Source organism: Microbispora sp. NPDC088329 (genome assembly GCF_040685655.1).
Lineage (GTDB): Bacteria > Actinomycetota > Actinomycetes > Streptosporangiales > Streptosporangiaceae > Microbispora.
Genome location: NZ_JBFBIP010000026.1, coordinates 1 through 57,213, shown reverse-complemented (window position 1 = coordinate 57,213; position 57,213 = coordinate 1). Strand labels below are relative to the sequence as shown.

General features: G+C 70.4%; 55 protein-coding genes, 1 tRNA gene, 1 pseudogene and 1 riboswitch (1 of these 58 only partly in view). Of the genes and pseudogenes, 32 read left to right on the top strand and 25 right to left on the bottom strand.

Annotated features, from left to right (window positions below):
• Both AB0O28_RS34215 and AB0O28_RS34210 read left to right on the top strand, forming a co-directional pair.
• Positions 1-431, top strand: the 3' end of a protein-coding gene (locus AB0O28_RS34215; protein WP_363646715.1) for a sigma-70 family RNA polymerase sigma factor. It extends 820 nt beyond the left edge of the window; only the last 431 of its 1,251 coding nucleotides appear in the window; its start codon lies off the left edge, out of view; the stop codon is at positions 429-431.
• Positions 432-541: 110 nt separating this feature from the next.
• On the top strand, positions 542-925 hold the full coding sequence (locus tag AB0O28_RS34210; protein ID WP_363646714.1) for a LysE family transporter: 384 nt from the start codon (positions 542-544) through the stop codon (positions 923-925).
• A 32-nt stretch (positions 926-957) separates the two neighbouring features.
• On the opposite strand, the gene AB0O28_RS34205 is transcribed toward AB0O28_RS34210, so the two are convergent.
• Entirely contained in the window at positions 958-1,419 is a 462-nt protein-coding gene (locus AB0O28_RS34205) for a helix-turn-helix domain-containing protein (RefSeq protein ID WP_363646713.1), read from the bottom strand.
• An 82-nt stretch (positions 1,420-1,501) separates the two neighbouring features.
• On the opposite strand from AB0O28_RS34205, the gene AB0O28_RS34200 reads away from it, so the two are divergent.
• From AB0O28_RS34200 to AB0O28_RS34190, 3 genes are all read left to right on the top strand, one after another.
• Positions 1,502-2,344: an alpha/beta hydrolase gene (locus tag AB0O28_RS34200; RefSeq protein ID WP_363646712.1), complete on the top strand. Its 843-nt coding sequence runs from the start codon at positions 1,502-1,504 to the stop codon at positions 2,342-2,344.
• Between the two features lie 82 nt (positions 2,345-2,426).
• Positions 2,427-3,455 carry an NAD-dependent epimerase/dehydratase family protein gene (locus AB0O28_RS34195; RefSeq protein ID WP_363646711.1) on the top strand — a complete coding sequence of 343 codons (1,029 nt, stop codon included), beginning with the start codon at positions 2,427-2,429 and terminating at the stop codon, positions 3,453-3,455.
• A 25-nt stretch (positions 3,456-3,480) separates the two neighbouring features.
• Positions 3,481-4,464, top strand: coding sequence for an aldo/keto reductase (locus tag AB0O28_RS34190; protein WP_363646710.1), 984 nt, complete (start codon positions 3,481-3,483; stop codon positions 4,462-4,464).
• A gap of 68 nt (positions 4,465-4,532) precedes the next feature.
• On the opposite strand, the gene AB0O28_RS34185 is transcribed toward AB0O28_RS34190, so the two are convergent.
• Positions 4,533-5,180 (bottom strand): response regulator transcription factor, encoded by a 648-nt coding sequence (locus AB0O28_RS34185; RefSeq protein WP_363646709.1) that lies wholly within the window; start codon positions 5,178-5,180, stop codon positions 4,533-4,535.
• On the bottom strand, positions 5,155-6,333 hold the full coding sequence (locus AB0O28_RS34180) for a histidine kinase (protein WP_363646708.1): 1,179 nt from the start codon (positions 6,331-6,333) through the stop codon (positions 5,155-5,157). Before AB0O28_RS34180 ends, AB0O28_RS34185 begins: the two co-directional genes overlap by 26 nt.
• Positions 6,334-6,495: 162 nt before the next feature.
• Here AB0O28_RS34180 and AB0O28_RS34175 point away from each other — a divergent pair, with 162 nt between their 5' ends.
• Both AB0O28_RS34175 and AB0O28_RS34170 read left to right on the top strand, forming a co-directional pair.
• Positions 6,496-7,266, top strand: coding sequence for an ATP-binding cassette domain-containing protein (locus tag AB0O28_RS34175; protein WP_363646707.1), 771 nt, complete (start codon positions 6,496-6,498; stop codon positions 7,264-7,266).
• On the top strand, positions 7,263-8,120 hold the full coding sequence (locus AB0O28_RS34170) for an ABC transporter permease (protein WP_363646706.1): 858 nt from the start codon (positions 7,263-7,265) through the stop codon (positions 8,118-8,120). Before AB0O28_RS34175 ends, AB0O28_RS34170 begins: the two co-directional genes overlap by 4 nt.
• Positions 8,121-8,163: 43 nt before the next feature.
• On the opposite strand, the gene AB0O28_RS34165 is transcribed toward AB0O28_RS34170, so the two are convergent.
• Both AB0O28_RS34165 and AB0O28_RS34160 read right to left on the bottom strand, forming a co-directional pair.
• On the bottom strand, positions 8,164-9,258 hold the full coding sequence (locus AB0O28_RS34165) for a winged helix DNA-binding domain-containing protein (RefSeq protein ID WP_363646705.1): 1,095 nt from the start codon (positions 9,256-9,258) through the stop codon (positions 8,164-8,166).
• 102 nt (positions 9,259-9,360) lie between these two features.
• Positions 9,361-9,972 (bottom strand): FMN-binding negative transcriptional regulator, encoded by a 612-nt coding sequence (locus tag AB0O28_RS34160; protein WP_363646704.1) that lies wholly within the window; start codon positions 9,970-9,972, stop codon positions 9,361-9,363.
• A 108-nt stretch (positions 9,973-10,080) separates the two neighbouring features.
• Positions 10,081-10,198, top strand: a riboswitch (SAM riboswitch).
• 266 nt (positions 10,199-10,464) lie between these two features.
• Here AB0O28_RS34160 and AB0O28_RS34155 point away from each other — a divergent pair.
• Both AB0O28_RS34155 and AB0O28_RS34150 read left to right on the top strand, forming a co-directional pair.
• Positions 10,465-11,304 carry a hypothetical protein gene (locus AB0O28_RS34155; protein WP_363646703.1) on the top strand — a complete coding sequence of 280 codons (840 nt, stop codon included), beginning with the start codon at positions 10,465-10,467 and terminating at the stop codon, positions 11,302-11,304.
• A 55-nt stretch (positions 11,305-11,359) separates the two neighbouring features.
• Complete coding sequence (locus AB0O28_RS34150; RefSeq protein ID WP_363646702.1) at positions 11,360-12,919, top strand: serine/threonine-protein kinase; 1,560 nt, start codon at positions 11,360-11,362, stop codon at positions 12,917-12,919.
• A 58-nt stretch (positions 12,920-12,977) separates the two neighbouring features.
• On the opposite strand, the gene AB0O28_RS34145 is transcribed toward AB0O28_RS34150, so the two are convergent.
• On the bottom strand, positions 12,978-13,706 hold the full coding sequence (locus AB0O28_RS34145) for a class I SAM-dependent methyltransferase (protein ID WP_363646701.1): 729 nt from the start codon (positions 13,704-13,706) through the stop codon (positions 12,978-12,980).
• Between the two features lie 93 nt (positions 13,707-13,799).
• The gene (locus tag AB0O28_RS34140) at positions 13,800-15,023 is read right to left on the bottom strand and encodes a mannosyltransferase family protein (protein WP_363646700.1); all 1,224 of its coding nucleotides are present in this window, start codon (positions 15,021-15,023) and stop codon (positions 13,800-13,802) included.
• 654 nt (positions 15,024-15,677) lie between these two features.
• Between AB0O28_RS34140 and AB0O28_RS34135 the strand changes: the two genes are divergently transcribed.
• Entirely contained in the window at positions 15,678-17,351 is a 1,674-nt protein-coding gene (locus AB0O28_RS34135) for a Re/Si-specific NAD(P)(+) transhydrogenase subunit alpha (protein ID WP_363646699.1), read from the top strand.
• A 2-nt stretch (positions 17,352-17,353) separates the two neighbouring features.
• Positions 17,354-18,760, top strand: a complete 1,407-nt coding sequence (pntB, locus tag AB0O28_RS34130) for a Re/Si-specific NAD(P)(+) transhydrogenase subunit beta (protein WP_363646698.1) — start codon at positions 17,354-17,356, stop codon at positions 18,758-18,760.
• Between the two features lie 19 nt (positions 18,761-18,779).
• Here the strand turns inward: pntB and AB0O28_RS34125 are convergent, their stop codons facing one another.
• The 3 genes from AB0O28_RS34125 to AB0O28_RS34115 form a co-directional block, all read right to left on the bottom strand.
• Positions 18,780-19,913, bottom strand: a complete 1,134-nt coding sequence (locus tag AB0O28_RS34125) for a SagB family peptide dehydrogenase (RefSeq protein ID WP_363646697.1) — start codon at positions 19,911-19,913, stop codon at positions 18,780-18,782.
• Positions 19,910-20,971 (bottom strand): tetratricopeptide repeat protein, encoded by a 1,062-nt coding sequence (locus AB0O28_RS34120; RefSeq protein WP_363646696.1) that lies wholly within the window; start codon positions 20,969-20,971, stop codon positions 19,910-19,912. The genes AB0O28_RS34125 and AB0O28_RS34120 overlap by 4 nt, the downstream gene beginning before the upstream one ends.
• A 197-nt stretch (positions 20,972-21,168) precedes the next feature.
• Positions 21,169-21,357 (bottom strand): hypothetical protein, encoded by a 189-nt coding sequence (locus tag AB0O28_RS34115; RefSeq protein WP_363646695.1) that lies wholly within the window; start codon positions 21,355-21,357, stop codon positions 21,169-21,171.
• Positions 21,358-21,637: 280 nt separating this feature from the next.
• Here AB0O28_RS34115 and AB0O28_RS34110 point away from each other — a divergent pair, with 280 nt between their 5' ends.
• The 3 genes from AB0O28_RS34110 (at position 21,638) to AB0O28_RS34100 (ending at position 24,226) form a co-directional block, all read left to right on the top strand.
• Positions 21,638-22,594, top strand: coding sequence for a TIGR03885 family FMN-dependent LLM class oxidoreductase (locus AB0O28_RS34110; protein WP_363646694.1), 957 nt, complete (start codon positions 21,638-21,640; stop codon positions 22,592-22,594).
• Positions 22,595-22,766: 172 nt separating this feature from the next.
• Complete coding sequence (locus AB0O28_RS34105) at positions 22,767-22,907, top strand: hypothetical protein (protein ID WP_363646693.1); 141 nt, start codon at positions 22,767-22,769, stop codon at positions 22,905-22,907.
• Positions 22,904-24,226, top strand: coding sequence for an MFS transporter (locus tag AB0O28_RS34100; protein WP_363646692.1), 1,323 nt, complete (start codon positions 22,904-22,906; stop codon positions 24,224-24,226). Before AB0O28_RS34105 ends, AB0O28_RS34100 begins: the two co-directional genes overlap by 4 nt.
• On the opposite strand, the gene AB0O28_RS34095 is transcribed toward AB0O28_RS34100, so the two are convergent.
• Positions 24,181-25,092, bottom strand: coding sequence for a LysR substrate-binding domain-containing protein (locus AB0O28_RS34095; RefSeq protein ID WP_363646691.1), 912 nt, complete (start codon positions 25,090-25,092; stop codon positions 24,181-24,183). The genes AB0O28_RS34100 and AB0O28_RS34095 overlap by 46 nt on opposite strands.
• Positions 25,093-25,163: 71 nt before the next feature.
• Here AB0O28_RS34095 and AB0O28_RS34090 point away from each other — a divergent pair, with 71 nt between their 5' ends.
• From AB0O28_RS34090 to AB0O28_RS34080, 3 genes are all read left to right on the top strand, one after another.
• The gene (locus tag AB0O28_RS34090) at positions 25,164-25,580 is read left to right on the top strand and encodes an ester cyclase (RefSeq protein WP_363646690.1); all 417 of its coding nucleotides are present in this window, start codon (positions 25,164-25,166) and stop codon (positions 25,578-25,580) included.
• Positions 25,570-26,328, top strand: coding sequence for an SDR family oxidoreductase (locus tag AB0O28_RS34085; protein WP_363646689.1), 759 nt, complete (start codon positions 25,570-25,572; stop codon positions 26,326-26,328). Before AB0O28_RS34090 ends, AB0O28_RS34085 begins: the two co-directional genes overlap by 11 nt.
• A 186-nt stretch (positions 26,329-26,514) precedes the next feature.
• Positions 26,515-27,381, top strand: coding sequence for a hypothetical protein (locus AB0O28_RS34080; RefSeq protein ID WP_363646688.1), 867 nt, complete (start codon positions 26,515-26,517; stop codon positions 27,379-27,381).
• A gap of 53 nt (positions 27,382-27,434) precedes the next feature.
• On the opposite strand, the gene AB0O28_RS34075 is transcribed toward AB0O28_RS34080, so the two are convergent.
• Positions 27,435-28,703, bottom strand: a complete 1,269-nt coding sequence (locus tag AB0O28_RS34075) for an MFS transporter (RefSeq protein WP_363646687.1) — start codon at positions 28,701-28,703, stop codon at positions 27,435-27,437.
• A 437-nt stretch (positions 28,704-29,140) separates the two neighbouring features.
• Here AB0O28_RS34075 and AB0O28_RS34070 point away from each other — a divergent pair, with 437 nt between their 5' ends.
• From AB0O28_RS34070 to rph, 5 genes are all read left to right on the top strand, one after another.
• Positions 29,141-29,413 carry an acyl carrier protein gene (locus tag AB0O28_RS34070; RefSeq protein ID WP_363646686.1) on the top strand — a complete coding sequence of 91 codons (273 nt, stop codon included), beginning with the start codon at positions 29,141-29,143 and terminating at the stop codon, positions 29,411-29,413.
• Positions 29,410-30,765 carry an AMP-binding protein gene (locus AB0O28_RS34065; protein WP_363646685.1) on the top strand — a complete coding sequence of 452 codons (1,356 nt, stop codon included), beginning with the start codon at positions 29,410-29,412 and terminating at the stop codon, positions 30,763-30,765. Before AB0O28_RS34070 ends, AB0O28_RS34065 begins: the two co-directional genes overlap by 4 nt.
• A 46-nt stretch (positions 30,766-30,811) precedes the next feature.
• Positions 30,812-31,981, top strand: coding sequence for a MaoC family dehydratase N-terminal domain-containing protein (locus AB0O28_RS34060; protein WP_363646684.1), 1,170 nt, complete (start codon positions 30,812-30,814; stop codon positions 31,979-31,981).
• A complete protein-coding gene (locus AB0O28_RS34055; RefSeq protein WP_363646683.1) occupies positions 31,981-33,309 on the top strand; it encodes a MaoC family dehydratase N-terminal domain-containing protein in 1,329 nt (442 codons plus the stop codon). Before AB0O28_RS34060 ends, AB0O28_RS34055 begins: the two co-directional genes overlap by 1 nt.
• A 187-nt stretch (positions 33,310-33,496) precedes the next feature.
• Positions 33,497-36,106, top strand: a complete 2,610-nt coding sequence (rph, locus tag AB0O28_RS34050) for a rifamycin-inactivating phosphotransferase (RefSeq protein ID WP_363646775.1) — start codon at positions 33,497-33,499, stop codon at positions 36,104-36,106.
• On the opposite strand, the gene AB0O28_RS34045 is transcribed toward rph, so the two are convergent.
• Positions 36,070-36,285: a hypothetical protein gene (locus AB0O28_RS34045; protein ID WP_363646682.1), complete on the bottom strand. Its 216-nt coding sequence runs from the start codon at positions 36,283-36,285 to the stop codon at positions 36,070-36,072. The two genes, rph and AB0O28_RS34045, sit on opposite strands and share 37 nt — an antisense overlap.
• A 14-nt stretch (positions 36,286-36,299) precedes the next feature.
• Here AB0O28_RS34045 and AB0O28_RS34040 point away from each other — a divergent pair.
• Positions 36,300-36,794 (top strand): annotated as a pseudogene (locus AB0O28_RS34040) (histidine kinase); the annotation flags it as partial.
• Between the two features lie 207 nt (positions 36,795-37,001).
• Here AB0O28_RS34040 and AB0O28_RS34035 read toward each other — a convergent pair.
• Entirely contained in the window at positions 37,002-37,349 is a 348-nt protein-coding gene (locus AB0O28_RS34035) for a DUF5997 family protein (RefSeq protein ID WP_363646774.1), read from the bottom strand.
• Positions 37,350-37,437: 88 nt separating this feature from the next.
• Here AB0O28_RS34035 and AB0O28_RS34030 point away from each other — a divergent pair, with 88 nt between their 5' ends.
• From AB0O28_RS34030 to AB0O28_RS34020, 3 genes are all read left to right on the top strand, one after another.
• Complete coding sequence (locus AB0O28_RS34030; RefSeq protein WP_363646681.1) at positions 37,438-38,166, top strand: LysR family substrate-binding domain-containing protein; 729 nt, start codon at positions 37,438-37,440, stop codon at positions 38,164-38,166.
• Positions 38,167-38,340: 174 nt separating this feature from the next.
• On the top strand, positions 38,341-38,703 hold the full coding sequence (locus tag AB0O28_RS34025; RefSeq protein WP_363646680.1) for a hypothetical protein: 363 nt from the start codon (positions 38,341-38,343) through the stop codon (positions 38,701-38,703).
• Between the two features lie 494 nt (positions 38,704-39,197).
• Positions 39,198-40,148 (top strand): hypothetical protein, encoded by a 951-nt coding sequence (locus tag AB0O28_RS34020; RefSeq protein WP_363646679.1) that lies wholly within the window; start codon positions 39,198-39,200, stop codon positions 40,146-40,148.
• A gap of 112 nt (positions 40,149-40,260) precedes the next feature.
• Here the strand turns inward: AB0O28_RS34020 and AB0O28_RS34015 are convergent, their stop codons facing one another.
• The 4 genes from AB0O28_RS34015 to AB0O28_RS34000 all read right to left on the bottom strand — a co-directional run bounded on the left by AB0O28_RS34015 (position 40,261) and on the right by AB0O28_RS34000 (position 44,031).
• Positions 40,261-41,442 (bottom strand): FAD-dependent oxidoreductase, encoded by a 1,182-nt coding sequence (locus AB0O28_RS34015; protein WP_363646678.1) that lies wholly within the window; start codon positions 41,440-41,442, stop codon positions 40,261-40,263.
• An 80-nt stretch (positions 41,443-41,522) separates the two neighbouring features.
• Positions 41,523-42,467 carry an RNA polymerase sigma-70 factor gene (locus AB0O28_RS34010; RefSeq protein WP_363646677.1) on the bottom strand — a complete coding sequence of 315 codons (945 nt, stop codon included), beginning with the start codon at positions 42,465-42,467 and terminating at the stop codon, positions 41,523-41,525.
• 95 nt (positions 42,468-42,562) lie between these two features.
• Positions 42,563-43,782, bottom strand: a protein-coding gene (locus tag AB0O28_RS34005) for an IS3 family transposase (RefSeq protein ID WP_363646676.1) whose coding sequence is annotated in 2 segments (ribosomal slippage) — positions 42,563-43,497 and positions 43,497-43,782 — 1,221 coding nt in all. Because the reading frame shifts where the segments join, the coding sequence is not laid out codon by codon here.
• Positions 43,783-43,851: 69 nt separating this feature from the next.
• Positions 43,852-44,031, bottom strand: a complete 180-nt coding sequence (locus AB0O28_RS34000) for a hypothetical protein (RefSeq protein ID WP_363646675.1) — start codon at positions 44,029-44,031, stop codon at positions 43,852-43,854.
• A gap of 822 nt (positions 44,032-44,853) precedes the next feature.
• Between AB0O28_RS34000 and AB0O28_RS33995 the strand changes: the two genes are divergently transcribed.
• The 4 genes from AB0O28_RS33995 (at position 44,854) to AB0O28_RS33980 (ending at position 48,289) form a co-directional block, all read left to right on the top strand.
• A complete protein-coding gene (locus tag AB0O28_RS33995; RefSeq protein WP_363646674.1) occupies positions 44,854-46,305 on the top strand; it encodes a hypothetical protein in 1,452 nt (483 codons plus the stop codon).
• Positions 46,306-46,408: 103 nt separating this feature from the next.
• The gene (locus AB0O28_RS33990; RefSeq protein WP_363646673.1) at positions 46,409-46,564 is read left to right on the top strand and encodes a helix-turn-helix domain-containing protein; all 156 of its coding nucleotides are present in this window, start codon (positions 46,409-46,411) and stop codon (positions 46,562-46,564) included.
• 410 nt (positions 46,565-46,974) lie between these two features.
• On the top strand, positions 46,975-47,808 hold the full coding sequence (locus AB0O28_RS33985) for an aminoglycoside phosphotransferase family protein (RefSeq protein ID WP_363646672.1): 834 nt from the start codon (positions 46,975-46,977) through the stop codon (positions 47,806-47,808).
• A 97-nt stretch (positions 47,809-47,905) separates the two neighbouring features.
• The gene (locus AB0O28_RS33980; protein WP_363646671.1) at positions 47,906-48,289 is read left to right on the top strand and encodes a tyrosine-type recombinase/integrase; all 384 of its coding nucleotides are present in this window, start codon (positions 47,906-47,908) and stop codon (positions 48,287-48,289) included.
• An 80-nt stretch (positions 48,290-48,369) separates the two neighbouring features.
• On the opposite strand, the gene AB0O28_RS33975 is transcribed toward AB0O28_RS33980, so the two are convergent.
• The 7 genes from AB0O28_RS33975 to AB0O28_RS33945 form a co-directional block, all read right to left on the bottom strand.
• A tRNA-Val gene (locus AB0O28_RS33975) sits at positions 48,370-48,444 on the bottom strand.
• 15 nt (positions 48,445-48,459) lie between these two features.
• The gene (locus tag AB0O28_RS33970; protein ID WP_363646670.1) at positions 48,460-49,416 is read right to left on the bottom strand and encodes an ROK family protein; all 957 of its coding nucleotides are present in this window, start codon (positions 49,414-49,416) and stop codon (positions 48,460-48,462) included.
• Positions 49,413-49,670 carry a hypothetical protein gene (locus tag AB0O28_RS33965; protein WP_363646669.1) on the bottom strand — a complete coding sequence of 86 codons (258 nt, stop codon included), beginning with the start codon at positions 49,668-49,670 and terminating at the stop codon, positions 49,413-49,415. Before AB0O28_RS33965 ends, AB0O28_RS33970 begins: the two co-directional genes overlap by 4 nt.
• A 140-nt stretch (positions 49,671-49,810) precedes the next feature.
• Positions 49,811-50,266 (bottom strand): peroxiredoxin, encoded by a 456-nt coding sequence (locus AB0O28_RS33960; RefSeq protein ID WP_363646668.1) that lies wholly within the window; start codon positions 50,264-50,266, stop codon positions 49,811-49,813.
• A 73-nt stretch (positions 50,267-50,339) separates the two neighbouring features.
• Entirely contained in the window at positions 50,340-50,768 is a 429-nt protein-coding gene (locus AB0O28_RS33955; RefSeq protein ID WP_030505660.1) for a DUF3052 domain-containing protein, read from the bottom strand.
• Positions 50,769-50,909: 141 nt separating this feature from the next.
• Positions 50,910-51,317, bottom strand: a complete 408-nt coding sequence (locus tag AB0O28_RS33950; protein WP_363646667.1) for a YjbQ family protein — start codon at positions 51,315-51,317, stop codon at positions 50,910-50,912.
• A 10-nt stretch (positions 51,318-51,327) separates the two neighbouring features.
• Complete coding sequence (locus AB0O28_RS33945; protein ID WP_079313603.1) at positions 51,328-51,522, bottom strand: DUF1918 domain-containing protein; 195 nt, start codon at positions 51,520-51,522, stop codon at positions 51,328-51,330.
• A gap of 586 nt (positions 51,523-52,108) precedes the next feature.
• On the opposite strand from AB0O28_RS33945, the gene aceE reads away from it, so the two are divergent.
• Both aceE and AB0O28_RS33935 read left to right on the top strand, forming a co-directional pair.
• Positions 52,109-54,862 (top strand): pyruvate dehydrogenase (acetyl-transferring), homodimeric type, encoded by a 2,754-nt coding sequence (gene aceE / locus AB0O28_RS33940; protein WP_363646666.1) that lies wholly within the window; start codon positions 52,109-52,111, stop codon positions 54,860-54,862.
• 220 nt (positions 54,863-55,082) lie between these two features.
• A complete protein-coding gene (locus tag AB0O28_RS33935; protein WP_363646665.1) occupies positions 55,083-56,936 on the top strand; it encodes a trypsin-like peptidase domain-containing protein in 1,854 nt (617 codons plus the stop codon).
• Positions 56,937-57,213: the final 277 nt, after the last annotated feature.

The window sequence follows — 57,213 nt, the reverse complement described above, 5'->3', positions numbered from 1 at the left end:
TCGCCGAGGGCACCGCGCTGCTCACCGCCGCCCTGCGCCGGGGCGCCGCCGGGCCGTACCAGATCCAGGCGGCGATCGCCGCCGTGCACGACGAGGCGGCGACGGCCGAGGAGACCGACTGGCCGCAGATCCTCGCGTTGTACGGCCTGCTGGAGCGCATGTCGCCCAACCCGATGGTCTCCCTCAACCGCGCCGTCGCCGCCGCCATGGTGCACGGCCCCGCCGCCGGGCTGGCCCTGCTCGAACCGCTGGCCGACGGCCCGCTGGCGGGGCACCATCGCCTGCACACGGCGCGCGCGCACCTGCTGGAGATGGCCGGCGACATCGCGGCGGCCGTCGAGGACTACCGTGCGGCGGCGGGCCGTACGGCCGCCGTCCCCGAGCGCGACTACCTCATCATGCGCGCGGCCCGCCTCGCCGCCCGCCGGTGAGCCGTCTCAGCACGTGAATCACGCGGGCGCGCCACCGCCCGGGACCGTGCCTATGGCGTCATGGTCGACCTTTCCCTTTACCTGGCGTTCGTCGTCGCGGCGGCGGCCCTGTGCGCCGCTCCGGGGCCCGAGATGATGTTCATCGTGGCCATGGCGGGCGCGGCGGCCCGCCGACCGGCCCCGACCCGCGCCGGCTGCGCGCCTTCTGGCAGGGCATGGTCACGAATCTGCTCAATCCCAAGGTGATCCTGTTCAACATCGCCTTCCTGCCGCAGTTCGTGAACCCGGCCCTGGGTCATTTCACCGTCCAGTTCCTGGTCCTCGGGCTGCCCCTGGTGCTGCTCGGTCTCGGCGTCGACGCCACGGTCGGCGCCCTCACGGGACGGCTCGCGGCGCTGCTGCGGCGCAGTCGCCGATTCGCCCGCGGCCTGAACGTCGTCAGCGGCTCCGTCTTCGCCGTCCTGGCCGTCCGGCTGGTGACCTCCCCGAATTAGAGCCGGCCGGATTAGAGCCGGAGAGCCCGGCGTCAGGCACGGCGGGGAACCGATCCCGGCGCCAGACTGCGCGCGAGGAACTCGAGCGCGGCGACGACCTCGGCGATCCGCGCCGGATCGTCGGTGCCCAGAGCCGCCGCGAGCGGCCCCTCGACGCCGGCCGCCCGTGCGGCCTCCACCCGCGGGGGCTCCCCGGGCGCCCGCCTGATCACGACCCTGCGCCGGTCGGCCGGATCGGGGGCCGTCACGACCGCCCCGGCCTCCTTCAGCCGGGCGACGGCCCCCGACACCGCGCTCTGCGGCAGACCCGTCCGCGTCGCGATCTCCCCCACGGAGGTCTCCGGGTGAGCACGCAGGTCGGCGACGACCACCAGCACGGTCCGGACGCTGGCGGCCTGCGTCGTTCTCGACGGGGCGATGCCCCCGACCGGCATGGCCTCTTCGCCGATCTTCATGAGGGTCCTGCCGAGCAGGAAGAGGTCGACTCCGTTCACCACTCCACAATACATCAGCCTTGATTCATCAGATTTGATGGATTATGGTCGGAGCATCCCAACCGCCCGAAAGGACGACCCCATGAACGGCATGCTTCGCACGGCCGGCGCCACGCTCTATTACGAGGTGTGCGGCACCGGTCCCGCGCTCCTCATCGGGCAGAGCGGGGAGGGGGACGCGGACCGCACCGCCGACCTGGTCCGCCATCTCGCCGCCGACCACACCGTCATCACCTACGACCGCCGCGGCCTGTCCCGCAGCACACTGGACGACCCCGGCCGCGGCGCGACCATGGCCGACCATGTCGACGACGTCCACCGCCTGCTCACCGCCGTGACCGACCGGCCGGCGAGCATGCTCGGATGCAGCTTCGGCGCGGTCATCGGGCTGCACCTGGCCGTCGAGCACCCGGAGCAGCTCGACACCCTGATCGCGCATGAGCCGGTCGCCCCCGGCCTCCTCCCCGCCGCCGAACGCGCTCATCACGTACGTGAACTGGAGGAGCTGCAGCGCCTCTACCGTGAGCGCGGCCTCCCCGACGCGTTCGCGAAGATCGCGGAGGTGCTGGGCATCGACCCCGTCGGCCAGGACACCGAGCCCGGGCTGACTCCGCACCCCCTCGACGACCGGCGCCGGGCCGGTTTCGACTTCTTCATCCGCAACGACTTCACCGCGGTCGTCCGTGACACCCTCGACGTCGGCGCGCTCCGGGACACACCGGTCCGCGTCATCCCGGCCTTCGGGCGCACCACGCCCCGGCACGTCTTCGACTATCGGTGCGCGCAGGAGCTCGCCGCGCTTGTCGGCGCCGAGGCCCGGGAGTTCCCCGGCGGGCACAACGGCAGCACGACCCACCCCCTCGGGTACGCCGCGCGCGTCCGCGAACTCCTGGCCCGGTCCGTCGGCGTGCTTGACGTGGGATGACGCCGCGCTCTAAGTTGCTGCCGCGATTGACAATTTTCGTCGATCTGTCGAAAGTTTCCTGGAAAGAATTCGGAGCCGCCGCGTGAAGGTCCTCTACATCGGCGGCACGGGAACGATCAGTTCGGCCTGCGTGGCCGAGTCGGTGCGGCGAGGGCTCGACGTCCACGTGCTCAACCGGGGCCACACCGCCCGGCGCCGCCCCCTGCCCGGCGGGGTCACCACGCTCACCGCCGACGTGCGGGACCCCGACGCGCTGCGCCGGGCCCTGGCCGGGACGACCTACGACTGCGTCGTCGACTTCCTCGGCTACACCGCCGAGGACGCCGCCGCGAGGGTGGACCTGCTGGACGGCCGCACCGGGCAGTACGTCTACATCAGCAGCGCCTCCGTCTACCACAAGCCGGTGCGGCGAGCACCCTTCACGGAGTCGACCACCCGGCGCAACCCCTATCTGGCGTACGCCAGGGACAAGATCGCGGCCGAGGACGTCCTGCGCCGCGCGTACGAGGAGCGCGACTTCCCCGCCACGATCGTGCGTCCCTCGCACACCTACGACGACGCGCATCCGCCGCTGCCCGGCGAATGGACGGCCTGGGACCGTATCGCGCGCGGCGACGAGATCGTGGTGCCCGGCGACGGCACCAGCCTGTGGACGCTGACGCACGCGGACGACTTCGCCGGCGGCCTGGTGGGCCTCATCGGCGCCTGGCAGGCGATCGGCGAGGACTTCCACATCACCTCGGACGAGGCGCTGACCTGGAACGAGATCTACGAGGTCGTGGCGCGGACGGCCGGCGCGACGGCCAGGCTCCTCCACCTGCCCGCGGAGTTCCTGCCGCGCATCGCGCCGGACTGGTTCTGGTCCGATCTGATCGTCGGCGACCTCCAGCACACCGCGCTGTTCGACACCACGAAAATCAGGCGGTTCGTCCCGTCGTTCCGGCCGGTCGTCACCTGGGCGGAAGGGGCCAGGCGGCTGCACGCCCGGCGGTCGGCCCACCCGGAGGAGACCCGGCCCGACGCCGGGACCGACGCGGTGCTGGCCCGGCTGGCCGAAGGACACCGCCTCGCGTCGGCGGCCGTGGCACAGCCGGCCCCGGCCCGCCGCTGAGGGCCCGCGACGGAAGGACAGCCCGATGCCCCTCGACCCCCGTGACGACCTGACCGTCCCCGACCCGGCGCTGCGCCGGCCGTTCGGGCGCACCGGCCTTTCGGTGACGCCGATCTGCGTCGGCACCAGTCCCCTGGCGAGCATGCCGGGACTGTACGGGTACGAGGTCGGCGAGGAGCGCGCGCGGGCCACCGTGGAGGCCGTGTTCGACGGGCCGTTCAACTTCCTCGACACCTCGAACAACTACGGCGGCGGCAGCGCGGAACGGCGCATCGGCGCGGTGGTCCGCCACCGCGGCGGCGTCCCCGCCGGGTTCGTCCTGGCCACCAAGGTCGACGCGGACCCGGACACCGGCGACTTCTCCGGCGAGCGCGTGCGCCGTTCGGCCGAGGAGAGCCTGGAACGGCTCGGGGTCGGCCACGTGCCGCTGTTGTATCTGCACGACCCGGAATTCCACATCACGTTCGAGGAGGCCATGCGCCCCGGCGGGGCGGTGGAGGCGCTGGTCGCGCTGCGGGACGCCGGCGTGGCCGGCCATATCGGCATCGCGGGCGGCCCGGTCGGCCTGTTGCGCAGGTATGTGTCGACCGGCGTGTTCGACGCCGTGATCAGCCACAACCGCTGGACGCTGGTGAACCGCGAAGCCGGCCCGCTGCTCGACGAGGCCGCCGATCGCGGCGTCGCCTTCGTCAACGGCGCGCCGTACGGCGGCGGGATGCTGGTCAAGGGACCCGACGCCCAGCCCCGCTACGCCTACCGGGACACCGGGGAGTCCGTCCGGAACGCGGCCCGGGCCATGCGGCGGGTCTGCGACGCGCACGGCGTGCCCCTCGCCGCCGCCGCGCTGCAGTTCTCGCTGCGTGACCCCCGGGTGGCGTCCACCATCGTCGGCGTCTCCGAACCCGGGCGACTCGAGGAGACGCTGCGCCTCGCCGCCATCCCGATTCCGCCGGGTCTGTGGGACGAACTCGACCGGCACCTGCCCTCTCCCGCCGCCTGGCTGGACTGACCGTCCGGCTTCCCGGGCGCCCGGCTTCCCAGGTGCTCGGCTCTCCGGGTGCTCGGCTCTCCGGGCGCTCAGAGGAGACCGGCGTCGCGCACCTTCATCGCCACCTGGACGCGGTTGTCGGTGCCGAGCTTGGCGAAGATCCTGGTGATGTTCGCCTTCACGGTCGCGACGCTCATATGGAGACCTTCGGCGATCTCGGCGTTCGACCTGCCCCGCGCCACCTCGACCGCGACCTCGAGTTCGCGCTCGGTGAGCCGGTCCAGCTCCTCCCTCGCCCGCGGGCGGACCGGTCCTGACCCGCCGGCCGCCGCGGCGATCACCTGCCGGGCGACGCTCGGCGACAGTACCGGCTCGCCCTTCGCCACGGCGCGGACCGCCTCGATCATCCGGGGCGGCGGGGTGTCCTTCAGCAGGAAGCCGTCGGCGCCGAGCCGCAGGGCCCGCAGCACCATGTCGTCGGCGTCGAACGTGGTGAGCACGAGAATCCGCGGCGGGCCGGGCTGCGCCCGCAGCAGCTCGGTGGTGATCAGACCGTCCTGGTTGGGCATCCGGATGTCCAGCAGCACCACGTCGGGGCGCAGGTCGCGGACGACGTCCATGGCGCGCAGCCCGTCCTCGGCCTCGCCGACGAGCTCGAAGCCGGGTTCGCCGCCGAGGATGAGGCGCAGCCCGGTCCGCACCATCGCGTCGTCATCCACTATCACCAGCCGGGTCACGCTCCACAGCCTCCCATGGCAATCGGACATCGAGGACGAACCGCCCGTCCTCGATCGTATGGCTGAGAGTGCCGCCGGCCATCCTCGTCCGCTCCGCCAGGCCCACCAGACCCAGCCTTCCCCCGGGGCCGGGCGCCGAGCCGGGACGCGCGGGGTTGGCCACCCGGATCCGCAGTCCCTCTCCCGGCCGTCCGCGAAGCTCGGCGGTGACCCGGGCGCCCGGCGCGTGCTTGCGCGCGTTCGTCAGTGCCTCCTGCACGATCCGGTACGCGTGCCGGCCCGTCTGCGCGGGCAGCGACTCCCGGCCGTCGATGCTGTCGTCCACCTCGACCCGCTGACCGGCCGCGCGGACCTCGCCGAACAACGCGTCCAGATGGGCCAGGTTGGGCTGCGGCGCCTCCACGGCGCCGTCGTCGCGGAGCGTGCGCAACACCGTGCGCAGCTCGTTGAGCGACTGGTGCGCGTTCTCCTGGATGGCCAGCGCGGTCTCGCGGGTCTGCTCGGGGCCGAGGTCCGTCCGGTAGGCCAGGCCGCCGGCCAGCATCGCCAGCAGGGAGATCCGGTGCGCGAGCACGTCGTGCATCTCCTGGGCGATCTTCACCCGTTCCGCCAGCCGTGCCTGGTCGATCCGCTGCCGCTGCTCACGCTCGGCGGCCCGCGCCCGCTCGCGCAGGGACAGCTCCAGGTCGCGGCGTCCCCGGAGGTAGAGGCCGAACACGGTCAGCCCGCCGAGAATCGCCAGCCCCGTCACCGAGGAGACGACCGTGGCCTGGTCTATGCCGTCCGAAGCCCCGCCGACCAGCAGGCACACCAGGGACACGACCGCGACCGGGACGATCCGGCTCCACCGGCGATGGGTCACCAGGGACACGTACGCCACATACGCGGGACCGCTCGCCGTGGACGAGAACGTGGTCAGCAGGGCGGTCGCCAGGGCGATCTGCCACGGCCACCGGCGCCGCCACCGGACAAGGACAAGCCCGATCAGGCCGATCCCCATGTCGGTCAGCGCCTGCGGGAGGCGGTCGCCGTCGTGCAGGACAAGCCAGGCCAGCACCACGCCGTGGAACAGCATCGGCACCGCGGCGCACAGATAGCGCAGCGCGACGCCCCCCGCGTCCAGGGGCGGCTGGTAGTCCGGTCGGCCGTGCACAGCCCCACAGCTTAGGGACCACCGCGAACAGGTTTTAGCGACCTGGGTCGACCTGTGGACAGCCGTGGGTATCGCTCCCGGGCGGAAGGTGCGGCCGCACGTCGAATCGCGGCGGACCCCGGTCCGATGCGGTGTCACCCGCGCTCGCGGTGGACTGAACACGTGATCGAGTTCAAAGACGTCAGCAAGATCTACGGAAAGGTGAAGGCGCTCGACGACGTGACCTTCACCGTCGGACCCGGGAGCGTCACCGGCTTCCTCGGGCCCAACGGCGCCGGCAAGTCGACCGCCCTGCGCATCCTGCTGGGGCTCGCCCGCGCCTCCTCCGGTTCTGCGACCGTGCTCGGCCTGCCGTACGCCGAGCTCGCCCGCCCGGGCCTGCGGATCGGCGCCCTGCTCGACGCGGGGGCCCAGCATCCGGGCCGCACCGGCAGGGAGGTCCTGACTCTCGGTGCGATGACTCTCGGACTGCCGCGGGCGCGGGTCGGCGAGGTGCTCGACCTGGTGGGGCTGACCGAGCGGGAGAGCCGGCGGACGGTCCGCGGCTACTCGCTCGGGATGCGGCAACGGCTCGGCATCGCACACGCCCTGCTCGGCGCTCCCGAGGTGCTCGTCCTGGACGAGCCCGCCAACGGCCTCGATCCCCAGGGCATCCACTGGATGCGCCGGCTGCTGCGCGACCTCGCCGACGCCGGATGCGCCGTGCTGCTCAGCTCGCACCTGTTGCACGAGGTGGAGCAGGTGGCGGACCGCGTCGTGATGATCGGCCGTGGGCGTGTGCTCGCCCAGGGCACGATCGGCGAGCTGAGCCGGAACGGCGGCCTCGAACAGACCTTCCTCGCGCTGACCGCGCACGCCGACCGGAGCCCGGGCGCGCACACGGGCCCGGGCGTCGAGGCGAGCCGTGGCGCCGGCCCGGGGAGGGACGCGTGAGCCGCGCCGTGCACCACCCGGACGACATCACGGAGGCCGGACCGAGCCCCGCCACGAAGGACGACGCCATGACCCGCGAAACTGTGACCCCCGAAACCATGACCCCCGAAACCATGACCGCCGACACGCCGATCCCGTTCCACAGACTGCTTGTCGTCGAAGCCCGCAAACTCGTCGACACCCGCAGCGGCACGATCATCGCTCTGATCATGGTCGGGCTGGTGGTCGCGTCCGTCGTGGCGCGCGGCGCCGTCGTCGGGCCGAAGCTGCAGACCCTGGCAGGCACCGCCGCAGTCGCCCTCGGCACCCTGCTCCCGGTGCTCGGCATCCTCACGGTGACCGGCGAGTGGTCGCATCGAACGGCGCTGACCACCTTCGTGCTCGAGCCGCGCCGGCATCGCGTCCTCGCGGCCAAATGCCTGCCGCCCCTGCTCGTGGCGGTGGTGCTCTCACTGTTCGCCATGCTGGTCGCGGTGCCGGCCACGGCCGTCACGGCCGCGGTGCGCGACATGCCCGCCGTCTGGGAGGTCCGGCCGCTGGGGCTGCTCGGGTGGACCGGGGTCAACGTCCTGTCGGCCGCCGCGGGCCTCGCCCTCGGCACGCTGTTCCTCAACGCGCCCGCCGCGATCGTGATCTTCCTGTCGACTCCCGTCCTGTGGGCCGTCGTCGGCAGACTCGGCCCGGCCGGCGAGGCCCTCGCCGAGTGGCTCGACCTCAACACCACGTCCACTCCCCTGGTGAGCGGCGCCGTGAGCTGGAGCGAGGGCGCCCGGCTCGCGACGTCGGCCGCCTTCTGGATCGTCCTTCCCATGGCCGCGGGTCTGGTCCGCGTGCTCCGCAAGGAGGTGACCTGACCCCGCGGAGCGGCCCTTCGGAGCCGGCCTTCAGAGCCAGTCTTCAGAGCCGGCCGAGGAGCGCTGCCACGCGGTCGGTCTCGGCGGCCAGGAGGCGCTCCGGCACCGGTTCGAACAGCTCGACGACCGGACGCCCCTCCTTGGGCTCCCACACGCCCGCCACCCTGCCCTGGTGGATCACCACGGGTGAGATCCATCCGGCGGTCCGGCTCACCTTGGGCCGCACGACCTTGGGCAGGAGCGGCTCCAGGTCGCGCGGCGCACCCAGGATGAACTGGTCGAAGCCGGGCAACAGATGCACGTCCTCCGACGCCGGGCAGGCCAGCAGATCGTCCAGAAGCTCCGCCGGCAGCACGGCGGGCACGCCCTCCACCTCGACCCGCGCGAGCTCACGCTCCAGCTCCCCGAACCAGCCGCGCAGGGCGGTCTTCGGCGTGGCGCCCCGGAACAGCCACGCGTCGAACATCCGGGGGGTGGCCGGGCCGTGGGCACCGAGGAACGCGCGGAGCACCCGCACGCCCCCTTCCTCCGGCGAAAGCGCCTCTCCCCGGCCGCCCGGCAGCCAGTCGGCGGGCCTGGTGAAGGTGACCCTGCCGTCACGCGGCGGGCCGTAACACAGCTCGCCGAGGAAGCTGAGCGGTTTGAGCAACGCGCCCCAGCCGGACGTGAGGGCTTCTCTCACGTGGGCGTCTCCGGTCGTCGCGATGACCGCCTCGACCAGTTCCTCCCTGGTCAGCACGCGGCCGGACAACGCGCGCGGCGCGGCGTCCACGACGGCCTCGATCTCCCGGGCGGACACCCCGTGGCCGCGCTGCCAGGACGCCTTCTCCCAGAATCCGAGCGACCCGAGAGCGGCGCGGTAGGCGGGAAACTCGTCCGCCGGGAGGAGGTGGAGCGTGCCGCGCATCGTCCAGGTCTTGACCAGCGTGCGGTCACGCCACAGAGCGTCCTCGATCTCCCCAGGGCGCGGGTTCGCGTGCCGTACGGCGACGGCCAGCGCCGCCGACGAGGCGACCTGCGCCTGCACCCCGCACAGCCGCCGGGCGATCGCCACCGCGTCGCCACCGCCAGCGGGCTCGACGAACTGCCGTCTCAGTCTCCAGGCGAGCACCTGCGCCCAGGTCGTCTCAGCAACCACGCCACACTTCTACACGCCGGGTACGACAAGTCGCGCGACCGCCGGGATGCGCGCGGGCCGGCGGACGAACCGTGGGAACCCGCGGACGCGACCCGGCGGACGTCAGCCCAGCCGGTGCAGGAGGTGGTCGCGGGCGGCGCGGTCGCCGGGGCCGCCCCGCTCCTCGAGGCGCTCCGCGACGTACCGGCGGTGGGCCTCGTCGACGTTCCCGCCATACTTGAACTTGCCGTTGATCTTCTGGATCGTCAGCCGGAGACCGCGGATGCCCGGCAGGCGCCGGTGGTGCTCCGCGGGGTCGGCGAGACCGTCGTCCAGCCGGGCGAGCTGGGCGCGCAGGATGCCGAGCTTCCCGTCGGGGTCGTCGACGATCTCCGCGTGACAGATCAGCTGGACGGCGGCGTAGTAGGTCGTGGGAACGCCGAGCCGGGGGTCCTCGTCCGTGCCGGGCAGTGCCTTCCACGCCCCCTCGACGTACGCCCAGTCGCCGGCCACGGCCATGACCACGGCCGGGTTCTCCTCGATCGCCCCCCAGACCGGGTTCGGCCGGGCGAGGTGCAGCAGGATCGTGGACGCGTCCGCGAGGAGGAACTGCGTCGGCACGACCACCGGCACGTCGCGGTCGCGCCCGGACGCGATGAGGTGGCCGAACTCGTTCGCGCGGACGAACGCCAGCGCCTCCTCGTCGTCGGCGGAGTCCCAGGGATGAATCAGCACACCCTCACTGTACGCACAGGCATCCTGCCTGCCTGCCTGGCCGTGTGTGCGATACACAACATCTTCACAGATGGACAAGTCCTCAACGATGTGCCAGCATCGGGGCCGGGTCACGAGGCCGATCGCGCCCCTGGACGATCGTCGGCCGGCAACCTCGCACATCCGCGCAAGGTGCCCTCCAGGGAAGACCTGGCCGCTGCCGGCCCGGCAGGGGCAAGCGCGGATCTCCCGCCCTCCGGCATGGGATCCCCGAACGACCGAGGAATCGCGTTGCCCGCATGCCGGAACGCCGCAGCCGCGACCCGACGGCGCCCCCGCACGCCCGGACGCCCCCGCACGCCCGGACGCCACGGACGCTCCGGGACGCCCCGTGCGGCCCGGGCGCTCGCGGGCCGGTGGCGTGGTCAGACGCGTCCTCACCCGTCCAGTGCAGCCGAACGACGGCCGCGAGGCCTCGCACCCCGGCTTCTCCGAATTCCCCGAGGACGATTCATGCTTGACGACCTGCAGTTCTTCCGCACCGCCAGGGCCCTTCGAGTCTCTCCCCTCCTGGTCGACGCCGCGGACCGGATCGACGCCGCCTTCCCCGACGAGCTGTGCAGGCAGCTCCTCCCTCGGCTCTCCCGGCTGGCGGGAACGGCCGACGACGGCAGGAACGAGGACCGCGTCCTGATGGCGCAGGACTGGCTGGCCCGCACCTGTCTCCCGGTCTGGTTGCGGGCCGCGGAGCTCGGGGATGACGCGTCACGGCTTCGCGGTCTCGCACCCCTTCGCGACGCCGAAGGCCGGGGGCGGATGGTGGAGATCGCCAAGGAGGTGGGCGCCCGGGTAGGGCTCGGCGCGCCCTGCAGGGCCGAGGGCTTCCGGCTCTTCAGCCTCGCCGCAGCCGCGGCCGGCCACGCGGAGAGCGGCACGAGCCCGTGGCGGCACGTGGAATCCGCCGACCCGGACTTCTACCGTACGGTGACCCGGGCGGCGCGCAACGCCGCCATGCGGGTGGCGCTGGCGGCGATCAGGCAGGCCGGGACGGGACCGAATTCCGGCGGCGCGAAGCCGGAGCGGCCCGACGCCGCCGCTTCCGGCGGCACCGCTTCCGGCGGCACCGCTTCCGGCGGCACCGTTTCCGGCTGCACCGTTTCCGGCTGCACCCCGGCCGAGCGGCGGAACGCTGCCGGCCGCGAGGAACGGGACCACGTCACGCGGGCCCGCGCCCGCGCCGCGCTCGAACCGGCCGTCGCGCTCCTGCAGCGCTCCGCGGTGGAGCTGTTCACCCACATGGCCGAGCCGCCCACCCGGGAGTGGCCGTACGAGGGCCGCACCCCCGCCGGCTGACCCGGAGCGCGGAAGGGCAGATCATCCGCCTGTCGTGATCTCTAAGATGCACTTCATGTCCGCAGGGAGCGACAGACGAGGCGGCCCTGCCTCCCCGACGCACGTCCGTCATCCGCTGACGGACGCGCTCGGTTTCGCGTGGGCCGTCGTCCCGGCCGTCTCGCTGGGCCTGCTCACCTGGCTGGTCCTCGGCTTCGCGGCGTACCGGACGAAGAGCCGGGTCACGGCCGTCGTCGCAGGCGGCCACCTGGCCGTGCTCGTGTTCCTCGTCTCGACCGCCGGGGTGCGGGACTTCCCGCAGGACGACTGGCGCAACCAGCTGGCGCTGTGGGTCTGGGTCCTCGGCGTCTGCGCGGGCGGCACCGTGCACGCTTTCGTCATACGCAAGCGGGTCTTCCCTCCCCGTGCCCTGCCCGGGGAGGAGGGCCCGGCCGGCGCCACCGCGGGCGAGGGGCGTCAGGTCGTGGCCGGGCCCAAGGGGATCGCGGTTCCGCTGAGTTACCTCTGGGCTCTCGTTCCGCTGCTCACGCTCGGGTTCGCCACCTTCCTGGTGGTGGGCTCCGCGGCGGTCCGCCTGCGCAGCCGCGTGCAGGCAGCGGCGGCAGCCGGATATCTCGTGCTGTTCGCGGCCCTCATCATCGTCGACGCCCCGGTCGGGACCCTGCCGAACACGGACTGGCGCGCGCAGCTGTACTACTGGTCCTGGGCGCTGAGCTCGTGGTGGGGCGGCACCTTCCACGCCTTCGTCCTGCGGCAGGCGGTGTTCACGCGACGACCGGCTCCCGTCCGGGGCCCGGTCCCGACTCTTGCGGCGGGCCCGCCCCCACCGCCGGCCCCGCCCCCGGCCGCCCCCTTCATCGGGCCGTACCGGCTGGTGCGGCGGCTCGGCGGCGGCGGGCAGGGGGTCGTGCACCTCGGTCTCACGCCCACGGGCGAAAGGGTCGCGATCAAGGTGCTGCACGCTTCCGTCGAAACGGCCGCGGAGCATGAGAGCTTCCTGCGCGAGGTCGCGGCGGCGCGGCGCGTCCCGCCGTTCGCCACCGCACCCGTCATCGACGTGGGCGTCGCCGGCGACGCCGCCTACATCGTCAGCGAGTACGTCCCCGGCCCGTCGTTGGAGACGTACGTCCGCCGGGGACGGCCCATGGACGGGGACGGCCTGATCCGTCTGGCGATCGCGACCGCCGCCGCCCTGCGGGGAATCCACGCCATGGGCATCGTCCACAGGGACTTCAAACCCGCCAACATCCTGCTCGGTCCCGACGGCCCACGCGTGATCGACTTCGGTGTGGCCAGGGCCCTCGACCGCCTGACGCTGACGGCGGGAGGCGCCAAGGGGACGCCGCCGTACATGTCGCCGGAGCAGGTGTCCGGACAGCGTGCCGGCCCGCCGTCCGACGTGTTCAGCTGGGCCTCCACCATGTATTTCGCGGCGACCGGACGCCTCGCGTTCGACGGCCCGTCCGTCTACGTGATCTCTCATCGCATCCTCGGTCACCACCCGGACGTGTCGGTCCTGCCCGAGCCTCTCCGGCATCCGGCGGCCGCCTGTTTCAGCAAGGACCCCGGGGCCCGGCCGACCGCCGCCCAGCTCATGCTCGCGATCACCCGATAGGCGCCGGCCCTGCCGCCCGCCGAGGCCGCCGCGACTGGCCGAGACGTCCGGCACGAGGTCATACGCGCCGGAGGAGCAGGGTGACGAACCCGAGAGCACTCCGGTAGCCGCCGAGCCACATGTCGCGATGCTCCCTCATCACGGCCAGGGCGTGGTCGCCGTCGGGCCCAGGGTTGTCCGCGGCCCAGCGCGCCAGGGTGCCGGTCCACGTCCACTCGTACTCGTCCCACTCCGCCGGGTCGCTCACATGGGCGTAGACGGTCAGCCATCCCTTGGACTCGGCGGCCTCCACCGTGCCCGCGAGATCCGGGTGGTCGCCGATCGCTTCGGCGACCTCGGGAGCGGGAGGGCGTTCCCAGTAGCCCTCCCCGACGAGCGCGAGACCACCGGGCCGTACGAACCGGGTGAGAGCCTCCATCGTCTCCGTCAGCCCGCCGAGGGCGTGCGTCGAGCCGACGCACAGCGCCAGGTCGTACGGCCGGGCGGCCGTGAAGGCGTCGGCCGGCATCGTGTGGAGCGTCAGCCGGTCCGCCAGGCCTCGCCTGACGGCCGCCTCGTTCGCGGCGGTCACGGCGTGCCGCGAGATGTCGACGCCGTCGGCCCGCGCGGACGGGTAAAGTTCGAGCGCCCGGAGCGACCACTCGCCCTGCCCGCATCCCAGGTCGAGAATGCGGGCGTCCTCCGGCAGCGCCGCGCGGCGCAGCAGCCGATCGAGGTTGGCCTCCGAGACGGGCGCGGCGATCGGGTGATCACGATGGGCGATGGCGCTGAGCAGGTGTCGATCCACCTCCTCATACTCCCAAAGAGGACAAAGCGCCCGCAGCTGCTTATCCGGGCACCGCGACGCCCTCCGGCGCGCGATCGCATGCGCCGTGGCGGCTCAGCCGGTCCAGGAGCTGTTCATGAAGGACATCGTCATCGGCACCATGAGCGGCCCGATCACCGCGGCGTAGAGGATGATCACCCACCGTTGCCGGGCGCCCGCCCGGCCCATGAGCACCCACAGCGGCCACCACAGCAGCGCCGACCTGGGGATCGACATGTAGAACGTGGAGGTGATCAGCGCGCCCAGCTGCAGCCCGACGTAGACGAACTCGGCCCAGCGGCGGGTGACGAGCAGCCAGACGAGCAGCAGCACCCCCACGATCGCCGCCGCGATCTCGAGACGGAACATCGGCGCGAACCCGCCGTCGCCGCCGGTCGAGTCCCATGTGGTGCGGAACGCCTCCCAGGGCCAGACCGGTTTCCGCCCCCATCCGGTCTGCTGCGCGTTGTTCCACGCCAGCCAGTCACCCGTACGGGAGTACTGGTAGGCGGCGTACGTGAGGATCGGCGCGAACGGCAGCACCAGCCAGGCCCCCCGCCACCAGCCCGCCCAGCCGTCCCTCCGGATGCGGCTGACGACGAACTCGACGATCAGTGCCACGGCCAGGAACAGGCCGGTGATCCGCACGCAGGACGCCCCGGCGGCCAGAGCGCAGGCCAGCGGCCAGGCCCGGCGCCGGGCGGCCAGCCAGGCGGGCACCGCGAAGGCGAGGAAGAGCGCCTCGGAGTAACCGGCGAACAGGAACACGGCCGGGGGGCACAGCAGCAGCGCCAGGACGGCCCAGCGTCCCGCCCCGGCGGGTCCCTCGAAATCGGCGAGCCGGGCCAGCGCCACCATGGCCACGGCGCCGGCCACGAACGAGATGATCAGACCGGCCAGCGTCCAGTCGTCGACCACCAGGTGGACCAGCCGCAGCGCCAGCGGCAGGCCGGGAAAGAACGCCGGCAGCCCGGGATCGGGCTCCAGGTTCGGATCGCCGTCGTACCCGAATTCCGCGATCTTCCGGAACAGGTCGACATCCCAGTGTTTCCACCGCTCCAGCAGCGGTGCCTTGCTCTGGCCGGACACGATCAGTGCGCCGTAGACCGCCACGAGGACCATGCCCGCCCTCGTGCCCGCCCACAGCAGCAGGGCGTCCCGGACGGTGGCGCTGCGCCGCAGCGGTTCGGCGGCGGCCCTGCCGGCCGGGGGCGTCGCGGGCGCGGGAGCCTCCCCGTCCTGCCCGGCCCGCTCCCCACGCTCCGGGTCGTGCTCAGCTTCCTGGACGAAAGCCGTCACGTGCCCCTCCTCTCGCACCTGCCGGCGCTCGCCGCGCGGTACGTCCCCCCGCTCCCCGAAGCGGGATCCGTCCCCCGGACCGCCGCGATGCCCGGCCGCCGCCTTGTGCGACCGAGGCCGTACGCGGGCGAGCGGCGGCGGCGTCCATGATCGGAATGATGTCAAGCGATCGAGGCGCCGCGCCAGGCCGAGCCGGGCTCACCCGGCCGCGCTCACTTCCCCCGGACTGCGAGCAGCCGATGACCTCGGGATATTCACCGCCAGGAGCCGGGGTGGCCGGCGCCTCGAATGAAAGTTACAGCGGAAAACCGGGAGAACCGGGCAATGCGGTGCCGAGTGCCGGCGCCCGGTCGCCGTCATACCGGTGCCGCCGTTTTCGGCGGCGGTGCGATATGCGCGGGCGGCCGCCCTGTTCACAAGGCAGGCGTATCCGGACGAATCGAGGATATGTGTCACAGGCGGGGTGCGGGGAAGACGTACGGCCGCTTCCGGGCGCGAAGCATTGCGTTTCGGGGGAAAGCACGACAACGGGCTCCGGGAATGCCAATTGCGTCCGATGAACACCTTGCCCCATACACGGAGAAGTCGTGACAATTTCCTCGCACGTCGCATCAATTCGCATCCATCCCTTTCACCGCCCCCGGACGGCGGCGCATGGCATGCCGCCGGTCCGTACCACCGCGACCCACGAGTGAGCGGCGGCCGGCGGCGAACGCAGGGTCGCCCACCCCGACGGCCCGCCCGACAGAAAGGATCGTGATGAGTCACTCAGCGCAGCGCCTGGGCGTGGTCGCCGAAACGGCGCCGGGCGAGACCCGGGTGGCGGCCACCCCGGCCACCGCCGCACAGCTGGTCTCGCTCGGCTACGAGGTGATCGTCGAATCGGGCGCCGGCGGACGGTCGGGCTTCACCGACGACGCGTACGCCGCGGCCGGGGCGCGGATCGCCGGCCGCGAGGAGACATGGGACGCCGACGTCGTGCTGAAGGTGAACGCGCCGGCGGCGGAAGAGATCGCGGCGCTGCGCGACGGCGCCACGCTCGTCTCCCTGATCGCCCCGGCGGCCGACCCCGGCCTGGTGGAGGCGCTCGCGCGGCGGCCGATCACCGTGCTGGCGATGGACGCCGTGCCGCGCGTCTCCCGCGCGCAGGCGCTCGACGTGCTGAGCTCGATGGCGAACATCGCCGGCTACCGGGCCGTCATCGAGGCGGCGCACGCGTTCGGGCGGCTCTTCACGGGCCAGGTGACCGCGGCGGGGAAGGTTCCGCCTGCCAAGGTCCTGGTGGCGGGTGCGGGCGTGGCCGGGCTGGCCGCCATCGCCACGGCGACCAGCCTCGGGGCGATCGTCCGGGCGACCGACCCGCGCCCCGAGGTCGCCGAGCAGGTGCGTTCGCTGGGCGCGGAGTTCCTGGACGTCGGGGTCGCACAGGAGTCGAGCGCGGACGGGTACGCCAGGGCGACCTCCGAGGACTACGACCGCCGTGCCGCCGAGCTGTACGCCGAGCAGGCCGCCGACGTGGACATCGTCATCACCACCGCCCTGATCCCCGGGCGGCCCGCCCCCCGGCTGTTCACGGCGGAGCATGTGGCGCGGATGCGTCCGGGCAGCGTCATCGTCGACATGGCCGCCGCGCAGGGCGGGAACGTCGAAGGCACCCGCCCAGGGGAGGCGGTCGTCACCGGAAACGGCGTGACCGTCATCGGCTACACCGACCTCGCGGGACGGTTGCCGGCCCAGGCCTCGCAGCTCTACGGCACCAATCTCGTCAACCTGATGAAGCTCCTCACGCCGGGCGGGGACGGGCGGCTGGTGCTGGACTTCGACGACGTCGTGCAGCGCGCGATGACCGTCGTCCGCGACGGCGAGAAGACGTGGCCGCCACCGCCCGTGCCGGTGAGCGCGGCCCCCGCCGCCGCCTCCTCCGCCGCCTCCTCCGCCACTTCCGCCGCCCCCTCCGGCCCGCCTCCGGCACCCGCCCCGCCGCCCGGACGGCGACGCCATCCGGTCACCGTCGTCGCCGCCGCCGCGTTGTTCCTGCTGACCGCGTTCTCGCCGAACGCGCTGATCGAGCACGTCACCGTCTTCGTCCTGTCGATCGTGATCGGCTACTACGTCATCGGCAACGTCCACCACGCGCTGCACACGCCGCTGATGTCGATCACGAACGCCATCTCGGGAATCATCGTCGTCGGCGCGCTGCTCCAGATCGGCCAGGGCGGCACGATCGTCGCCGTCCTGTCGTTCGTCGCGATCCTGCTGGCCAGCGTCAACATCGTCGGCGGCTTCGCCGTGACCCGGCGCATGCTCGGCATGTTCACGAGGAGCTGACCGTGAACCTCGCCACGGCCGCACAGGCCGCCTACATCGTCGCCGCACTCCTGTTCATCCTCAGCCTCGCCGGTCTGTCCAGGCACGAGACCGCGCGATCCGGCGTCACACTCGGGATCTGCGGCATGGCCATCGCGCTGGCCGCGACGGTCGTCCTCGCCGCGGACGGCGGCGACGTCCTCGCACTGGTCCTGCTCGCGGCCGCGATGGCGATCGGCGCCGCCATCGGGCTCTGGCGGGCCCGGATCGTCGAGATGACCGCCATGCCGGAACTGATCGCCGTCCTGCACAGCTTCGTCGGCCTCGCCGCGGTCCTGGTCGGGTGGAACGGCTTCCTGGAGGTCGAGGCCGGCGGCGGGACCGCGGCGGAGCTTCCCGGCTCGCTGCTGGGCATCCACCACGCCGAGGTGTCCATCGGCGTGTTCATCGGGGCGCTCACCTTCACCGGGTCGGTGGTCGCGTTCCTCAAGCTGTCGGCCAGGATCGACACCAAGCCGCTGATGCTGCCGGGCAAGAACGTCCTGAACCTCGGCGCGCTCGCGGCGTTCGCGGTCCTGACCGTGCTCTTCGTGGCCTCCCCGAGCCTGGGGATCCTCATCGCGCTGACGGTCGTGGCGCTGCTGCTCGGCTGGCACCTGGTCGCCTCCATCGGCGGCGGGGACATGCCCGTCGTCGTCTCCATGCTGAACAGCTACTCGGGCTGGGCGGCCGCGGCGTCGGGGTTCCTGCTCGACAACAACCTGCTGATCGTCACCGGCGCCCTCGTCGGCTCGTCCGGCGCCTACCTGTCGTACGTCATGTGCCAGGCGATGAACCGCTCGTTCATCTCGGTGATCGCCGGCGGGTTCGGCATCGAGGCGGGCCCCGGCGGCGACCGCGACTACGGCGAGCACACGGAGATCACCGCCGCCGGCACCGCCGGCCTGCTGAAGGAGGCCAAGTCCGTCGTCATCACCCCCGGATACGGCATGGCGGTCGCGCAGGCGCAGTATCCGGTCGCCGAGCTCACCCGCAAACTGCGGGAGCGCGGCGTCGAGGTGCGGTTCGGCATCCACCCCGTCGCCGGCCGCCTGCCCGGTCACATGAACGTCCTGCTCGCCGAGGCCAAGGTGCCGTACGACATCGTCCTCGACATGGACGAGATCAACGACGATTTCTCCACCACATCCGTCGTCCTCGTCATCGGCGCCAACGACACCGTCAACCCGGCCGCCGTGGAGGACCCGGACAGCCCCATCGCGGGCATGCCCGTCCTGCGCGTCTGGGAGGCGGACAACGTCGTCGTCTTCAAACGGTCGATGGCCACGGGGTACGCCGGAGTGCAGAATCCCCTGTTCTTCCGCCACAACACCGGCATGCTCTTCGGCGACGCCAGGCAACGCGTCGAGGAGATCGTCGCCGCCCTCTGACGCCGTCGCTTCGTGCCGGTCAGCGGGCGGGCGCGGCGCCGATGACGGAGGCGCCGATGACCAGATGCCCGGCGGGATCGCACCCGAGGAGCTCTTCGACGAGTTCGTCGCGGAGGGCCGCGGTGAACGTGATGTGCAGACCGGCCGCGGTGGCCAGCAGGTAGACGGTCTGGCTGAGGTGACCGACGTCCATCAGCAGCGCCCTGTAGACACGGGGAAAGGTGTACTTCCACTGGTTGCGGGCGATCACGCTGGTGTAGAAGATCAGCGCTCCGGCGCCGGCGACCCAGTCCTGGTCGCCGACCGCGGCCACGAGCCGCTCGTCGTCGAGTCGGCGGCCGAGGTGTTCGAGGCTGTGGTCGGCCGCGGCGTAGTGATAGGCGCCCGGGGCCAGGCCGTCGACATCGCGGGCGTAGAGGTAGACCTCGGTGGGATGCCGGGCGCCGCCGGACGGGCTGGTCTTGAACACCCGCTGCCAGGAGTCGGTCAGCACGCCGCCGGGGTCGAGGGTGACGCCCGCCTGGGTCAGGGGGCCGTCGACCCGCGGCAGAGGTCCGGCGGCGGTCTTGAGCAGGGCGGCGACGACGTCCAGCGGCAGCGCCGCGCCGCCGAAGCAGCGGCGGCTGCGGCGCCGGTGCAGCACGTCGATCAGGTCGCGGTGACGCCAGACACCGGGATCGGCATGGGGATCGGGATCGGGCAGCGCGTGGCGGGAGACGGCGGGCAGGGACCAGAACGCCGGTGGCGGTGGATCGGTGAGGACCTTGGCTTCGAGTTCCTCGTTGTCCTGCTCGGCCGTGCGCATGGCGGTGCTCGCGTGGGAACGACTGGAGAAGTGGTAGGCGCGGGCCAGGGGCCCCCACGGCCGCCAGGCCCGTTCGACGGCCTGTTCGCGCCGATGGCGAGGCCCGTTCTCGCAGATAAGGACGTCGTTGTCCGCCAGGACGGTGGCGATTTGGTGCCAGTGGGCGGCCTCGCCGGGATCGTCGGCCATCTCCCGTACGGAGTCGAGTGGGCGGAAACCGGTGAACCAGCGCAGCACCCGCTCGACCCCGTCGGCGAGGGCGAACTGGCGATGGTCGAGGTAGTCGTCCCAGACCAGCCGGCCGGCGTCCCAGAGCAGGGCGCCGCAGGCGGACAGGCGCACGTTCACGATGGCGTCTCTTCTCGGGTCGGGGCGGCCCGCCGGCGCGGCTCCACGTCCGGGGGCGGCAGTTCGGCTCGGGCGGCCGCCAGGCCGCGGCGGGCCGCCGCCAGGTGCGGATGGTCCGGCGCCGCCCGCCGTAGGGCCTCGATCGCCCGTCCGTAGCAGGCCTCGGCCTGATCGGGCCGGCGGCGGGCGCGGTGCAGTGCGCCGAGATTGATCAGGGTGATGGCCGACTCCGGATGTCCCGGGCCCAGAACCGCGTCCTTGACGGCCAGTGCGCGCGCGTAGCGGGCCCGCGCCTCGTCCAGGTCTCCCCGCCGGTGTGCCAGGGCGGCGAGGTTGTGCAACGCGGCTGCGACGTCGTGATGTTCCGGGCCGTACGCCGCCTCGGAGACGGCCAGGGCCTGCCGGAGCAGCGCCTCGGCCTCGGCGGGGTGCCCGCAGCCGTCCACGAGCGCGGCCCAGGCGGCGAGGTCCGCCGCCACTCTCGGATGCCGCTCGCCGAGGAGCCGGGCCCGCACCCGCGTCGCGCGCCGCGCCCACGGCTCACCCGCCTCGTGGTCGCCGCGCGCGTGTGCGAGCCCGCCCAGGTTGTGACAGACCGCGGCCACGTCCTCGTGCTCCGGGCCGCGCGCCTCCTCCAGGATCTCGAGAGCGCGCAGGTACAGGGCCTCGGCCTGCCGGAAGCGGCCCGTGTACTTGCCCAGCACGCCCCACTCGTTGCAAAGCGCGGCCACCTCGACCGATCGCGGGCCGAAGGTCCGCTCCGCGACAGGGAGAGTCAGGGCGAACAGCAGCCCGGCCCTGCGGTAATCGCCGCGCATGCGCCACAGGGTCGCCAGCTCGATCTGGGCGCGGACCCGTACCACCGTCGGGCCATCGTCACGCCGAACCTGCTCGTCACGCCGTGCCTGCTCGTCGCGCCGGGCCTGGTCGGCGGCGGCCCGCAGGGCGCGCTCCGCCTCCGTGAAGGCGTTCTCGCCGCGTCGCCGCACGCCCTGCCGCAGCAGTTCCTCCGCCGGCGACTGCCCCGCGGCCGAGCCGGGATCCGCCCTGCCACTCACCGACGCCTCCGAGCCGCCTCGTCACACCGGGGGGAGGTTGTGCCCCCCGGTGTCCCCCGGTGTCCCCGGGTCCCCCGCATTCCGTTGTCGCGGCGTCCGTCCTCCAGGCTCGCCGGAGCCCCGGGGGCGGACGCGCACCACGTCACGACAGGCCGGGAGCATCACGCGGATGCGCGCCTTCCGGGCCCGTCACGGTCTCACGCTTCGACGAGGATCTCGTTGTGGTTGTGGTTCAGCGCCACGTCCGCCCTGCTGTACGCGTCCTCGTGGACCTCGAACACCGCGCTCTCGTTGTGGTTGAAAGTCAGCGCGGCGTCCAGCCCGACGTCCAGCCTGGCGTACGCGTCCTCGTGGACCTCGAACATCTCCGACTTACCCTGGGACATTGGTGTCGCTCCTTTCGCGAGCTCCCGTGCCGGCGGTCATACGACCTCGTCACCGGAGCGAGGGTCACCATGGCAGCACCGCTGCTCAGGCTCTGACTTACGTACGATCCCAAGAGGCGCGACCGTCACGACATATCCACTATTCGGTGAAATCGCCCGGAATACTGGTTATGCGCCTCTGACCCATTCGATTGAGGCCGCCGCCGGAGACGGCGTCGATTCGGCGGCACCGAGCAGGTGCCGAGGTTTGCCGCGGCTTCGCCGGGTAGCCGCGTGGCGCATGACGAAGTATGGAATCCACGCCTCCCACGAGCAGATCCCGCCCGCCGACCTACTCACCGCGATGATCGCCGCCGAGCGCGCCGGCTTCGATTGCGCCATGTGTTCCGACCACTTCTCCCCCTGGAGCGAACGTCAGGGCGAGTCGGCCTTCGCCTGGTCCTGGCTCGGCGCCGCCCTGCAAGCCACTGGCCTCACCTTCGGCGTCGTGAATGCCCCCGGGCAGCGCTACCACCCGGCGATCGTCGCCCAGGCGATCGGGACCCTCGGCGCGATGTTCCCTGGGCGGTTCTGGGCCGCGCTGGGCAGCGGCGAGTACAGCAACGAGCACATCACCGGCGAGCAATGGCCGCGCAAGGAGATCCGCGACGCCCGGCTGCGCGAGTGCGTGGACGTCATCCGCGACCTGCTCGGCGGAAAGACGGTCACGCATGACGGCCTGGTGACCGTCGATCGTGCCCGCCTGTGGACGCGCCCGGACACCCCGCCGCCGTTGATCGGCGCGGCGGTGAGCACCGGTACGGCGGCCCGGTGCGCGGAGTGGGCGGACGGCCTGGTCACGGTCAACGCCCCCGAGAACCACCTGCGTGAGATGATCGCGGCGTACCGCGACGCGGGCGGGCGCGGACCGGTCTGCCTGCAGGTTCACCTGAGCTGGGCGCCGACCGAGGAGGAGGCGGAGGCGATCGCCCACGACCAGTGGCGCAGTAACGTCTACGGCCCGCCGGTCTCCTGGGACCTGGAGCTGGTGGAGCACTTCGACGTGATCTCCGAGCACGTGACCGTCGAGCAGGTGCGCCGCGTGGTCAACGTCTCCGCCGACCTCGACCGGCACGTCGACTGGCTGCGCGGCTACGCGGCTCTCGGTTTCGACCGCGTCTACCTGCACCACGTGGGCCAAGATCTGCTGCCGTTCATCGAGACCTTCGGCGCCAAGGTCCTGCCTCGGCTGCGCTAGTGGGCTGCGAAACCGGTTCGAAGGGTCCCGATCACCATCCGCCCGGCTACACAAGACTCCTTGCACAAGCCTGGACCGGCAGACCGCCCTCGTACGGCAGTGGTTCGCCGAGCGCGAGGGCTACCCGGAACCGTGGCGCCGGGCGGCGTTCACCAGTGACCACTGGGCGAGATTGTCGGTCGCCGAGCTCGCCGAACTGGAAGAGCACCTCCTCGCCTTGTTCACCACGCTGGCCGACCGGGAGATCCCCGACGACGGGCAGGAGCGCACGCTCGTCTTCCTGACCGTCCGTGCCGTGCCGGGCCGGCCGTGACCACGACGCCGGTCGTACGCGGTGGGCCGCTGCGGTCGCGCGACTTCCGGCTGTTGTGGATCGGCGAGACGACGAGCATGCTCGGCGGTTCCGTCGCCGGCGTGGCGCTTCCGCTCGTCGCCGTGGTGACGCTGCACGCGAGCCCGCTCACCGTCGGGCTCCTGACCGCGGCCGCCTGGCTGCCGTGGCTGCTGATCGGGCTGCCCGCCGGCGCGTGGGTGGACCGGCTGCGGAAACGGCCGGTGATGCTGGTGTGCAACGGCGTCTCGATGGCGGTGTTCGCGAGCGTACCGGTCGCGGCGTGGTCCGGCGCGTTGACGACGACGCATCTGCTCATGGCGGCCACGAGGGGCGGTGTCGCACAGGTGTTCTTCACCCTCGCCTACCGGGCTTACCTGCCGATTCTGGTTGAGGGAGAGCGGCTGCTCGACGCCAACGCCACGCTCCAGGGCAGCGAATCGGCCGCGCAGATCGCCGGTCCCGGGCTGGCGGGACTGCTCGCGCAGTGGTTCGGCGCGGTCAGCGGCGTGCTGGCCGACGCGGTCAGCTTCGCGGTCGCCGTTCTGTGCCTGCGGTCCGTGAACACGCGGGAGCCCCGCCGGGAGAGCGCGGCGAAACGGCGGCTTCGGGCAGAGATCCACGACGGACTGCGGTTCGTCGTCCATGACCCCTGCCTGCGCGTTCTCACCGTCTTCAGCGCGATGTCCAACATCGCGCTGATGGGCTACTCGTCGATCCAGGTCGTGTTCCTCACCCGGGACCTCCGCGCCGGGGCGGGACAGGTGGGCGTCGTGCTCGCGCTGGCGAGCGCGGGCGGCCTGTTCGGCGCCGCCCTGGCCGGCCGGGTGGGCACACGATTCGGAACGGCACGGGGATTCCTGCTGTGCGAGGCGTTCGCCGCACCGATGAGGCTGCTCGGGCCGATCGGAGACGGTGGCACGGGACTGGTCCTCTTCGCCGCCGCGGGCTTCGGCACCGGGCTCGGCGTCGTGGCGTCGAACGTGCTGACCGGCACCTTCCGTCAGCGCTACTGCCCGGCGGAACTGTTCGGGCGGATCACCGCGACCACATCGGCGCTGAACTACGGCGCGATCCCCCTCGGCGGGCTGCTCGGCGGCGTGCTGGGCGATGCGATCGGTGTGCGCGAGACCCTGGGGCTGATGGCCGTCGTCCAGCTCCTCTCACTCGCCGTCCTGCTGCTCGGTCCCTTCCGCTCCCTGCGTGACTTCCCCGCGGCGCTCCCTCGCGTGTGGCCGGTCCGCACAGGGGCGGCTCATCGCGAGCCGGCCTCGGCGGCCGGTGATCTCGTGACGCCCTGACCGCTCAGGCAGTCGCGTGCCGACGTGCGGAACGCGGCCACCAGCCGGCTGCGGTCCGCGGCCCGGGTCGCCACGACGACGTGACCCGGTTCGACGCCGTGCAGCGGGATCGCGGTGAGGTCGGGGCGGATGCCGGCCGCGTGCAGGGCGGCCGGGACGATGGCCACCGCCTGCCCGGCCGCTATGTATTCGAGCTTGTCCTCGATGGTCTCGACAGGGGGTCCGCCGGGCGCGGGGCGGCCTCCCGGCCGCGGGTCGATGCGCCAGTACGCGTCGAACTCCGGATCGGGGAAGCGGGGAATCGGCTCGCCGTCGATGTCGTCGAGGGTGACCGACTCCTTGCCGGCCAGCCGGTGCCCGACCGGCACGAGCAGCATCTTCGGCTCGTCGTAGAGGATCGTCACGCGCAGGTCGTCGGTTCGCAGCGGCAGCCGGGTGATCGCGGCGTCGACCCGCCGGTCGAGCAGGGCCTCGCGCGGCTCGTTCCACTCCAGGTGCAGCGTGCGTACGTCGGCGTCGGGATGCTTGTGCCGCAGGTTCCGCACCGCCGGGGTGACGATCACGCCCGCGGTGTAGCCGACGGTGATCCGGGTGGGCTGGGCGGCGGCACGGGCGACGGCGGCGGCCTGCTCCGACGATCGCAGCAAGGCGTGTGCGTGGGGCAGGAAGGCCTCACCCGCTTCGGTGAGCCGCGTGCCCTGCCGCGTACGGTCGAGGAGCCGCGCGCCTACCTCGGCCTCGAGACGGCTGATCTGCCGGCTCAGCGACGGCTGCGCGATGTGCAGCTCGGCCGCGGCGCGGCCGTAGTGCAGGTGTGACGCGACCGTGGTGAAGTAACGCACCAGCCGGAGATCGAGATCCGTCATGCCCAGATCGTATTACGTGTTCCGGAACAGGTCTTTGACCAGCGACAACGCGCGTCCCTACCGTGAGATCCATGCCTACTACCAATGAGATCGCGGTCCGGCGCTTCTACGAGGCCCTCGCCACCGGCGACACGACGCTGGTCGACGAGGCTCTCGCCACCGGCTGGGAGGCCGTCCCCGCCATGCGGACCGGGCCCGGCCCGGACGGATGGAAGAAGAGCATCGATCACCTTCGCGGCGTGTTCTCCGGCCTGACCGTCACGATCGAGCACGTCGTCGAGTCCGGCGACATGGTGGCCGTGCGCTCGGTCGGCCGCGGCGTACACGCCGGCGAGTTGCTCGGCGTCGAGGGCACGGGCCGCGAGGTCGAGTTCCGGGCGTCGGACTTCCACCAGGTGATCGACGGCCGGATCGTGCGAACGTGGCACCTGGAGGACTACTTCGGGATCGCGCACCAGCTCGGATTGGCGTTCACCCGTGGCGCTTGACGGAAAGACGGCGGTCGTGACCGGGGCGGCGCGGGGCATCGGGTACGCGTACTGCCGGCGGCTCGCCGCGGACGGCGCGAACGTGGTCGCCGTCGACATCGACGACCCGGCCGGCGCCGTGAAGGAGCTGGAGGGCGGCGGTGACAAGCTGGGGCTGGTGTGCGACATCGGCGAGCCGTCGCAGGTCGACGCCGTGGCCGGCACGGTCCTCGACCGGTACGGCCGCTGCGACATCCTCGTCAACAACGCCGGGATCTTCCCCTTCACCGACCTCGACCACGTGACGATCGAGCTGTGGCGCGCGGTGCAGGCGGTCAACGTCGAGGCGATCCTGCTGTTCGCCCAGGCGTTCGCCCCCGGGATGCGCGCCGCGGGGTGGGGACGCATCGTCAACACCGGCTCGGGCATCACCCTGACGCAGAACCGCGACCTCGCGTACATGACCAGCAAGGGCACCGTCCACGCGCTGACCCGGGCGCTCGCCAACGAGCTCGGCGACAGCGGCATCACGGTCAACGCGATCGCGCCCGGGCTGGTGGCGACCGAGGGCTTTCTGGGCCGCTCCCGGACGAACGGCCCGACCGCCGACGAGGTGTTCGCCCGGATGACGGCCATGCAGACCATCAAGCGCCGGTCGGTCCCGGAGGACCTCGGCAACGCCCTCGCCTTCCTGGTCTCGGACGACGCCGATTTCATCACCGGCCAGATCCTGCACGTCGACGGCGGCGTGACGCGTACGGGAGCCTGACGATGCTCGACGCGATAGCCGACCGCTGGCCCACCACATGGGCCGGGTGTAACTCACCGCGGGGCGGCCGGCGGGGCGGTCACTGTTCGAATCCGATCTCTGGCGGGATTCTCCGGTTACGATGTGACAGAGACACATCTATCCGGATGAAAACTAGAAATATCGGATAACAAGGATAAATCCCCCATGAAACGACGGGTTGCCCTGGCGGTCGCCGTACTGATCGCGTCCGTCCCGGTGGCCGCGGGTCCCGCCGCCGCACAGGCAGGTGCGCCCGACCCAGTACGCGCGCTCCAGCGGCAGTTCCGGAGCGAGCACGGCGTTCGCGTCTCGGAGACCGACCGTTTCTTCTACGGCGGGAAGTCGAAGGCCTCCGGGAACGGAATCCGGGTCAGCGGGGTTCTGCAGCTCGGCCGCACGGGTCCGGTGGCCGCGCGATTCACCTGGTGGTCGATCAAGGGGACCTCGTCCGAGAAGTCGGACCCCTACCGCGTCGTCCGCGTCGGCAAGGACGCGTACGACGCGGCCGACCGGTATCCCGGGCCGGTTCCCGGCGGCAAGGAGTGGATCCGGTTCCCGAGCAGGCACCGGGGGCAAACGGGCCGGGACCTGGCCCGGGACGCCAGCCTCCAGCCGATCGACGTCTACGATCCGTCCCTGATGAAGGCCGTGCTGAAGCGCTCGACGAGCACCCCGGTCTCCGGCGGCCGCCTCTACAAGGGCACGATGAGCCGCAAGGAGCTGGGCAGGCTCGCGAAGGGCACCGTCGTCGACTGGACCTCGGGGCGGCCGATCGGCGCCAAGAGCAAGGGAAAGATCACCTGGCGGCTCTGGGCGGGCCGCGACGGCCTGCTCAAGCGCCTGGTCACCGCCGACGCCGTGGGGCAGGGCAAGGATCCGCTGGTCAAGCGGAGCGACACCCGCTACACCGGCTGGGGGTGCCCGGTCGTCATCACCGCCCCACCGGCCGACGAGGTCATCGACGAAGCCGACCTGCTTGACTACATCCGGTCGCAGAACACGCCCATCCCGGAGGATTCCGGGAACACCTGAGCCGTTCCTCACCTCCTCGTGCCGTACAAGCGAGGCCGAGCCCCCCGCCCTGCCTACTTCCCGGCCTCGGCGGGCAGGAGCTCCGGGCGCGGATGACGGATGGGAGTCAGGGTCGCGCACAGGGCGGTCGCCAGGCAGGTGATCCCCGCCGCCAGGCACACGACCACGACGCCGTAACGGGCGGCCCCCCAGGTCAGCAAGGCCGCGCCGATCGGGCCGAGGGCGGCGTGGATGGTCCAGAACGCCGAGGTGACACGTCCCAGCAGGCGATCCGGGGTCACCTCCTGCCTCAGCGACATGGAGCAGATCCCCGCGGTGCCCCTGCAGAAGAGGAGGACGGTCGCCGGCACCGCCACCGTGGGAACGTTCGCGGACAGGCCGATGAGCGCGATGGCGACACCGCACAGCGCGTACGAGCCGATCCAGCAGGCACCGAATCCGAGGCGTCCGCGGGCGAAGCCGGCGAATACGGCGGCGGCCATCGACCCGACCGCGGCGGACGCCAGCACGTATCCGGCCGCGCTGTCGGGCTGCCCGAGATCGTGCTTCAGATGGAAGATGATCAGGTCGTTCAGGCCCAGGGTGAGAAACGTCAGAAGCGACAGAAGGACCGTCAGCGACCGCAGCGCCGGGTGCCTCCAGAGAAACCGCGCGCCCACCAGGACGTCGTCCCAGCCCGCTCGCGGCACGGACGGCGGCGCCTCCCCTCCGGCGACGGCGCTCCTCGACCGCGGGCGGACGAAACACAGGCCGACGGCGGACACGGCGAAGCTTCCCGCGTCCGCCGCGATCGCCGCGGACGGGCCGTACATCGCGGAGACGAGACCGGCCAGCACGGGTCCCGTGATGTTCGCGAGGGAGTACGTCCCGTAGAGACGGCTGTTGGCCTTCATGATCTGGCCCTCGGCGACGAGGCCGGGCACGACGGTGACGTATGCGACCTGGAAGACCATGCCGAGGGCGGCGCCGATCGGCACGACGACGTAGAGGAGCCAGATCTGCGGAGACAGGAGCCAGGCGAGCGGGACGAGCGCGTAGACGAGCGCCCGGACGGCGTCGCAGGCGATCAGCAGGGCCCGCCGGTTCACCCGGTCGGCCAGCACCCCGGCGAAGATCCCCGCGAGGATGGACGCGGCCCCCGCCAGGCCGGTCAGCAGGCCCATCTGGACGACGGAGCCCGTCGCGCGGAGAACCAGCAGCGGCATCGCCAGAAGGGAGAAGGAGTCCCCCGCGACGGACAGGGTCTGTACGCCGAGAAAAACGGTGAAGTTCCGGTTTCTCCACAGAGGCCGGGGCCGCTCCCCCGCCGCGTCCCTGCCCACGGTTCTCCCTCAGCAGGTCTTCTCCCGGGCCCCCGGCGACTCCATCCGCGGACCTCATGCCATCCGCTCGCCACCGGGCGAGGCCGCGTGGCCCCCGATCACCGGCTCTCCGCCGCCGCAGCCTGATCGACCGGCTGATTTCGGCGGCCTGAGCGGATCCTTCCCCTCGGACCCGGTGCGACTCATGCCTCGCGGACTGAGAAAGGACCCGCCGCCGGAGTCCCCCGGGTGCCGGTGAGCGCGAAACGTCTCCCTTCGTTCAAGAATCAATGCCGCAACGCCAATCCCCGGATCGACGTGCCCGACGCGGGCATCACCTCAGCATCTCGCGCCGCACGGGGGTGAGACCCCCATCGGCCATGCCGTACGGACCCATCCATCGTTTGGGCGGCTCGAGGCACCAGGCACCTCGGCTGCCAGGACTACGGAGATCCGGAATGTCGTCGCTGAATTCCGCGCAAGACGGGCCCGGTTTCGAGCAGATGCTGTCCGAGGCCTTCAAGGAAGGGCTGGATCTGCCGGCGGAAACCGACGTGACCACGCTGGTCTTCGGACAGCATCGGCACTGGGATTCGCTGGGCCACATGTCGCTCGTCATCACCCTTGAGCAGACCTTCGGGGTGTCGCTCGAGGAGAAGGACGTGCTGGAGATCGACAGCTTCGCCTCCGCCGCCGCCGTCCTGAGGGCGAAGAATCGCGCCGGCTCATGAGACCCGCGCTTCTGAGGTGGCTGGACCGGCCACCGTCCGGCACCGCCCTCGTGGACAGGAGGGCCGACCGGAGCTGGACCTACGCCGAGCTCGCGGCCGACGTCCTGCGGCGGGCCGCGGCCATCCCCAGTCGGCGCAAGTCCGTGGTGGCCTGCCTGTGTCGTACGGACGCCCAGTCGGCCATCTCCTATCTCGGCGCGATGGCGGCCGGCCACGCGGTCATGATGCTCGACGGTGCCGCCGGCAGGGACGTGATCGCCCGCCTCCTGGATCTCTACCGGGTCGAGTTCCTGCTGGACGGCGACGGTTGCGAACGGCTGCACACATCGGACGGGCCCATCGACGACGAGCTGGCGGTCCTCCTCGGCACGTCGGGAAGCACGGGCAGCCCGAAATACGTGAGACTCAGCCGGCAGAACATCGATGCCAACGCCGCACAGATCGTGCGGATCCTCGGCATCGACGGCGGTGAACGGGCGGTGCAGGCCCTTCCGTTGCACTACTCCTACGGGCTCTCCGTCCTCAACTCCCACCTGTTCGCCGGGGCGTCCGTGGTGTTCCCCGGCGCCGGTCTCGTGCGACCGCGGTTCTGGGAGGCCGTGAGGGACACCGCGTGCACCTCCCTGGCCGGTGTGCCCTACACCTACACGATCCTCACCCGGGTCGGCTTCGAGGACATCACCCTGCCGGACCTGCGGACCCTGACCCAGGCCGGCGGCCGGATGGACCCCGAGACGGTGCTCCGCCTCGGACGGCACATGATCGAACGGGGCGGACGGCTCGTCGTGATGTACGGCCAGACCGAGGCGACCGCGCGGATCGCCTACGTACCGCCCGACCGGGTGCTGGACAAGCCGGACCGCGTGGGCGTGCCGGTTCCCCGGGGCCGTCTGTCGCTCGCCGCCGACGGGGAACTGCTCTACGAGGGACCCAACGTCATGCTGGGGTACGCGCGACGGCGCGCGGATCTCGCCTGCGGCGACGTCAACCACGGCCGGCTCGTGACCGGTGACCTCGCCGACGTCGACGACGAGGGTTTCTACTCGATCGTCGGCCGTAAGCGCCGCATGGCGAAACTGAGCGGTCAGCGGGTGAACCTCGACGAGCTGGAAATACTGTTGGTGTCACATGGCCGGGTGGCCGCGCTGGAGCTGTCGGGGCGGCTGGTCCTGGCGCGGGCGGGCGGTGACGCGGCGACGTCGAGGCATGAGCTGTCGCGGCACGCGGGCGAGCTCATCCGCATACCGGCCCGTTTCATCCGCGTCCTCGACATCGGCCGGCTTCCGCTGACCGGCACCGGCAAGATCGACTATGGAAAGCTCGCGGACGAACTGGACACCGGTCGTGACTGATACCGGTCTCCGCGCCGGTACCTCCAGCATGGAGGAGGACGGCATTGTGGAACACGACGAGATCGAGCGGCTGATCCGGTCGAGCGGAAGGGTCATCGGCTGCGTGGCCCCCGACGTCGAACCGGGCGTCGACGTGGCGAGCTGGATCAATGTCAGCCGGTTCGCCGACGCGTCGGGCGATGACAACCCGCTCTACCTCGACGTGCAGTACGGCGCCGGCTCGGTCCACCACACGATGCTCGCGCCCCCGGCGTTCGTCCTGGCGGTCCGCGCGCCCGCCTCGGCCGGGGTGCTCGATCTGGCGGAGCACCGGCTGACCGGCACGCTCCGCTCGTTGCACCTGAGCTGGGACGACACCGTCCGGCTGGGTGACGCCCTCGCCGGGCGCGTCTACGTGAGCGATGTCAGCCGGTGCCTCGCCGCGGCCGGCCGCGCCCGGGCCCGCGTCCTGTCCACCGTCGAATACCAGCGCAACGGAGTAGGGTTCGCGCGCGGCTGGGCGGAGGTCGAGGTCGCCCCGCTCGACGCGGACGGTTCGTCGTCCCCGCGCCGCTCTATCCACCGATACGAGCCGGCCGACGTCGAGCGGATGGTGCGGGAGCTGGACACCGAACAACCCCCCCGTGGCGCTGTCCCGCGCTTGTGGAGCGACGTCGCCGTGGGGGAGGCGACACCGGCCATGCTGAAGGGCCCGCTGACACTGGCCGACCTCGAGCTGTGGGTCTTCGCCGAGGGCCGCCCGGTGCGAGCCGGCAACCTGCACCACGCGCGGCTGGCCGAGCTCAAGGGACGGCGGACGGCGAATCCGGTCACCGGGTGGCCGGTCTGGGACAGGGCCGAGACCTCGCTGGATTCGGCGGCCACGGACCCCTGCGGGCCCAGCGCGCCCGGAGGACTGCTGTTCACACTCGCCGGCCAGCACGTGACGCACTGGATGGGCGACGACGCGTTCCTGCGGCAGCTGAGCCTGCGCATCACGCAGCCCTTCCGTTATGGCGACGCCCTGCGGCTGACCGGAACCGTCGTCGACCGATACACGGCGACCGACGAGGCGCGGACCCGCCATCACGCGGTCACCCTCCGGGTGGCGGGCAGGAACCAGCTCGGCGAGTCCGTTGTGGAGGCGCACGCCGTCGTGTTCTTACCGGACCGTGGAAAGCCCGTCAGGCTCCCCGTACGCGGAGGACTGACCTGTGACGTACCGCTGGAGAACTGATGCAGACGTTCGACGAGGCCCTGACGGAGTTCATCGAACGAAGCAGGCGACTCCTCCACAAGGAAAGCCCGGAAGACCTCCCGCCGCCGCATCCCGCGCCGCCCGTGAACACCGACGCCGTCGCCGTGCCCGGCGCGCTGATCCTGACAGAGGACCTGATCCGGCGTTACGCCTACGCCATCGGCGACGACAACCCGCTCTACACCGACCCGGCCTATGGGGAACGGTCCTGGCTGGGCAGCCAGGTCGCCCCTCCGACCATCCTCATCCACGTCCGATTTCCGGCCGACCACGGCGCGCAGCGACCGCAGGGATATCCCGTGGCGAACTTCCTGTCGGGGGTGGCGTGGGAGTTCTACGACGTGCTGCGTCCCGGAATGCGTTTCACCTCGTCGAAGATCCCCCGCGAGCTCGTCGTCACCCGCGGGCGGCAGGGGAAGGTCATCTTCCATCATTCCGAGAACTTCTACTGGACCAACTGCGGCGCGCTGAAGGCGAAGGCCTACGGGCGCCTCATCCATCTGCCGGTGGAGCAGATGGGCGGGACCCGCGTGATGCCGGTCGAACGGCTGGGCGAGCGGATGCTCTACGACGTCGAGCCCCACCGCTACTCATCTCTCGAGATCGACAAGCTCGGCGAGGCGCTCGAGAGGGAGCAACGCCGTGGTGCTCGCGTGTTGTTCTGGGAGGATGTCGACGAAGGCGACGAACTTCCGAACATCGTGCAGCCTCCGTACAGCATCCGTGACGCGCTGACCTATCAGTCGGTGGACCACGGGCTCCTCGCCGCCCTGGACGGCACGCGCCTCGTGCGTGCGTTCCGGCCCGCCTACCTGCGGTCGCGCCGGAACCCGGCCTTCGCCCGGACCCATCCCGTGACCGGATGGCCCTACACCCCCTACGACGAGCACGAGGACCGGCATCTCGCGCCCTATCGGTGCCAGCCGCTGCCCTTCGACTTCGGCATCCAGCGCGCGCAGGCGCCGATCCGGCTGCTCACCAACTGGGCGGGCGACAACGCGTTCGTGCACCGCATGTACACCACCATGCGCAGGCCGATCTTCTACGGCGACGCGTCCATCTACACGGGGAAGGTGATCCGCAAGTACGTCGCGGAGAAGACGGATGCAGCGGGACGCACCATGTCATACGCGGCGGTGGCCGTCGAGATCGTCGGCCTCAACCAGCGTGACGAGGTCCACTGCCTCGGATACGCGACCGTGTTCCTGCCCTCGGCGGCCCTGGGCCGGCCGGTCCTGCCGGTTCCCCACGCCGACGCTCCCGAGTACGTGCCGTTCGACGTGCACCGTCGCGCCGAATGGTTCTAGGCCCGCCGTAATCGATGACATCGCGGTGCCGGGGAAGGCCGGGTCAGGCCGCGCACGAGGCGCGCACTACTTCCCGCCACTTTCACCATATATCAGATCCGCGCGCCTCATGAGGCGTCGAAAAGTGCTTCATACTTGCCCGTTGCGAACCGGCCCGACGAGCGATGGAGCAAGCAGATTGCGCTACGTGATGGGTTTCGAGCAGATCGACTCGACGAATGTCGCGGACGTCGGCGGAAAGGGGGTGCACCTGGGCGAGCTCTCGCGCATCGACGGCATCCGTGTGCCGGACGGTTTCTGCGTCACGACGGACGCCTTCCAGCGGGTCGTGGCCGAGGCGCCGTCGATCGACGCTCAGCTTGACCTGCTGTCGCGGGTGGAACCGGACGACCGCGCGGCGATCCGCACCCTGAGCGCGGATGTCCGCCGCGCCGTCGAAGGCGTCGCGATGCCCGGCGATCTCGCGGCGGCGATCGGCGAATCGGTCGCCCGGCTCGGGGAGCACGCCTCCTACGCGGTGCGTTCCAGTGCCACGGCCGAGGACCTGCCGACCGCGTCCTTCGCCGGCCAGCAGGACTCCTACCTGAACATCGTGGGTCTGGCGGAGATCCTCCGGCACGTGCGGCGATGCTGGGCCTCGCTGTTCACCGAACGGGCGGTGATCTATCGGCGCCGTAACGGCTTCGACCACCGGAAGGTGCGGATGGCCGTGGTCGTGCAGCGGATGGTGTTCCCGGACGCGGCCGGGATCCTGTTCACCGCGGACCCCGTGACCTCGAACCGGAAGATCGCCACGGTCGAAGCCGGGTGGGGGCTCGGCGAGGCACTCGTCTCCGGTCTGGTCTCCGGGGACGTCTACACGGTGCGCGACGACCAGGTCGTCACCGTGGCGGTCGCCACCAAGCCGCACTTCGTCCGGGCGTCGCCGGGAGGCGGCACCCAAAACGCACCGGTCGAGCCGCAGCGGCAGACGCGTCCGGCTCTGACGGACGCGCAGGTCGTGCGCCTGGTGCGGCTGGGACGGCGGATCGAAGCGCACTTCGGCCGGCCCCAGGACATCGAGTGGTGCCTGGCCGGCGACGAGTTCCACATCGTGCAGAGCCGGCCGATCACCACGCTGTTCCCCGTACCCCACACCGATGACCGGGAAAACCACCTCTACGTCTCCGTCGGTCACCAGCAGATGATGACCGACGCGATGAAGCCGCTGGGACTGTCCCTGTGGCAGCTGACGACCCCCCGGCCGATGCACGAGGCGGGCGGACGGCTGTTCGTCGACGTGGCCCCCATCCTGGCGACCGCCGCGGGTCGCGCGTACATGATCGGAACCCTGGGGAAATCCGACCCGCTGATCCGGGACGCGCTGCAGACCGTCGTCGACCGCGGCGACTTCCTCCGCTCACTTCCGGACGAGGAATCCGGCGAGGAATCCGGCCCCGCACCGGTGGGTGGCGCCCCCGCACCGATCGAGACCGATCCGGCCGTGGTCACGCAGCTGATCCGGCGCAGTGAGGCGTCCGTCGCCACCCTGCGGCGCGAGATCCAGGACCTGTCCGGTCCGGCGCTGCTCGACTTCATCCTGGCCGACATCGCGGAGCTGAAGCGCATCCTGTTCGATCCGCGGAGCACCCAAGTGATCATGGCGGGGATGGAGGCGGCCTGGTGGCTCAACGACCACCTCGAAACGTGGCTGGGCGAGAAGAACGCGGCCGACGCCCTCACGCAGTCCGTCCCCCACAACGTCACCTCGGAGATGGGGCTGGCGCTCCTCGACGTCGCGGACACGATCCGGCCGCACGCGGACGTCGTGGCGTTCTTGCAGCGCGTCGCGGACGAAGGCCGGGACGGTGACGGCTTCCTGGACGAGCTGGCCGGGCTGCCCGGCGGGCGGGACACACGTGACGCCATCCGGGGCTACCTCGACAAGTACGGCATGCGGTGCGCGGGCGAGATCGACATCACCAGAACGCGCTGGAGCGAGCACCCCGCCACGCTCGTTCCCAGCATCCTCGGCAACGTCAGGAACTTCGAGCCGGGCGCCGGCAGGCGACGCTTCGAGCAAGGACTCCAGGAGTCGCGGCGGAAGGAGCAGGAGCTGCTGACGCGGTTGCGCGCCCTCCCCGACGGGGAGCGGAAGGCCGAGGAGACCAAGCGGATGATCGACCGCGTCCGCACCTTCGCCGGATACCGCGAATACCCCAAATACGGCATGGTCAGCCGCTACTTCGCCTACAAGCAGGCGTTGCTGCGGGAAGCCGATCGCCTCGTCCGGTCCGGCGTCCTGCGCGAGAAGGACGACATCTTCTTCCTCCGCTTCGAGGAGTTGCACGAGGTCGTGCGCACCAACGACGTGGACGCCGCACTCATCCTGGAAAGGCGGGAGGCGTTCCGGTCGTACGAGGCGCTCACACCGCCCCGGGTCCTCACGTCGGACGGCGAGACCATCACCGGCCGGTATCGGCGTGACGACGCCCCGGCCGGCGCGCTGGTGGGGCTCCCGGTCTCGGCCGGGACCGTCGAGGGTCGTGCCCGTGTCGTCACGGACATGGCCCAGGCCGACCTCGAGGCGGGCGACATCCTGGTCACCGCCTACACCGACCCCAGCTGGACTCCGCTGTTCGTCGCCGTCGCCGGACTGGTGACGGAGGTGGGCGGCCTCATGACCCACGGGGCGGTGATCGCGCGGGAGTACGGCCTGCCGGCCGTCGTGGGTGTGGAGCGGGCCACCCGGCTGATCCGGGACGGGCAGCGGATCCGCGTTCACGGCACCGACGGGTACGTAGAGATCCTCGACTGAACCGTCGCGGGGGTACGGTCCGGCCGCCCCCGCACGGCGAAGACGCCGACGGCGAACAGCGCCGCGAAGAAGACGCCGTCGGACACCAGGAACCAGGCCCCGGGCAGCCCGAGAGCGCCGAGGATGCACGAGACGATCAACTCGACCCCGATCCACCACGGCAGCGTCCGCGCTTTCACCCTGGCCCGGCGGCTTGAGGCCGAGCGCGAGGAGGCGATCCGGGTCGCACTCGCCGACGAGCGCGCCCGCATCGCGCGAGCTGCACGACATCGTGGCCCACTGCGTCAGCGTCATGGTGGTCCAGGCGGGCGCCGCCGAGGACCTGCTCGACCGCGGCCCACAGAAGGCGCGAGCACCGCTGCGCTCGGTCCAGGAGACCGGACGGCAGGCCGTCGGCGAGCTCGGGCGCATGCTCGGCCTGCTGCGCGCGGAACGCGCCCAGCCCGCGCTCAAGCCGCAGCCGGGCACGGCCGACCTGGCCGAATTGGTCGGCCGCATGGCCGCGATCGGTCTGCCGGTCGAGCTCACCGTGGAGGGTGCGGGCCGGCCGCTCCCACCCGGCGTGGACCTGACCGTCTACCGGATCGTGCAGGAGGCGCTCACCAACGTGCTGAAACACGCCGCTCCGACCAGCGCGTACGTCAGGTTGCACTACGACGACCAGTCCGTACGGGTGAGCGTCCGCGACACCGGGCGAACAGGCGGAGCGGGCGAAGCCGACACCGGCCGCGTCGGGCACGGCCTGATCGGGATGCGTGAACGGGCCCTCGTACGCGGCGGTTTCCGCTCGATTCTCGAGGGTCAGGACGACATCGAGGCGGTCGACGGCCTCGAGGCCGTCGAGCGGGGGTCGGTGCTGCGGCCCGACGTCATCCAGGCGGAGACGTGCGGGATCTCAGCCGTCTGCGCGCTGCTTGAGGCGGAGTGCTTCTTTGCGAACCTCGGCCTGGATGGACCGCTCGCGCTCCAGCCACTCCGGATTCTCCGCTTTCAGCGCCTCGATCTCGGCGGTGGTCAGCGGTCCGGTGATCCCGCCCCTGATCAGGCCGGAAACGGAGATCCTGAGCTTCGCGGCGATGACCTGCTTGGGGTGCGGGCCGTTGCGGCGCAGGTCGGCGAGCCACGCGGGCGGCGTCGCCTGCAACTCGTTCAGCTCGTCCCTGGAGACGACACCCGCCTGGAACTCGGCGGGAGTGGCCGAGAGGAGGACACCCAGCTTCTTGGCCGCGGTCGCGGGCTTCATCGTCTGGGTGGTCTTCGGTTTGGACGAGGGCATGCTGCCAAGAATAGTCAACCGAAACGTGTTCCCCTGACATCGGTACCCTGAGGAAGTGAGTGATGGGGAGACCGGCAGGGAGTTCCGGCTGGCGTACGTGCCGGGCGTCACACCCGCGAAATGGGTCAACATCTGGACCGAGCGGATACCCGGCGTGCCGGTTACCCTGATCGCGGTTCCCGCCGCCGAGGTGGTGGAACTCCTGCGGAACGGCGGTGCCGACGCGGGCTTCGTCAGGCTGCCGGTCGACCGGGACGGGCTCAGCGTGATTCCTCTCTACATGGAGACCACGGTGGTCGTGGTGCCCAAGGACCACGCGGTGGCCGCCGTCGACGAGGTGACCGTCGCCGACCTCGCCGACGACGAGGTGCTCCATCCTCTGGACGACACCATCGAATGGACGGCCCGGCCCGGGCTGCCCGCGTTCACCCGCCCGGCCACAACGGCGCACGCGGTCGAGCTGGTGGCGGCCGGCACCGGGCTTCTCCTGGTTCCGCAGTCCCTGGCACGCCTCCACCACCGCAGGGATCTCACCTACCGGCAGGTGCCGGACGCGCCGCAGTCTCAGGTCGCGCTGGCCTGGCCCACGGACGCGACCACTGATCTGGTGGAGGATTTCATCGGCATCGTCCGTGGCCGGACGGTGAACAGCTCACGGGGCCGTACTCCCGCCTCCCCCGCGGAGAAACCGGCACGGCGGCAGGCACAGAAACCCGCGCAGAACGGCTCCGGCCGCCGGGCCGTACCGGCCGGCCGTAAAAGGAAGGGCCATCGGCCTCGGTGATTCGCCCCGAACCTGTTGTTCGGACCCGGCGGTTAACCGGCCGCCCCGGCCGCCCCGGCCGATCCTGCCCGGCAGGCCGCAGCCGATGCCGAACTCGACGCCTACGAAGCCGGACATCACCTGATTGCGTTAGCTGTAAGTCGGCGGTCGGTTCGAGAAATCCGGGAGGCAACGATGGCGACAGAAGACTTGGCGCGTTTCGACGAGTTCGTTCGGGCCGTGCGGGAAGGGCGCGAGCTGAACCTCTCCGAACTGCACGAAGCGGGAAAGCTCCTACGCGAGATCATCGAGGTCGCCGCCGCCGTAGCCGCCCATGTGCGTACCGAAGTCAAATCACTGCCGACCAGATATGCCTTGCACGACAAAACCGGCGACCCTGACCCGGGGGCCCGGCTCGCCGAGGTCGTCCACCGCACCCAATTGACCGAGGACCTCCTGCGCAAGGCCGAGTTCCAGGCCGGACGTTCCCACACCACCTTCGGGTGCATCGGCGTGCGGACGAACCCCGACGTGAATGAAAGCCCGGCCATTCCCTAATCACTGTTTCACCCCCGCCACTACGGACCAGGCACGTGCTCGTCGCGACGGGCGCAGTGCCTCGGTACGGCGCGGCGGGCGGTTGACAGGCCATGGCGACCTTCGGGGAACCGTCCATCATATTTCCTGATCAGCAGTCGAAATGTCCCGGGACAGAAATGTCAAGCACCCCATGGGACTGGACAACGCCGGATGTCAGATCGCGATGCTTTACCCGCTCTGTATGCGATTCCTGGACCTTGACGCCGTATCCGGCGCCACAAGATGATCTACGCATGTTGTCACGCACAGGCGTCACCACGGCGGTTTTACTCGTGCTGGCGCTAGCGGGCGCCTGCGGCGACGACGGCGGGGATCACACCTACGAGCGGGTCTCACTCCAGGGCTGGGCGTCCTCTACGGCTGCCGCGATGTCCCCACCGACGGCGTCGCCATCTCTGCCCGCCACAATCGCGCAGTCGTCAGGCCCCGCAGCCGTCCCCACGCCGCTGCCCATGGCCACCTCCTTGGCAGCACCGATGGCGACCTCTTCGCCCCTGCCGGTGGCCGGTCCTCCACGATTCTTCGTCACCGCGAGGGCTCCGCTCGCACGCTTTCCCAGTAGATCCAAGACGGCGATCTTCACTCCGGTACGGCCCGCCGTGCACGACGCCACGACCGGCGCATTCCTGGCCGCCATCCCGCTGCCTCCAGGAGTGCGCTCCTCCTGGCAGGTTCTGGCCGCGGCACCCGACAACCGCACCTTCGTACTGTCCGGATGGACCGGGCCGGACTCTCCCCTCCGATTCTTCCGCGTCCACCTCGCTGAGGACGGATCGCCGAGCGATCCGATACCCGTCTCCGGCCTCCAGAGCGACGCGCTGGGCGCTGGATACGTCATCGCCCTGAGTCCGGACGCCACCAGATTGGCCTACGCCGTCTCCATCCCGGGCGGAGTGAAGATCTCTGTTGTCGATCTCGCCACCGGCCGGCGCCACGACTGGAGCACGCAAGCGCCCGTGGTGACCGGCCTGGCCTGGGCCCCGGACGGCCGGCGGATCGCACTGGTGGTCGGCGGCTGGGGCATCGGCGTCCTCGACCTCGGCTCACAGGGATCCGATCTGCTGACCGCCACCCGCCTTGTCAAACCGGGCGACGACCTGCCGCTCCTGGAATCTGTGGCCTACACCCCCGATGGCAGTGCCCTGATCTACTCGGCCGGTCATGCCGTAATGCGCATCCCGGTCGACGGCGGAGGGGAACCGCGGGTTCTCGCGCGGGTGACGTTGCCGGCCGACGCGTCGATGACCCTCCGTTTCAGCCTTGATGGAACCGGCCGATACCTGCTCTTCGCGCACCGATGGCGGGTCTTTCGAGTCGATCTCGTGGATGGTTCGACCACGTCGATGCCGATCATGGCCGATGAGCACTCCGGCGAGGGCGACTCCCCGGACGTCGCCTGGTGACGACCCGGATGCGAGAGTTACCGGGCGGGCGGGCGGCGCGGTCGCCAGGCAGCTCGGTCGTACGCAGCGGGCGGGCGAGCGGGCAACCACGCTCGCCCGGCAACGCTCTTCGTCATGACCGCGTGAGGGGCCGGGACTCCACTGCGCCGGTGACCGCGAGGTGGCGGCGGCGGCTCGGCATCAGCATGGTCGGGTGGGAGACGCTCCAGGCCGCGCTAGCGCAGATCATCTCCTTGATGCGGGCGGCGGTCCGGCCCGTGAAGACGGTGGGGGTGACCTGATCGTCGGGGGTCACGCGCTGGATGATTCCATCGCGGCGTCCGAGGCTGATGCACTGGATGGAGTAGCCGATCGTGGTCTCGGGAACCTTGCGACCGGTCAGGCGCGCGGCGATGACGTCGGCTGCGAGCCACGCCATCGGGTTCGCCGAGGCGCAGGACATCCGCAGCGCCTTGCCACCCACCCCTTCGGCGAGCGCGGCGTCGCCGACGGCGTACACATCGGGGTGCGAGACCGAGCGCATGCCGGCGTCGACGATGATCCGGCCCGTGTCGGACACCTCAAGGGTGGTGGCGGCCGCGATCGGGTGCACGGTGAACCCCGCGGTCCACACGGTCACCTGGGCCCGGATCTTGCTGTCTGCACCGGTCACCACGCCGTCCGCTTCGACGCGCGTGATGTCGGCATGGTCGTGGACCGTGATGCCGAGCCGGTCGAAGGCGCCGCGCAGGTGCCGCTGGGCCTTGTCGCTGAGCCAGCCGCCGACGCGGCCGCGGGCGGCGATCGCGACCTCGAGGTCCGGGTGGGCTTCGGCGATCTCGGTGGCCGTCTCGATGCCGGTCAGCCCGCCGCCCACGATCAGCACGGTCCCACCGGGCTTCAGCTCGCTCAGGCGCGCCCGCAGCCGGAGAGCGGCCTGCTTCCCGGCCACGTTGTAGGCGTGCTCTGCGACACCGGGGACGCCGTAATCGGCGATGGCGCTGCCCAGGGCGTACACGAGGGTGTCATAGGCGAGGGTCTCACCCTCGAGATCGACGGTCTTGCCTTCCACATCGACAGCGGTGACCCGCGCGGTCCGGACCTGTACGCCGGTGCCCTCGAAGAGGTCGCGCAGCGGGCGAGGCCGCAGATCCTGCCCGCTCGCGAGCTGGTGCATGCGCACCCGCTCGACGAACTCCGGGTCGCCGTTGACCAGGGTGATCTCGACGTCGTCGCGGTGCAGCCGCTTGGCGAGGCGACCGGCGGCGTTGGCTCCGGCGTACCCGGCTCCCAGGACGACGATGCGGTGCTTCATGGCTCGCTCCTATCTGGTTGCTTGCACCTCCTGAACCGGACAGGCGCGCGATCCCTGACGGGGACTACGTGTGATGTAGGTCACCAACTTGTCGGGAGTGGGCGATGAGGTCCAGCGGCCGCCCACTGGCGCGCGATGCGCTGAAGTTTGTCGGGGTTGACCTGGATGTGGATCGAGGCGAGGCCGTCGGGGGTCGCGTCGAGGCAGACCACGCCGATGATCTGCTCGCCGACCTCGACCAGCACGGCGGGACCGCCGTTGACGACGACGGCGTAGAAAACGGGATCGCCGCCGACGAGGGCTCGTTTGGAGTCGCTCCGCTGGAACATGCCACGCAGGTACTGGGCGATGCCCATCGCTCCGATGATCGGTGTCCTGCGAGCGACGACCTTACCGCCACCGTCGGCCACGCTGACCGCGTCGTCGGCGAGCAGCCGGATCAGTGGCTCGGTGTCGCCGCTGAGGGCCGCGGCGAGAAACTCCTCGACGATCTTCCGCGCGGCGACCGCATCGATCTCCGTGCGGGATCGTTCGACAGCCAGATGCTGCCTGGCACGCCGGTAGATCTGCTGGCAGTTCGACTCGGTGATTTCCAGAATCTCCGCTATCTCGCGGTGCGCGTACCCGAACGCCTCGCGCAGCACATACACGACGCGCTCGTTGGGGGACAGCCGCTCCATCAGAGTGAGCATCGCCATGGAGACCGACTCACGCTGCTCGAAGGTGTCGGCGGGACCGAGCATCCGATCCCCGTCCAGCACCGGCTCAGGAAGCCACTGCCCCACGTAGGTCTCCCGCCTGGCCCGCGCCGAGGTGAGCTGGTTGAGACAGATATTGGTGAGCACCTTCGTCAGCCACGCTTCGGGTGTCTCGATCCGTTCCCGGTCGGCCGCATGCCAGCGCAGGTACGTATCCTGCACGACGTCCTCCGCGTCACCGGCCGATCCCAGCAGCCGGTAGGCGATCGCCTCCAAACGGCCCCTGGATCTCTCGAACAAATCGGCCTCATGCGTGCGAATCGACATCGTCCCATGATCGGTCACGCGCGCAGGTCGCGTCCACACCGGTCCACCGTGATCCGGGCGCCATGTGAACTGCGCCGAGTTTCGTGGAGGCCGGGTTAGCTGGCTGGGGTGAGGATAGCCGGGTCGATCTGTGTTCGGTAGCGGGTCTCGAATTCGGCTGGTGGGAGGTCGTTGCAGGCGCTGTGGAGGCGTCGGTTGTTGTACCAGTCGACCCATTCCATGGTGGCGATCTCGAGGTCGTCCAGGCCGTTCCAGGGGCCGCGCCGGTGGATCAGCTCGGTCTTGTACAGCCCGATGGTGCTTTCGGCCAGGGCGTTGTCGTAGCTGTCCCCGCGCGAGCCGACCGAGCAGACCGCCCCGGCGCCCGCGAGACGCTCGGTATAGCGAATCGACAAATATTGGCAGCCGCGGTCGGAGTGGTGCACCAGACCCTCCAGCCGCCGGCCGTCGCCGCGGCGCCAGATGGCCATCTCCAGGGCGTCCAGTGCCAGGTCGGTACGCAGGTGATCGGCCAGCCGCCAGCCGACGATCATCCGCGAGAACGCATCGATTACCAGCGCCGCATAGACGAACCCTGAGGCGGTGGGGATGTAGGCCAGGTCGGCGACCCACAGCCGGTTCGGGGCGGCGGCGGTGAAGTCACGTTTGACCAGGTCGGCAGGCCGTTCACTGAGGGCGTTGGCCATCGTGGTCCGCGTCTTGTGGTCGCCGCGGACCGCACCGGCCAGCCCCAGGCGCTTCATCAGCCGGGCCACGGTGCACCGGGCCACGCGGGTGCCGCGCCGGTTGAGCTCCTTCCACATCTTGCGCACGCCATACACCTCGAAGTTGTCGTTCCACACCATGGTGATCTCGGCCATGAGCTGGGCGTCCCGCACCGCCCGTGCGGAGGGCGGGCGCACCTTGGCCGCGTAGTACGTCGATGTCGCCACCTGAAGGACGTGGCAGATCGGCTCGACGCCGAAAGCGTCGCGGTGGGCGTCGATGAAGGCGACTACCTGGGCGGCCGTGGGTCGAGTTCCGCCGCGAAAAAAGCGGCCGCGGCCTTGAGGATCTCGTTGGCGCGGCGCAGCTCGCGCACCTCGCGCTCCAGCTCGGCGATCCGCTGGGCGTCAGCGGTCGAGGTGCCGGGCCGCTGCCCCTCGTCGACTTCGGCCTGGCGCCCCCACCCGCGCAGTGCCTCGCGGTGAACGCCGAGCTGGTCGGCCACCCGGGCGATCGCGCCGGGGGCGCCGCCGGTCTGCCGGCGGACCTCGAACACCATGCGCACCGCGCGCTCACGAAGCTCTTGGGGATACTTCCTCGGGGCTGGCATCGTGACGTGATTCTCCCTTCCGCCAGCTGATGATGCTGGCTTCAGGGCCTCCACGAAAGTCGGAGTGGTTCACCCCATGTCCGAGCGCAGGATCTCTTCATGCCTCTCGGCAAGGTCCAGCTCCGCCTCGAACGACGCGATGAAGGGGAGGTGACGCTCCGCCGGGGCGGACTCGCGCTCTCGAACCTGCTCCGTAGCGGACGGCAACCGATTCCTCCGGTGCTGCACTTCCTCGCGCATGACACTCACGCTCCCAGTCTGTTGTTACCAGGGGACGCCGACCATGATTACGGTGTCGAGAGGAAGCCGGACGCGCCTGCACGGCCGAGGGATATCGCAGACAGGTAACCGTACAACTCAGCCGTCCCCTGGGGATGCGTGCGGTGCTGGAGGCCATGGAAGGAATGCCGGTTCCCGTTGGTCGCATCAGCTAGCCCAGATGCGCTGATCAGCGGCTTATCCCGTGTTTGGTCACCTTGCTGTCCGCGCCCAGGACTGAAGTACGAAGTCCCAGACCTCCGAATGCGAGCTCGATACATGGTTGGGTGAGATGAAGAAGACCAGCACGTTTTTGATGGTTGCCCTGTTACTTACCTCTGCAGCTTGCAGCGGCTATAGCTCGACTGGGGGCTCTCAGCCGGATACCAGGATGTCCGGTACGGCCTACGTAGCCGGGGGCCCGCCGCCTGGCATCAGAACCCCGCTGGCCAAGGTCAACCTGACGTTCTCCATCAGGGGCAGGCTAGTGACACAGATTTCCGCAGATGCTGACGGGAACTACGCCGTCAAGCTTGCTTCGGGAGAGTACGAAGTCCAACCGATGAGCGCGATGTGTCCGCGTGTCATCCGGATCACGGTTCCACGAACACTCACTGCTACCGCCGACATCGTGTGTCCAATCCCATAGGAGCCCTGGGACTTGCTCACTGAACAAGATCGGCTGCGCTACGCGCGGATAGTGCTTCGAGGGTACGTCGTTGGTGGTGATCTTCTCCGTGCCATAGACCATGCCGCACCAGCCCTTCACAGGTACAGCTGCATGGTGCACCTCGATCGTGATATCTCGCTGAGATGATCAGAAGTGGGACGGCGCTGGGTGCCCTGGGCTCGTTGCTGGACAGGTCGCTTTTACAGATCGCGGAGGCGTCAGCAGACGCACGGACGTACGACCGGCAAGCGATCTACGAGGTCGCCGACGTGTGGGACAACAACACCTTTCCTCTGTTCCATGCCGCGACTGCCCTCACCTCCATTGGGCGGGAACGGCGTGCCCGCGCTGCCCTCGCCTGGATGGCCGATCTCGGATCAGAGCGGCGAAGCTGGATGATCGAGCAAGCCGAGGCGGCGGGGCACTCACTGGAGCGGTTACTGCCGCCACCAGTAGCGAAGCCTCTGCACAGCAGGGACTACCGAGGGCAGGTAACTCCCCAGATCATGCGGCTGACCGCCGAGGCTGCGCTCGAACTCGGAACCGACTACGACTTTGCCACCGCCGAGGTCCGCACCCTACTGATTGAACGTGTCGGCACACGACTCACCGGGTCACTCGTCCTGGTCGCCCCGCGCCGCTACGACGATGGCCTACAGGCGGTAGATCCACCTGAGTTGAACCTGTGGCTGGAGGACGTCACCGACGTGCACTTCGATTCCAACGACCAGCTGAGAATCGCCCTGCATTGCCGGCCAGCGGAGATAGTCATCGGCGTCGGCGCGAGCGGAAGGTTGCGCGCCACCGCCGGCAGTGTGTACCCCGACGACCCGGCCTGGCATCTTTCCACCGCCGGCCGGGCCGCCGACCAGCGGACCCCACCTCGTCAGGAACAAACCCGCCGCGCACCTGAGCGACGGCGGCCACGGCCAGAGGGCGCGGTCCTGGTCGCCGCCAGGACTGTGCACAGTGTGATGCTGGAGATCCGCATGGTCCGCTACGCCCACTTCGCCGATCGGATCCCCGTCCGGCTACTCGCCAACGCACTCGTCGGCGCGGGTGCCGACATCCTGGCCGCAGGCGCCCTCCGAGGCCGCCGCCGCGAGAGAGCCTTTCACAACCTGGTCGAGATGTGGATCAAAAACGGCGGCCCGGCTCTAAAACCCTGGTTCATCGATGAACTACGTCACATCGTCAGCTCGGAACGACTCCCGAGCTCCACTAGAGAGTGGATCGAAGGAATCACCGCACCAGGGGTGGCGCTCCCGCACCTCCCGGCAGGACCGGATCTCAACCTACCGCTGGAGGCTGAGCTCCGGCTCGCCCAGTACACGGCCGCACACAACCGTCACGGGACATTGCAGGGCTCCTCCGCCGTCGTAGTCCTAGCCCACCCGCTCACTGAAAAGGACTTCGCGGATCGGCCATGGCGGTTGCGGGCTTTCGAGGTCGGCGGCGTGAGCCGCTTTCGGCTGCGAACCGATGCCTTCGACGGCCCTCTGGGTTCACGAACAGCGGGGGAGACGCCGAACGTGGAGTCTCTGGTCCTCGGCCACGACGCCCTCGATGTTCACAGGAGACAAGCCCGGCCTTGACGCGCCAGCGGGCTGAGACGCTCTCGCGCCCTCCTCCCCCTGTTCCCAGGGGCAGGATTCGAGATCGCGCGACGCTTGAGCGTGCCGTCTTCAGCATGGATGCGTGGCCACCATAGGCGAACACATCCGCAGCGTCTGGAAGCGCCGAGGCCTGACTCAGCAGGGCCTCGCCGACCTTGCCGGCGTGTCCGCCTCGCTAATCCGCAAGCTTGAGCAGAACGCCCGGAGGACGTGCGGATGGAAATGCTGCGGAAAATAGCGGTGGCCCTCAAGGTGCCGACGACCTCGCTGATGATGCGGCACGACGCAGAGCCAGCCGACGAGCAGACTCTCCACCTTTGAGGGCCGGTACGGCGAGCACTGTACGGACTCGATGGTTCTCCTGCAGAAGCGCCAACCCGAGAAGGACTGGGCTCCGCGCTGGAAGCCCAGTCGGGCGGTGTCGCCTTCATCCGGCGCACCGTGCAGAACGAGGACGCCCCTGAGATCAGCGAGACCCACCGATGGCGGGTGGGGCAAGGCTGGGAGACCTGGTCGGCGCTGCTGACCGGTCAGGTCCGATAGACCGGGCACGCGACGGCTGCACCTTTGCCACGGGGCCGCAGGTCTGCCGCTGAACCTCAGCCTTCACTAGTGTGGTTTAGTGATCATCGCGCCCAGAGATATGCCATGACGGAGCGCAACCCCGATGCGGGGCAACTTGAGGAAGAACCGCTGATCGGGGGTGGTGTGGCTCAAGGAATCGTGCGAGTGGGGGACACCGTTCGCCGTCCTGTCCGGCCGTTCACCGCGACCATCCAGGCTTACCTGGCGCACCTGCACGCCTCGGGCTTCTCTCATGCCCCGGTCCCCTTGGGAGTGGACGAGCAGGGTCGGGAGGTGCTGTCGTTCGTTCCCGGCGATGTGCCCCGGGAGCCTCTGCCGCCCGAGACCGCCCGTGAGGAAGTCCTCGTCGAACTCGCGCATCTCATCCGTCGCCTGCACGCCGCCGCTCATGGCTGGGCACCTCCTCCGGACGCCGTTTTCGGCGAAATCCCCGGAGCGCGGAACACGAACTCGACCGCCGACGGACAGCCACTTCTGGTCAGCCACCGCGACTACTGCCCTGGCAACGTCGTCTTTCGCGACGGGCTACCGGCTGCACTCATCGACTTCGATCTCGCCAAGCCGACGACCAGGGTCGATGACCTCGCCAACGCTCTCTACTACTGGGTGCCTCTGCTGCATCCCCTGGAAAGAGCGCCGGCCTTCACAGATCTCGACGTCCCCCGTCGTGTCGCCCTGTCCGCGGACGCCTACGGCATGACAGAGACCCAGCGCCGTGTCCTGGTTCCGGCGGCGGCCCGTATGATCCACCGCTTCCATGTCAACATGCGTTCGGCGGCTGAGGTCGACCCCGTGTTCAGACGCATTTGGGACCAGGAGGCGGCGCATCGACTGCCTCGGGCCGGGTCCTGGATCAACGACGAAGGCCCTGCCATCACTGCACGACTCGCCAGCTAGGACCTACCAAGCTGAGCCTCGGGAAGCCCGACAGGCGTAGGTACGATTACCACCTCATATCGTCGGGCCGCCCAAGTCCCGTGCCGGTCTGCGGACGGTGGCGATCCCAGAGGCGATCATTCCGGCGCTGCGTCAGCACCTCGACCAGTTCACCGAGTCAGAACCGACCGCCCTCGTCTTCACCGGGGCGAACGGCGGCATCCTGCGGCGGAGCAACTTCCGCCGGGCCGTCAAGTGGAGCGAGACGACACGCAAGCTCGGCGTCCCCGGGCTCCACTTCCACGATCTTCGCCACACCGGGAACACGATCGCGGCCAGTGCCGGCGCTTCCCTCCGCGACCTGATGGCACGCATGGGCCATGACAGCGTGCGCGCCGCGATGATCTATCAGCACCGCACGGCGGAGGCGGACCACAAGATCGCCGACATCATGAACGGCAAGATCACACAAGCCCTACCGACCGAGGCGAGTGGTCACTAAACAAGATCGATTGCGGCCGCTAATGGCACGTTAATGGCACGAGCCCCGTTTTCCCTGATGGGAGACGGGGCTCTTTTCGCTGGTGGGCGGTACTGGGTTCGAACCAGTGACCCCTCGCTTGTAAGGCGAGTGCTCTACCGCTGAGCTAACCGCCCGGACCGGACTACACCTTACGACACCGAACCGCCTCTCAGCACATCGAGCGACCAGTCCGCGCCCGCGTCGTGATCTCCCGCGGCCTGCCAGCCGAGGAGAGCGGCCCCGAGCATGCCCGCCCGGGGACCCAGGGCGGCAGGGCGTACGGGCGGCGGCTCCCGGAAGGCGAGGCGACCGGCCAGCCGTTCCCGCAGCGGGTCGAACAGGGCCGCACCGGCCTCCGCCAGGCCGCCGCCGATGACGATCAGGGCCGGGTCGAGCACGAGCACGTACGACGCGAGGGCGATGGCGAGGGCCTCGATCGCCTCGCCGAACACCTCGGCGGCGAGCCGATCTCCCGCGGCCGCGAGCTCGACGACCTCCTTCGCGGTCGCCGTACGGCCGGAGCGCGCAGTGAAGCGGCGGGCCACGGCCGAGGCGGAGGCGTAGGTCTCCAGGCAGCCGGTCTGCCCGCAGGCGCATTTCTCCCCCGCAGGCCAGACGGACGCGTGCCCGATCTCGCCGCCCCAGCCGTGCGCGCCGCCGTACGGCTCGCCGCGGAGCACCACCGCTCCCGCGATGCCGGTGCCGATGGGCAGGAAGAGGAAGTCGGCGACGTCGCGGCCCGCGCCGAAGACGCTCTCGGCCAAGCCGCCCGTGCGGACGTCGTGGCCGAGCCGCGCGGGGACGCCGGGGGGCGTGAACGCCTCGGCAGGCACGTCGCGCCAGCCGATGTTGGCCGAATAGACGGCGGTGGACGCGGTGACGATGCCCGGGACGGCCAGGCCCACCCCGGCGGGCTCGTCGCCGTACCGGGAGCGGCCGAGGTCGGCGATCTCGCCGGCGTAGGCGCGCACGGCCTCCACCACCGCGTCAGCGCCCGACTCGCGGCCCGTGGGGCGCCCGGCGAGCACGGTGACCTCACCGTCGCGGGTGACGAGGCCGCCCTTCATGGAGGTGCCTCCCACGTCCAGCGCGACGACGTACGTCACGAGCGCCCGAGCACGCGGTCGAGGGCGGCCTCCACCTCCGCGGCGAGGCCGGGCATCCGAGCGGAACCCGCCGGGCCGGCCGTGACGAGCGGCTCACCGTCGCGGGCGAGCCGCACCTCGCCGCAGGAGCGGCACTCGATCTCTCCCAGGCGGCAGATCAGGGCGATCGAGCCGCACGAGGCGCATGTGTCGAGATCGAGGTCGTGCACACGCTGGCAGTCCGGGCAGACGAGGACCTGCGTCTCGTGACGCACGGCGCGCTTCCATGGACTGGCGCCGCGGACGGGGTCGGTCTGCCGGGCCCCGCACCTGTAGCAGGGCATCGTGGCCTCCAATGGGGCGAGTCGGAGTCGGAATCGAATATGTCAGTGCCCGGGGGCGGGCAATGAAACGATCAGATTTCCGCGAGCGCCTTGCGATACTCGTCGAGGTCGCGTGCGGAACCTATCGGGTTGACGACCTTCCAGCGCACGACGCCTTCGCCATCGATGATGAACGTGCCCCGGAGCGCGAGTCCCCTGTCCTCATCGAAGACACCGTACGCCCGGGCGACCTCACCATGGGGCCAGAAATCCGACAAGAGGGGAAACGTGAAGCCCTCCTGATCGGCCCAGGCGCGCTGACTGAACATCGAGTCGACCGACACCGCCAGCAGCTGGACGTGCGGAGGCAGGGCTCCGGCGAGCTCGTCGCGGATCGCCGCGAGCTCGCCGTGGCAGACGGGGCTGAAGGACAGGGGATAGAAGACGAGCATGACCGTCCTGCCCCGCAGGCCGGACATGCGCACGGAGACGCCGTGCTGGTCCTTGAGCGCGAAATCCGGAGCACGCTGCCCGACCTCTATCGCCATGAGCAGTCCCTCCCCAGGTGTCCGCCCATCATCCTGCCGTACGGCGTCCCCTGGCCGTACGGCAGGGCAATAATCAGCGGCGGGCCTTCGGGGCGACGAGCCTCGTGCCCGACCAGTCCCTGGCGGCGCTCACGCTGCTCGTCTGCGACAGCCCGGCGGTCGCCGCGTCCTCACCGATGTCGCTCGGCTCCACGTGGCCCTCGCGACCCGCCTTGGGGGTCAGCAGCCAGATCTGGCCTCCGTCGGCGAGTGCGGTCATCGCGTCGCTCAGCGCGTCGAAGAGATCACCGTCGCCGTCACGCCACCAGAGCAGCACCACGTCGACGACGTCCTCGTAGTCCTCGTCCACCAGCTCGTTGCCGGTCAGCTCCTCGATGGACTGGCGCAGCGCCTCGTCGCAGTCCTCGTCCCAGCCGACCTCCTGCACCACCTGACCGGCTTTGAGGCCGAGTCGTTCGGCCAGGCCGCGCTCGTCCTGCGCCTGACCCGCGGTCGCGCTCACGTTTATCCCTCCTGCTTGGGGTGACCCCGCCCGGTTTCTGCGTTGTCCCGGCTCGTTGAGAGCCATGCTTCGGCACAGTCCACACGCTGCGACCCTTCGTCGTCAACGGTCGCCACGGCGGGTGACCCGCACCGTTATCTCTTAATCGGTCAAAAACGACAAACGAACACGCCTGTCGGGGTTGTCGACGTTGAGGTCGATCAGGGCGACCGACTGCCAGGTCCCCAGCGCCAGCCTGCCCGCGAGGACGGGAACGGTGGCGTACGGCGGAATGAAGGCAGGCATGACATGCGACCTCCCGTGCCCACGGGAGCCGTGCGCATGCCGCCACCGGTCGTCCGCCGGCAGCAGGTCGCCCAGCGCGGCGAGCAGGTCGTCGTCGCTGCCGGAGCCGAGCTCCAGCAGCGCCACGCCCGCCGTCGCGTGCGGGACGAAGACGTGCAGGAGCCCGTCTCCCCCGCACTCGCGCGCGAAATCGGCGCACTCCTTCGTCATGTCGTGCACGCGCTCGCGTGCGCCGGTCCGTACCTCGATCACCGTCGATTTCACATCCGCGATATTACGATTCGCGCTGAGCTGGGAGGACGACGGCGTCCGGGCCTGGGAAGACGAGCGCCTCGTGCCCGTCCTCGTACCTCACCAGGAACGGCGGGCCACCCCCGGGACCGCGGACCTCGACGATGACACCGTGCTTCTCGTGGTCGCCCACTACCGCGCCGTGCACCACCAGCCGGTCCCCTACCGCTGCGTGCATCTCGAACCCCCCTCTCTCCAGAGCCTGGTACGGCTATCGCCACCTGGAAAGAGGAGAAACCCCCCTCTCCACAGAGGGAGGGACAACCCATACCAAAACGTTACGCTGCCGGAACGTCGCTCTCACGGGGACGATCCCGCGTGCGCGCAGGCCCGCGCGCACGCAGGGGACATGACGACACGCGGGGCGGACGCTTCCGGAGACGATGCGGGACGACTTCCGGCGGCGTCTCTCGCGGCGGCGTGGCGACTTTCCCCCGGTCTCCCCGCGTGAGGCCGGGCGAGACCGGGTACGGGGCCTGCGACCAGGCACGATGCCATTCCGGCGGCTTTGGGACGCCCCCGGTCACAACCGGGAATGGATGGTGGGTAAAAATCGTCCTACCATCGGTGGTCTAGGCCAAGACCAGCACCGCGGCCAGCGGCGACGGTTCGGTTACCGGGCAGTAGAGATGCACTTTCCGGTGGGACGAGACAGGATGGAAGACGACCGCAACGCCGCGATCGAGCGCTGACCGCATCGCAGCAGGCAACACAGACGTAACAGATCCGACGAGACAAAGTCCATTCTCGGAAGGCGAGACCCAGTGGCTTCCGGACGCCAGCGTTTTTCGATCATCAGTGACGGCCTACCCAGCCAGTTGCCTGATGTCGATCCGAGCGAGACCAACGAATGGCTCGAATCGCTCGACAACGTCATCAAGACCGAGGGCCGCACCCGGGCCCGTTACCTGATGCTCCGACTGCTCGAGCGTGCCCGTGAACACCAGGTCGGCGTGCCCGGCCTGCGCAGCACGGATTACATCAACACCATTCCCCCGGAGCGCGAGCCCTGGTTCCCCGGCGACGAGTACGTCGAGCGCCGCATCCGGGCCTACATCCGCTGGAACGCGGCGGTGATGGTGACCCGTGCCAACGCGCGGACCAACGTCGGCGGCCACATCGCCACCTACGCGTCCGCGGCCTCGCTGTACGAGGTGGGCTTCAACCACTTCTTCCGCGGCAAGGACCACGGGGAGTCGGGCGACCAGATCTTCATCCAGGGGCACGCGGCCCCCGGCATCTATGCCCGCGCCTTCCTGGAGGGCCGCCTCGACGCGCCCCAGCTCGACGCGTTCCGCCAGGAGCTGTCCCACGGGATCAAGGGCCTGCCGTCCTACCCGCACCCGCGGCTGATGCCGGACTTCTGGGAGTTCCCCACGGTGTCGATGGGCCTCGGCCCGATCGGCGCCATCTACCAGGCCCGGTTCAACCGCTACCTGCTCAGCCGGAAGATCAAGGACACCAGCCGCAGTCACGTCTGGTGCTTCCTCGGCGACGGCGAGATGGACGAGCCCGAGTCGCTCGGCGCGATCGGCGTCGCGGCCCGCGAGGAGCTCGACAACCTCACCTTTGTGATCAACTGCAACCTGCAGCGGCTCGACGGCCCCGTACGCGGCAACGGCAAGATCATTCAGGAGCTGGAGTCGTACTTCCGCGGCGCCGGCTGGAACGTGATCAAGGTCGTCTGGGGCCGTGACTGGGATCCGCTGCTCGCGGCCGACGTCGACGGCGTGCTGGTCAACCAGATGAACACCACGCCCGACGGCCAGTTCCAGACCTACTCGGTCGAGTCGGGCGCGTACATCCGGGAGAACTTCTTCGGCGGCGACCCGCGCCTGCGCAAGATGGTCGAGCACATGTCGGACGACGACATCCGCAAGCTGTCGCGCGGCGGCCACGACTACCGCAAGGTGTACGCCGCGTTCAAGGCGGCCCGCGAGCACGTCGGCCAGCCGACCGTCATCCTGGCCCAGACCATCAAGGGCTGGACGCTCGGCAAGGACTTCGAGGCGCGCAACGCCACGCACCAGATGAAGAAGATGAGCAAGGCCGAGCTCAAGGAGTTCCGCGACCGGCTCTACCTGCCCATCCCGGACAAGGACCTCGAGGCCGACCTCCCGCCGTACTTCCACCCGGGCGAGGACAACGACGAGATCGCCTACATGAAGGAGCGCCGGGCGGCGCTCGGCGGTTACCTGCCCAAGCGGGTAGTACGCGCCAAGCCGCTCAAGCTCCCCGGCGACCCCGTCTACTCCGGCCTGCGCAAGGGCTCGGGCAAGCAGAACGTCGCCACGACCATGGCGTTCGTCCGCCTGCTCAAGGACCTCATGCGGGACAAGGAGATCGGCGCCCGGTTCGTGCCGATCATCCCGGACGAGGCCCGCACGTTCGGTGTGGACGCGATGTTCCCGACCGCCAAGATCTACTCGCCCCACGGGCAGACGTACGAGGCGGTCGACCGCGAGCTGCTGCTGTCGTACAAGGAGTCGACCGAGGGTCAGATCCTGCACGAGGGCATCAGCGAGGCCGGCTCGATGGGCTCGGTGCTCGCGGCCGGCACGTCGTACGCCACGCACGGCGAGCACATGATCCCGGTCTACATCTTCTACTCGATGTTCGGGTTCCAGCGGACCGCCGACCAGATGTGGCAGCTCGGCGACCAGATGGGCCGGGGCTTCCTGCTCGGCGCGACGGCCGGCCGCACCACGCTGAACGGCGAGGGCCTCCAGCACGAGGACGGCCACACCCCGCTGATCGCCTCGACCAACCCGGCCGCCGTGGCGTACGACCCGGCCTGGGCGTTCGAGATCGCGCACATCGTCAAGGACGGCCTGCGGAGGATGTACGGGGAGCACCCCGAAGACGTCTTCTACTACCTGACCGTCTACAACGAGCCCTACCCGCAGCCGGTCGAGCCGGAGAACGTGGACGTGGAGGGCGTCCTCAAGGGCCTCTACCTGTACGCCCCGGGGGCCGGCGACGGGCCGAAGGCGAACATCCTGGTGTCCGGCGTGGCCGGCCCGTGGGCGCTGGAGGCGCAGCGCATGCTTGCGGAGGACTGGGGCGTGTCCGCCTCGGTCTGGTCGGCCACCTCCTGGAGCGAGCTGCGCAGGGACGCCCTCGCCGTCGAGGAGCACAACCTGCTCAACCCCGACGCCGAGCAGCGCGTGCCGTACGTGACCAGCAAGCTGTCGGGCGTGCCCGGGCCGTTCGTGGGCGTCAGCGACTACATGCGCGCCGTGCCGGACCAGATCGCCCAGTGGGTGCCCGGTGACTGGAGCTCGCTCGGCACCGACGGCTTCGGCCTGTCCGACACGCGATCGGCGCTGCGCCGCCACTTCCACGTGGACGCGGCCTCGATCACGCTGGCGGTGCTGACCCAGCTCGTGCGGCGCGGCGAGGTCAAGGCGGAGACGCTGCAGGAGGCCGTCGCCCGGTATCACCTCAAGAACGGGGTGACCGAGGTGTCGGCCCAGCAGACCCCGGAGACCAACGACACCCAGTCGATGGGCGTCTGATCCGTGGATCGTCCGGCGGCCCCCGCTCCGGCGGGGGCCGCCGTCGTTTTCCGCGCAGTCGTCACCGGGCCCGCGCAACCATCGGGCCCTGACCGCCGGGCGCTCACCGCCGCGTTCCGCCGCACGTGAGCGGCTCGCGAAGGGGTCTTGCACTTCGGTACCGGCCGATCCCAAGCCACCTCCAAGCAAGAAACAAGACCGTTCCATCACGCTTGCTGCCGTGGATGGAAATCTCAGGAAATACTTCGGCAGGCTGACCGGGGGGATGGCCGCGATGGCGGCCCTCGCCCTGCTCGCCGTGGCCGCCCCCGCTTCGGCGGACACCGGGGACGAGGTCCCCGTCGGCACCCGGCTGGCCGCTCGCACCCACCCGGCTGTGCAGCTCACCAGCCTCACCTACTCGGGCGAGGTCGTCGTCCCGAGCAACGACGTCAAGCAGGCCGCGTGGGACCAGCTGACCAACGACGCCACCCAGGCCGTGCTCGCCGGCAAGATCGCCTCCGACGAGCGGAGCATCGCCAAGTTCCTGTTCCAGCGCGTGGCGGCCGACGTCGACCGCTATCTCCAGCCCGTGGGCCCCGAGCGCACCGTCAAGGCCCAGGTCGGCGGTATGTGCACGGGCTGGTGGGTGACCCCCGACGGCTACATGGTGACCGGCGCGCACTGCGTCGAGATGAGCAACGAGCAGCTGTCGCAGACCTTCGCGCAGCAGGCGCTGGAGAAGTTCAACAAGCAGGACGCCAAGGAGATCATCAACGGCCTGCGGGGCCTCGAGGCCGACAAGGAGATGCTGGAACTCGTCCAGCAGATCTACGTCACCTTCAACAGCACCCACATGGAGATCCGCGGCCTCCAGAAGAGCCTGTCGGTCCTGCAGAGCCTGCCCGGCGGCGGCGTCGACAAGACGGCCAAGGAGGTCCCGGCCGAGCTGGTGTCGGTCGGCGAGAGCTACCCGGGCAAGGACTTCGCGCTGCTCAAGGTCAACGGCCAGCTGAACCTGCCGACCGTGCCGCTCGGCGAGGACGTCGACGTGCAGACCGGCGACACGCTCTACATCAGCGGCTTCCCCGGCCTGGTGACCAACACCCCGTGGTTCAGCATCGAGTCCAAGCTCGACCCCGCGCTCACCGAGGGGCCGTACAACGCCAAGCGCAGCACCCAGGAAGGCGTGCCGTACATCCAGACGCAGGCGCCCTCCTACCACGGCAACTCCGGCGGTCCCGTCTTCAGCCGCGCGGGCAGGGTCGTGGGCATGCTGATCGCCGGCACCGTGAGCGAGAACGGTGAGGCGTCGGAGAACGAGAGCTTCGTGCTCCCGGTCTCGATCATCAAGGAGAAGCTCAACGAGAAGAACGTCAAGCCCTCCGCGTCGCTCACGACGACGAAGTACAACGAGGCGCTCGACGACTTCTTCCAGCGGCACTACAAGGACGCGCTGCCGAAGTTCCGCGAGGTGCAGGCGCTGTTCCCGAGCCACCCGTACGTCGCGAAGTACATCACCGACTCCCAGCAGGCGATCTCCTCGGGCAAGGACGAGACCCCGCAGCCGGTGTGGCTGTGGGTCGCCATCGGCGCCGGCGTCCTGATCCTGGTCGGCGGCGGTCTCCTCCTGCTGGTCCTCATGCGCAGGCGCAAGAAGGGCCCCTCCTCCCCGCAGGGCCAGTCGCCCTCACCCGTGTACGGCGGGCCCTACCCCGGGGTCAACGGCAGCGGCGGTTACCCGGCGCAGGTCGGCGGCGGCCATGACCGGCAGCCGGTGAACGGCCAGGTGCTGCCTCAGGGCTGGCAGCCGCAGAGCCTGCCGCCGGCGAACGGTCACCGGCCCGGGGGGACGCCCGGGAGCTACGAGGCTCCACGTGGCGGCTACGACTCCCCGCGGCCGGCCGACGGTTACGACCCTCAGCGGCCCGACGGCGCGACGCAGTACGTGCGTCCCACGCCCTACGGGCACCAGCGGCCGCAGCCCGCACCGGGCCAGAGACCGGCCGACTCCGGCGCGCCCGACGTCGCCGACCTGGAGCGGGAGATCGCCGAACTACGCCGCCAGCTGCAGCACCGCCCGCCGGACGCGTGACGGATCGGGCGGGAGGGTGGCACTCCCGCAACACGCGGGCCGGGCGCTCCTGATGGAGCGCCCGGCCCTGTCGTGTCTGTCGGCTCTTGTGCCCGCTGCGGGCCGCTACGGCGGAACCCGCGGGACACTCCCCGGCCTCACGCGAGCTGGGCTCACGTGAGCCGGGAAGGCTCACGTGAGCCGGGGAGAGAGGTCAGCTCTCGGAGGAGAAGGCGGCGTCGAAGGCGGCCTCCGGCGGGGTGATGGCGTTGAGCGAGCGGATGTAGGCGAGGGATTC

Bases quoted from the DNA above. Each gene is read 5' to 3' on its own strand.
- AB0O28_RS33985 (WP_363646672.1), top strand. From the start codon at position 46,975: ATGACGGAGCGCAACCCCGATGCGGGGCAACTTGAGGAAGAACCGCTG.
- AB0O28_RS34135 (WP_363646699.1), top strand. From the start codon at position 15,678: ATGGCATGCCGCCGGTCCGTACCACCGCGACCCACGAGTGAGCGGCGG.
- AB0O28_RS33960 (WP_363646668.1), bottom strand. From the start codon at position 50,266: ATGGCGATAGAGGTCGGGCAGCGTGCTCCGGATTTCGCGCTCAAGGAC.
- AB0O28_RS34200 (WP_363646712.1), top strand. From the start codon at position 1,502: ATGAACGGCATGCTTCGCACGGCCGGCGCCACGCTCTATTACGAGGTG.
- AB0O28_RS34020 (WP_363646679.1), top strand. From the start codon at position 39,198: ATGGCCACCTCCTTGGCAGCACCGATGGCGACCTCTTCGCCCCTGCCG.
- AB0O28_RS34150 (WP_363646702.1), top strand. From the start codon at position 11,360: ATGTCCGCAGGGAGCGACAGACGAGGCGGCCCTGCCTCCCCGACGCAC.
- AB0O28_RS33995 (WP_363646674.1), top strand. From the start codon at position 44,854: ATGATCAGAAGTGGGACGGCGCTGGGTGCCCTGGGCTCGTTGCTGGAC.
- AB0O28_RS33945 (WP_079313603.1), bottom strand. From the start codon at position 51,522: ATGCACGCAGCGGTAGGGGACCGGCTGGTGGTGCACGGCGCGGTAGTG.
- AB0O28_RS34025 (WP_363646680.1), top strand. From the start codon at position 38,341: ATGGCGACAGAAGACTTGGCGCGTTTCGACGAGTTCGTTCGGGCCGTG.
- AB0O28_RS34155 (WP_363646703.1), top strand. From the start codon at position 10,465: ATGCTTGACGACCTGCAGTTCTTCCGCACCGCCAGGGCCCTTCGAGTC.
- AB0O28_RS34110 (WP_363646694.1), top strand. From the start codon at position 21,638: ATGACGAAGTATGGAATCCACGCCTCCCACGAGCAGATCCCGCCCGCC.
- AB0O28_RS34035 (WP_363646774.1), bottom strand. From the start codon at position 37,349: ATGAAGCCCGCGACCGCGGCCAAGAAGCTGGGTGTCCTCCTCTCGGCC.
- AB0O28_RS34015 (WP_363646678.1), bottom strand. From the start codon at position 41,442: ATGAAGCACCGCATCGTCGTCCTGGGAGCCGGGTACGCCGGAGCCAAC.
- AB0O28_RS34115 (WP_363646695.1), bottom strand. From the start codon at position 21,357: ATGTCCCAGGGTAAGTCGGAGATGTTCGAGGTCCACGAGGACGCGTAC.
- AB0O28_RS34010 (WP_363646677.1), bottom strand. From the start codon at position 42,467: ATGTCGATTCGCACGCATGAGGCCGATTTGTTCGAGAGATCCAGGGGC.
- AB0O28_RS34065 (WP_363646685.1), top strand. From the start codon at position 29,410: ATGAGACCCGCGCTTCTGAGGTGGCTGGACCGGCCACCGTCCGGCACC.
- AB0O28_RS34190 (WP_363646710.1), top strand. From the start codon at position 3,481: ATGCCCCTCGACCCCCGTGACGACCTGACCGTCCCCGACCCGGCGCTG.
- AB0O28_RS34090 (WP_363646690.1), top strand. From the start codon at position 25,164: ATGCCTACTACCAATGAGATCGCGGTCCGGCGCTTCTACGAGGCCCTC.
- AB0O28_RS34070 (WP_363646686.1), top strand. From the start codon at position 29,141: ATGTCGTCGCTGAATTCCGCGCAAGACGGGCCCGGTTTCGAGCAGATG.
- AB0O28_RS34055 (WP_363646683.1), top strand. From the start codon at position 31,981: ATGCAGACGTTCGACGAGGCCCTGACGGAGTTCATCGAACGAAGCAGG.
- AB0O28_RS34095 (WP_363646691.1), bottom strand. From the start codon at position 25,092: ATGACGGATCTCGATCTCCGGCTGGTGCGTTACTTCACCACGGTCGCG.
- AB0O28_RS34080 (WP_363646688.1), top strand. From the start codon at position 26,515: ATGAAACGACGGGTTGCCCTGGCGGTCGCCGTACTGATCGCGTCCGTC.